This is a genomic window from Micromonospora sp. NPDC049240, assembly GCF_040647835.1.
Classification (GTDB): Bacteria; Actinomycetota; Actinomycetes; order Mycobacteriales; family Micromonosporaceae; genus Micromonospora.
Genome location: NZ_JBEZCX010000016.1, coordinates 1 through 41,330, shown reverse-complemented (window position 1 = coordinate 41,330; position 41,330 = coordinate 1). Strand labels below are relative to the sequence as shown.

General features: G+C 74.4%; 39 protein-coding genes. 11 read left to right on the top strand and 28 right to left on the bottom strand.

Features of this window, described 5'->3' with window-relative positions:
* Positions 1-330: 330 nt before the first annotated feature.
* The 9 genes from AB0B02_RS23670 to AB0B02_RS23630 all read right to left on the bottom strand — a co-directional run bounded on the left by AB0B02_RS23670 (position 331) and on the right by AB0B02_RS23630 (position 5,371).
* On the bottom strand, positions 331-759 hold the full coding sequence (locus AB0B02_RS23670) for a DUF2267 domain-containing protein (protein ID WP_281940685.1): 429 nt from the start codon (positions 757-759) through the stop codon (positions 331-333).
* 5 nt (positions 760-764) lie between these two features.
* Positions 765-947 (bottom strand): hypothetical protein, encoded by a 183-nt coding sequence (locus tag AB0B02_RS23665; protein WP_281940683.1) that lies wholly within the window; start codon positions 945-947, stop codon positions 765-767.
* 111 nt (positions 948-1,058) lie between these two features.
* Positions 1,059-1,457: a TraR/DksA C4-type zinc finger protein gene (locus AB0B02_RS23660; protein WP_281940681.1), complete on the bottom strand. Its 399-nt coding sequence runs from the start codon at positions 1,455-1,457 to the stop codon at positions 1,059-1,061.
* Positions 1,458-1,633: 176 nt separating this feature from the next.
* Positions 1,634-2,263 carry a uridine kinase gene (locus AB0B02_RS23655; protein WP_281940680.1) on the bottom strand — a complete coding sequence of 210 codons (630 nt, stop codon included), beginning with the start codon at positions 2,261-2,263 and terminating at the stop codon, positions 1,634-1,636.
* Between the two features lie 101 nt (positions 2,264-2,364).
* Complete coding sequence (locus AB0B02_RS23650; protein ID WP_281940679.1) at positions 2,365-2,970, bottom strand: winged helix-turn-helix domain-containing protein; 606 nt, start codon at positions 2,968-2,970, stop codon at positions 2,365-2,367.
* Between the two features lie 290 nt (positions 2,971-3,260).
* The gene (locus tag AB0B02_RS23645; RefSeq protein ID WP_281940678.1) at positions 3,261-3,851 is read right to left on the bottom strand and encodes a winged helix-turn-helix domain-containing protein; all 591 of its coding nucleotides are present in this window, start codon (positions 3,849-3,851) and stop codon (positions 3,261-3,263) included.
* Between the two features lie 52 nt (positions 3,852-3,903).
* Positions 3,904-4,395, bottom strand: coding sequence for a rhodanese-like domain-containing protein (locus AB0B02_RS23640; RefSeq protein WP_281940676.1), 492 nt, complete (start codon positions 4,393-4,395; stop codon positions 3,904-3,906).
* Between the two features lie 47 nt (positions 4,396-4,442).
* A complete protein-coding gene (locus AB0B02_RS23635) occupies positions 4,443-4,895 on the bottom strand; it encodes a cysteine dioxygenase family protein (protein ID WP_281940675.1) in 453 nt (150 codons plus the stop codon).
* A 98-nt stretch (positions 4,896-4,993) separates the two neighbouring features.
* Positions 4,994-5,371 (bottom strand): signal peptidase I, encoded by a 378-nt coding sequence (locus tag AB0B02_RS23630; protein WP_357303552.1) that lies wholly within the window; start codon positions 5,369-5,371, stop codon positions 4,994-4,996.
* Between the two features lie 66 nt (positions 5,372-5,437).
* On the opposite strand from AB0B02_RS23630, the gene AB0B02_RS23625 reads away from it, so the two are divergent.
* Positions 5,438-5,830 carry an ankyrin repeat domain-containing protein gene (locus AB0B02_RS23625; RefSeq protein ID WP_281940672.1) on the top strand — a complete coding sequence of 131 codons (393 nt, stop codon included), beginning with the start codon at positions 5,438-5,440 and terminating at the stop codon, positions 5,828-5,830.
* A 37-nt stretch (positions 5,831-5,867) separates the two neighbouring features.
* Positions 5,868-6,842, top strand: coding sequence for a DUF3500 domain-containing protein (locus tag AB0B02_RS23620; protein ID WP_357303548.1), 975 nt, complete (start codon positions 5,868-5,870; stop codon positions 6,840-6,842).
* Here AB0B02_RS23620 and AB0B02_RS23615 read toward each other — a convergent pair.
* The 7 genes from AB0B02_RS23615 to AB0B02_RS23585 all read right to left on the bottom strand — a co-directional run bounded on the left by AB0B02_RS23615 (position 6,820) and on the right by AB0B02_RS23585 (position 15,726).
* Entirely contained in the window at positions 6,820-7,581 is a 762-nt protein-coding gene (locus AB0B02_RS23615; RefSeq protein WP_281940668.1) for a class I SAM-dependent methyltransferase, read from the bottom strand. The genes AB0B02_RS23620 and AB0B02_RS23615 overlap by 23 nt on opposite strands.
* Positions 7,582-7,931: 350 nt before the next feature.
* Complete coding sequence (locus tag AB0B02_RS23610) at positions 7,932-8,429, bottom strand: DUF2231 domain-containing protein (protein WP_357303545.1); 498 nt, start codon at positions 8,427-8,429, stop codon at positions 7,932-7,934.
* A 76-nt stretch (positions 8,430-8,505) separates the two neighbouring features.
* On the bottom strand, positions 8,506-9,246 hold the full coding sequence (locus AB0B02_RS23605) for a GAF and ANTAR domain-containing protein (protein WP_357303542.1): 741 nt from the start codon (positions 9,244-9,246) through the stop codon (positions 8,506-8,508).
* Positions 9,247-9,429: 183 nt separating this feature from the next.
* Entirely contained in the window at positions 9,430-11,724 is a 2,295-nt protein-coding gene (gene secA2, locus AB0B02_RS23600; protein ID WP_281940662.1) for an accessory Sec system translocase SecA2, read from the bottom strand.
* A gap of 109 nt (positions 11,725-11,833) precedes the next feature.
* The gene (locus tag AB0B02_RS23595; RefSeq protein ID WP_281940660.1) at positions 11,834-13,579 is read right to left on the bottom strand and encodes an ABC transporter ATP-binding protein; all 1,746 of its coding nucleotides are present in this window, start codon (positions 13,577-13,579) and stop codon (positions 11,834-11,836) included.
* A gap of 52 nt (positions 13,580-13,631) precedes the next feature.
* Positions 13,632-14,720, bottom strand: a complete 1,089-nt coding sequence (locus AB0B02_RS23590; protein ID WP_357303537.1) for a zinc-binding dehydrogenase — start codon at positions 14,718-14,720, stop codon at positions 13,632-13,634.
* Complete coding sequence (locus AB0B02_RS23585; protein WP_281940657.1) at positions 14,713-15,726, bottom strand: Gfo/Idh/MocA family oxidoreductase; 1,014 nt, start codon at positions 15,724-15,726, stop codon at positions 14,713-14,715. The genes AB0B02_RS23590 and AB0B02_RS23585 overlap by 8 nt, the downstream gene beginning before the upstream one ends.
* A 220-nt stretch (positions 15,727-15,946) precedes the next feature.
* Between AB0B02_RS23585 and AB0B02_RS23580 the strand changes: the two genes are divergently transcribed.
* The 5 genes from AB0B02_RS23580 (at position 15,947) to ctaD (ending at position 21,690) form a co-directional block, all read left to right on the top strand.
* On the top strand, positions 15,947-16,927 hold the full coding sequence (locus AB0B02_RS23580; RefSeq protein WP_357303748.1) for a glucosyl-3-phosphoglycerate synthase: 981 nt from the start codon (positions 15,947-15,949) through the stop codon (positions 16,925-16,927).
* A 28-nt stretch (positions 16,928-16,955) separates the two neighbouring features.
* Positions 16,956-18,110, top strand: a complete 1,155-nt coding sequence (locus tag AB0B02_RS23575; protein WP_281940656.1) for a glycosyltransferase — start codon at positions 16,956-16,958, stop codon at positions 18,108-18,110.
* 171 nt (positions 18,111-18,281) lie between these two features.
* Positions 18,282-18,740, top strand: a complete 459-nt coding sequence (locus tag AB0B02_RS23570; protein ID WP_281942638.1) for a DUF4383 domain-containing protein — start codon at positions 18,282-18,284, stop codon at positions 18,738-18,740.
* 126 nt (positions 18,741-18,866) lie between these two features.
* Positions 18,867-19,598, top strand: coding sequence for an ATP-binding protein (locus tag AB0B02_RS23565; RefSeq protein WP_281940654.1), 732 nt, complete (start codon positions 18,867-18,869; stop codon positions 19,596-19,598).
* Between the two features lie 88 nt (positions 19,599-19,686).
* Positions 19,687-21,690 (top strand): cytochrome c oxidase subunit I, encoded by a 2,004-nt coding sequence (gene ctaD, locus AB0B02_RS23560; RefSeq protein WP_281940652.1) that lies wholly within the window; start codon positions 19,687-19,689, stop codon positions 21,688-21,690.
* 118 nt (positions 21,691-21,808) lie between these two features.
* Here the strand turns inward: ctaD and AB0B02_RS23555 are convergent, their stop codons facing one another.
* The gene (locus AB0B02_RS23555; RefSeq protein WP_281940650.1) at positions 21,809-22,942 is read right to left on the bottom strand and encodes a SigB/SigF/SigG family RNA polymerase sigma factor; all 1,134 of its coding nucleotides are present in this window, start codon (positions 22,940-22,942) and stop codon (positions 21,809-21,811) included.
* A 255-nt stretch (positions 22,943-23,197) separates the two neighbouring features.
* A complete protein-coding gene (locus AB0B02_RS23550) occupies positions 23,198-24,613 on the bottom strand; it encodes a hypothetical protein (RefSeq protein ID WP_357303532.1) in 1,416 nt (471 codons plus the stop codon).
* A gap of 161 nt (positions 24,614-24,774) precedes the next feature.
* Between AB0B02_RS23550 and AB0B02_RS23545 the strand changes: the two genes are divergently transcribed.
* Positions 24,775-24,984, top strand: coding sequence for a CDGSH iron-sulfur domain-containing protein (locus tag AB0B02_RS23545; RefSeq protein ID WP_281940646.1), 210 nt, complete (start codon positions 24,775-24,777; stop codon positions 24,982-24,984).
* A gap of 31 nt (positions 24,985-25,015) precedes the next feature.
* Here the strand turns inward: AB0B02_RS23545 and AB0B02_RS23540 are convergent, their stop codons facing one another.
* The 3 genes from AB0B02_RS23540 to AB0B02_RS23530 are packed head-to-tail and all read right to left on the bottom strand — an operon-like array spanning position 25,016 to position 28,993.
* A complete protein-coding gene (locus tag AB0B02_RS23540) occupies positions 25,016-26,062 on the bottom strand; it encodes an iron-containing redox enzyme family protein (protein ID WP_357303529.1) in 1,047 nt (348 codons plus the stop codon).
* A gap of 56 nt (positions 26,063-26,118) precedes the next feature.
* Complete coding sequence (locus AB0B02_RS23535; RefSeq protein ID WP_357303526.1) at positions 26,119-27,876, bottom strand: thiamine pyrophosphate-binding protein; 1,758 nt, start codon at positions 27,874-27,876, stop codon at positions 26,119-26,121.
* Entirely contained in the window at positions 27,869-28,993 is a 1,125-nt protein-coding gene (locus AB0B02_RS23530; RefSeq protein WP_281940640.1) for a Vms1/Ankzf1 family peptidyl-tRNA hydrolase, read from the bottom strand. Before AB0B02_RS23530 ends, AB0B02_RS23535 begins: the two co-directional genes overlap by 8 nt.
* Before the next feature lie 143 nt (positions 28,994-29,136).
* Here AB0B02_RS23530 and AB0B02_RS23525 point away from each other — a divergent pair, with 143 nt between their 5' ends.
* Positions 29,137-29,685: a hypothetical protein gene (locus AB0B02_RS23525; RefSeq protein WP_357303521.1), complete on the top strand. Its 549-nt coding sequence runs from the start codon at positions 29,137-29,139 to the stop codon at positions 29,683-29,685.
* Between the two features lie 77 nt (positions 29,686-29,762).
* Here the strand turns inward: AB0B02_RS23525 and AB0B02_RS23520 are convergent, their stop codons facing one another.
* Positions 29,763-30,104 (bottom strand): DUF3817 domain-containing protein, encoded by a 342-nt coding sequence (locus tag AB0B02_RS23520; protein WP_357303518.1) that lies wholly within the window; start codon positions 30,102-30,104, stop codon positions 29,763-29,765.
* Between the two features lie 210 nt (positions 30,105-30,314).
* Between AB0B02_RS23520 and AB0B02_RS23515 the strand changes: the two genes are divergently transcribed.
* A complete protein-coding gene (locus AB0B02_RS23515; protein ID WP_357303515.1) occupies positions 30,315-31,793 on the top strand; it encodes a glutamate--cysteine ligase in 1,479 nt (492 codons plus the stop codon).
* 155 nt (positions 31,794-31,948) lie between these two features.
* On the opposite strand, the gene AB0B02_RS23510 is transcribed toward AB0B02_RS23515, so the two are convergent.
* From AB0B02_RS23510 to glgX, 6 genes are all read right to left on the bottom strand, one after another.
* Positions 31,949-32,560: a DUF6518 family protein gene (locus AB0B02_RS23510; RefSeq protein WP_357303512.1), complete on the bottom strand. Its 612-nt coding sequence runs from the start codon at positions 32,558-32,560 to the stop codon at positions 31,949-31,951.
* 25 nt (positions 32,561-32,585) lie between these two features.
* On the bottom strand, positions 32,586-33,503 hold the full coding sequence (gene bla / locus AB0B02_RS23505; RefSeq protein WP_357303509.1) for a class A beta-lactamase: 918 nt from the start codon (positions 33,501-33,503) through the stop codon (positions 32,586-32,588).
* 43 nt (positions 33,504-33,546) lie between these two features.
* Positions 33,547-34,194: a maleylpyruvate isomerase family mycothiol-dependent enzyme gene (locus tag AB0B02_RS23500; protein ID WP_357303506.1), complete on the bottom strand. Its 648-nt coding sequence runs from the start codon at positions 34,192-34,194 to the stop codon at positions 33,547-33,549.
* A 459-nt stretch (positions 34,195-34,653) separates the two neighbouring features.
* A complete protein-coding gene (gene treZ / locus AB0B02_RS23495; RefSeq protein WP_357303503.1) occupies positions 34,654-36,387 on the bottom strand; it encodes a malto-oligosyltrehalose trehalohydrolase in 1,734 nt (577 codons plus the stop codon).
* Positions 36,384-38,684 carry a malto-oligosyltrehalose synthase gene (gene treY, locus AB0B02_RS23490; RefSeq protein ID WP_357303500.1) on the bottom strand — a complete coding sequence of 767 codons (2,301 nt, stop codon included), beginning with the start codon at positions 38,682-38,684 and terminating at the stop codon, positions 36,384-36,386. The genes treZ and treY overlap by 4 nt, the downstream gene beginning before the upstream one ends.
* A 2-nt stretch (positions 38,685-38,686) precedes the next feature.
* Positions 38,687-40,807, bottom strand: a complete 2,121-nt coding sequence (gene glgX, locus AB0B02_RS23485) for a glycogen debranching protein GlgX (RefSeq protein WP_357303745.1) — start codon at positions 40,805-40,807, stop codon at positions 38,687-38,689.
* Between the two features lie 293 nt (positions 40,808-41,100).
* On the opposite strand from glgX, the gene AB0B02_RS23480 reads away from it, so the two are divergent.
* On the top strand, positions 41,101-41,330 hold a 230-nt coding region (locus AB0B02_RS23480), incomplete at its 3' end, for a glycogen/starch synthase (protein WP_357303497.1).

Genomic DNA, 41,330 nt, shown 5'->3' with positions numbered 1-41,330 from the left:
CCGCGCCACCGTCGTGCTGACCCGGGGTCGCACCGCCGTCGGCCGGGCCCTCCAGGCCGCTGCCGCCGCTGGTCTGGATGTCGTCGTCGTTCAAAGCCATGGGTGCTCCCTCGGTGTGCCGCCCCGCCTGTTCCCGGGGTCCGTGTGCAGCGGGTGGTACCCCACGTCCGATCGTCTCTAACCCCACCGTAGACGCCCGAACCCGGGCGCACGGACGGTTCGCTGGCGAAGGCGGCCGGCCCGGTCGGCCCGGCGGGCCGGGCTGCCGGTCTCCCGGACGCCGACGGCCCGCCCCGCCGAGGGGGCGGGACGGACCGGGGTGGCGCCGGCTCAGGGAATGAGCTGAGCCAGGTCTCGCGGCATGGCGGACTTCACGTCCTGCCACTCGCCCTGCGTGACGTGCCGGCGCAGCGTGTCCAGCACCACCTGCACCACCCGCTGCGCGCCGCCCGACACGTCGTACGGGAAGCCCTGCCGGACCTCGTAGAGGAAGTCGTCGCGGTTGAGCTTGATCGGCACGTTCTCCGGCTGCCAGCCGTCGAAGTAGATGCCGCGCAGCAGCACCGGCAACTGCTGGGCGAACTCGGCGCTCTCCGGCACCGGCAACCGGTCGCGCAGCAGGTGCAACACGGTGCGCAGGGCCGCGTACGACTGGTTGCGGCGCTCCGGCGGCCAGCCGTACGCCGACTCGATCTCCTTCAGGATCACGTTCGTCTTGTCCAGCGAGGACTCGAACGCGGACATCAACTGCTCAGCCATCCGGCTCACCCCCGGGTGTCGGTCTCCCAGCGTCGGTCGTCGGCGCGTCGCGGTGGGCCGCTGGGCCCCCGCCACAGCCGGGTCGGGCTGAACCGGCCGGGCCGCCCGCGCCGCTCCGGCACGTCGGCGCTGCCGACCACGTGCAGGACGCCGCCGCGGCGTCGATCCGCCACCACCCGTACCGTCATGACCCCACCTCCTCGTCGGGGCGCGCGGGCCGGTGCGTCCGCGCGCACCGTCCATGCTGCGCGGCGGCCGGGTGAGCCGGCCTCACCCGGAGCGGGTGAGTGCGCGGAACCTCAGGCCGCGCGTCGCTCGCGGGTCTGCTTGCAGGCCACGCAGGAGGTGGCCGACGGGAAGATCTCCAGCCGCTCCACCGGGATCGGCGCGGCGCAGCCCTCGCAGAAGCCGTACGTGCCCTCGTCGAGTCGGGTCAACGCGCGCTCGAACTGGGCCCGTCGGTCCAGGATGGTGCGCAGCAGGGACTGGGCGGTGTCCCGCTCGGCGGTCTTGGTGCCGCTGTCGGCCTGGTCGTCGCCGGCGGTGTCGCCGACCTCGACCAGCCGCAGCACCTGACTCTGCATCACGGCCTGGTCGTACTCCGCGGTCAGCTCGTCGTACCGGGACCGCAGGGACTGCCGGATCTGGTCGGCCTCCGCCTGGGAGCGGCCCGTGGCTGTCGTGTCGTGGACGAGCATCGCTGCCTGCCTTTCCTGCGGCTCGACCCGGCCCTGGCGGCGACGCCGACGGCCCGGTCCGAACGGGAACGCACGGGCGAGATCGCCCGTGCTCTGTGAGCCGGGCGATTACCCCTGCCCCCGGCGGGCCAAACCGGAGATTTCCTGGCACTTTCCCGTGAGTTCGGACCGCCTGGTCAGGCCCGTTCGACGAGCGCCGGATGGCGCGGGTCGTCGGCGCGGACCACCACGTCGGCGAAGGAGGCCGGGTCGACCTCGTCGGCGTAGCGGGCGAACGCCGGCAGCGTCCAGCGCCACGCCGGGTCGGTGCGCCGGGCCAGCGCCGCCGGGGAGAGCACCAGGTGCACGGCGACGTCGAACGCCAGCGTGCCGCCGAGCAGCAACGCGCCACTGACCAGGACCACCCCGCCGGCCGGCAGATCCTGGTACGCGGCCCGGCTGGCCCGGTCCGCGTCGGCGTCCCAGAGCGACGGCAGCACCCGGCCGGTGCCGTCCGGGCCGGCCGGGTCGAGCACCTCGCGGCGCAGGCCAGGCTCGTCGAGCCACCCCTCGTAGTACGCGTCCGGGTTGGTGCGGCCCTGCTCCAGGCGGACCGAGGCGGGGCGGAGGAAGTCGGCGGCGCGGACGTGCAGGGCCGGCCGGCCGGCGGCGCGCAGCGGGTCGACGAGCGCGGCGGCGAGCGCGTCCGGCCCGGCGGCGGGCGGCCCGTCGACGGCGACCCGTAACCGGCCGGACGCCTCGGTGCGGGCGAGGCGACCGGTCAGCTCGGCGACGAGCCGGTCGGGGCTGATCGGGCGGACGCGCATCCGTCCATCCTGCCCGGCCGGCGGCGTCGGTCCACCACCGGTTCGCATCCGGGCGGTCGGGGCTCCGTCCGGTGCGCGGTCGACGGTGGCGGGCGCGGTGGTCAGCCGGTGCGGTCGATGGTCACCCGGGCGTCGTCGGCGAGCCGGTAGCCGACGCCGTAGACGGTGGTGACCAGCGGGACGTCCACCCCGACCTTGCCGCGCAGCCGGCGTACGTGCACGTCGACGGTGCGGACGCCGGCGTGCTCGTACCCCCAGACCGCGTTGAGCAGTTGCAGCCGGGTGAACACCCGGCGCGGATGGGCGACCAGGTGCAGCAGCAGGTCGAACTCCAGGCGGGTCAGCGGCAGCGGCTCGCCGTCGCGCAGCACCGACCGGGAGGACGCCAGGATGTGCAGCGTCGGGATGGTCGGGGCCAGCGGACGGGCCGGGCTGCGTCCGGCCGGCACGTCGGGCCGGCGGTCCGCGCCGGCGGGGCCGGTGCTGACCACCGCGTCGCCGCCTTCGAGCAGCTCACGGGCCGCGTCGAGGAGCCGGCGGGCGGCCGGGGTGAGCGACTCCTCGCAGGCCAGCGGGATGTTGAGGGTGACGGTGAGCACGGGGGTGGCGGCGTTGGCGGGGCGACGCTGGCCGCCGGGCGGACGGCCGGGGACCGCGGGTTGGGACGTATGCCATCCGGCGCGCGACGAGGCGGGGCTGACCGACATGGTCCTCCTTGGCTGGTCCGGGTATCTCCCCACGGCCCGGGACGCCGCTGCATCGATGCTTCCCGGCGCTTGTGCGAGGGTCAAGGGGCCACTGCGTTGCATGAATGTGACAATTGGCGAACACATCGGAGCCGAGTGCTCGCTCTGCGTACGAGGTCCGTTGATTACAGCAGAGCGACGACACGCGCCGGTATCGGGGGTCCCCGGCCGGTTCACTGTGGCGGGCGCGACGGCGACGTGAACGCGGCGCACCCGGAATCCGGGTGCGCCGCGGGTCGGTCCGGGCCGGCTCAGGCGTCGCGGTCCACCTCGATCGGGGCGTCGTCGGCGAGCCGGTACCCGACGCCGTAGACGGTGGTCACCAGCGGCGTGTCCGGGCCGAACTTGGCCCGCAGACGCCGGATGTGGACGTCCACGGTGCGGGCCACCGCGTGCTCGTAGCCCCAGACGTTGCTGAGCAGTTGCAGCCGGGTGAAGACCCGGCGCGGGTGCTCGGCGAGGAAGAGCAGCAGGTCGAACTCGATCCGGGTCAGGCCGACCTCGACGCCGCCGTGCCGGACCCGTCGGGTGCCGGTGAGCAGGCGTATCCCGCCCGGCCCGGTGGCCGGTGACGCCGGTGTCGGCTCGGCCGGTGCCGCGGGGACGCGGCGCAGGTCGAGCACGGCCCGGGCGGCCCGGTGCTCGTCCGGCCGGACCAGTCCCTCCCCGGAGGCGGCCAGCTCGTCCAGCAGGTCGGCCAGCCGGGCCAGGCCGGGCGTGAGCGGACCGGCGCTCAGGTCGAGCGTGATGGTCAGGGTCGGTGCGGTACGCGGCCGGGGCGCGGGCGCCCGGTCGGGGCGGCCGGTACGGGCCGGACGGGTGTTGAGGGCGACGACGGACATGGGAGCCTCCTGTGCGGGCGGTCGCCCCGCCCCGCCGGGTGCGGCGGGACGGTCAGCGGAGCGCCCGGCCGGCGGTGACCGGGGGCGCGGTGGACGAGGGTCGGGGCGGCGGGGTGGGGCCGAGGGTGGGCAGGCCGGCGATGCGCCAGGCCGCGAAGCCACCGGCCACGTCGGTGGCGCGGTGCAGGCCGAGGTCCTGGAGGGCGGCGGCGGCCAGCGACGAGGTGTAGCCCTCCTGACAGAGGACGACCACCGGCACGTCGTAGTCGACCGCCTGCGGCAGGCGGGCCGCGCACCGCGGGTCGAAGCGCCACTCCAGCACGTTGCGCTCGACGGTGAGCGCGCCGGGCACGGTGCCGTGCGCGGCCCGCTGGCCGGCCGGGCGGATGTCGACGAGCAGCGCGCCGCCCCGGTGGGCGAGGTGCGCCTGCTCGGGGTCGAGGCGACGCAGCCGGGCGCGGGCGGCGGCGAGGATCTCGTCGATGCCGCGCGAGCCGGACGGAGGGACCGGACAGCTCTCGGCGGGGGCGGGGTTCTGCGCCATGATGGCGTCCTTCCGTTCGGCGGGAATCGGGGGCGGGGTCGCCGGGCTCACCACGCGACGCCGGCCTCGGCCACCTCGGCGACCCGGAGCCGGCCGGCGTCGAGGTGGTAGCGGGTCATCCGGCGCAGCGCCGGCCGGTAGACGTGCACGCTGACCGCCGGCTCGGCGGATCGGTTGGTGACCTGGTGCACGTGCCGGGCGCCGAAGCGCCGGCCGGCGCCGGCGGCGAGGCGGTGCGGACGCAGCCGGCCACCGCTGACCGTCTCCTCGACGAGCACGCCGGCGACGACCAGGAAGGCGCCGGACGAACCACCGTGGTCGTGCAGGTCGGTGCCCTGTCCGGGCAGCCAGCTCAGCGCCCACACCTCGTACGCGGCGTCGGCGTGCAGCCGCGCGTACCACCGTTCGGACCGGTCGAAGCACAGCGGCACCGGCCAGCCGGCCGGGTCGACCCAACGGGCGGCGACGGTGAGCAGGTCGGTCGGGTCGGAGCTGGTCATCGGCGGAGCGTCCTCACGGTGCGGGGCGGAGCGTGCTCACACACTTTAGACGGCAAAGCCTATAGGTTTAGTAGGTAATACCACATGGCGGGACGCGGTCAGCGGACCACCGGCGGGTCCACCCGGTAGCCGGGCACCGAGGGCCAGCGGACGGTGAGCACGGTGGACGCCCGCTCGGCGTACCAGGAGTGGTCCACGCCCCGGCCCCAGACCACGTAATCCCCGGGCGCGCGCAGCACCACCGTCCGGTCCGGCAGCTCGACCCGGAACGCGCCGCTGATCAGCACCAGCAGCGCGGTACGCCGCTCCCCGGTGGCCCACCGGGACCGGGTCTCCCCCGCCGGGTGCACGCCCCACTTCACCTCGACCTCGGCGCTGTGCCGGACGTCGCCGGCCGGCTTGAAGTGCCCCAGCAGCCACCCCGCGTCGGTCGCCCCGTCCACCGCCGCGTTGCCCACGTAGACCCGATCGTCCATCTCGCCTCCCGTGCCGGCTGCGCAAGCTACCAGGCGGCGCCGGCCGCGACGCCCCAACCTGGGCGGGTGCCCGACGAACTGGACGCCGAGACCGTCGCCTTCGCCCACCGGATGTTCGACCTGGCCCGCGCCGGCGAGACCGCGGAACTGGCGGCCAACGTGGACGCGGGACTGCCGGTCAACCTGACCAATGCCAAGGGCGACACGCTGCTGATCCTGGCCGCCTACCATGCCCGGCCGGAGACCGTGGCCGCGTTGCTCGACCGTGGCGCCGACCCGGGCCGGGTCAACGACCGGGGGCAGACCGCGCTGGCCGCGGCCGTGTTCCGGCAGAACGCGGCAGCGGTCCGGGCGCTGCTCGACGCCGGCGCCGACCCGGACCACGGCGCCCCCTCGGCGGTGGAGACCGCCCGGTTCTTCACGCTGCCGGAGATGCTGACGCAGCTCGGGCGCGACTGAGCACCCGGGGCCGCCGCGCGGGGCGTATACAGGTGCGGTGGAGGATCCCGTACCCGAGCAGATGCGCACCGCGGCCACGGCGCTGCTGGCGGCGCTGGACGAGCCGGCCCGGCGACGCGCCCGGCACGAGTTCGACGACGAGCCGGCCCGCCGGTGGCTCGAGTACCGGCCCCGGCCACGGCCCGGCGTCCCGGTCGCCGACCTCGACGTCGCCGCCCGCAAGGCCGCCCACCGGCTGCTCGCCACCGCGCTCAGCCCCGCCGCGTACGCGCAGGCCATGACCGTGGTGGCGCTCGAAGAGGTGCTGGACCGGGCGGAGGGCTGGCGGCGCGGCCGGCACAGCGGCGACTACTGGGTCGCCATCTTCGGCGACCCGGCCCGCGACGACCGCTGGGCGTGGCGGTTCGAGGGGCACCACCTGTCGGTGAGCATGACGGTCGCCGACGACCAGGTCTCCCCCGCCCCGATCTTCCTCGGCGCGAACCCGGCCACCGTGCGGCACGCCGGCCGCCCGGTCTCCCGGCCGCTGGGCCCGGAGGAGGACCTGGCCCGCGAGCTGCTGGATGCGCTCGGCCCCGGCGGGCGGGCCGCCGCGGTGATCGCCGAGGAGGCCCCGGCCGACATCATCAGCGCCACCCGGGCCACCGCGCCCGGCCGGCTCGACCCGCTCGGCGTGCCCCGGGGCCGGCTCGGGCCGAGCGGGCGCGCGCTGCTCGACCGCCTGGTCGCGCTCTACCTCGACCGGCTCCCGGCCGACCTGGCCGCCCAGGAGGCGGCCCGACTCGACGGCGGTGAGCTGCACTTCGCCTGGGCCGGGCCGGTGGAGCCGGGCCGGCGGCACTACTACCGGGTGCAGGGCGACGACCTGCTGATCGAGTACGACAACACCACCGACGACGGCAACCACGCGCACACCGTGCTGCGCCGCCCGGCCGGCGACTTCGGCGCCGACGTGCTGGCCGCGCACCACGCCGCCGCGCACCGCCCGGTCAGCGGCGACGCGCCTCGATGAGGAACCGCCGGGCGTGGGCCACGAACGGCCCCTCGGCCCGAATCCGCTCGTCCAGCCGGCGCAGCGCGGCCCGGTGCCGGCCGACGGTGAAGCCGGGCACGGTCCAGACCACCTTGCGCAGGAACCAGACCACCGCGCCGATGTCCTGGAAGACGGTACGCAGCGTGGCGGTCCGCAGGTCCACCACGGTCAGTCCGGCGGCCTCGGCGGCGGCGACCGCGTGCTCCGGGTGACGGTGCTCCGGTGGTGGCAGCGGCCCGAGGATCGCCTCGCTGAGTTCCCGGACCGTGCCGGGGCCGATCTGCTGGGAGAGGAAGCTGCCGCCTGGGCGCAGCACCCGGGCCACCTCGTCCCACCGGGTGTCCACCGGGTGCCGGCTGACCACCAGGTCGAACGCCGCGTCGCGGAACGGCAGCGGCGGCCGGTCGCCGACCCGGACGACGTGACCACCGACGCGGCTCAGGTTGCGCCGGGCCACCGGCACGTTCGGCGGCCAGGCCTCGGTGGCGACCAGCAGCGGTGGCGGCGCGGACGCCGCCTCGGCCAGCACCTCGCCGCCGCCGGTGTCGATGTCCAGGGCGGCGTCGACGGCCGCCAGCCGGGCCCCGACGAGACGGGCGTAGCCCCACGGCGGGCGCTCCTCGGTGGCCCGCCCGGCCAGCCAGGAGAAGCCCCATCCCTCGACCGGCGCCGCTTCGGCCTCGGCGACCAGTTCGTCGAACCCGCGTTCGGTGACCATGGGCCCGAGCCTGCCGTCGGTCGACGACGGCCGGCAACACGATTTCCGTGCCCGGGCTCCGATCTCGGCGGGCCCGCCTGCTCGGATTCGCGCCGCCCGGCGCCCACCGCCCGGCACCCGGCACCCGGCACCCGGCACCCGGCACCCGGCACCCGGCAAGCGTGACGGCGCGTCCGGCGGTGCGGTTACACAGAGTCACAGCCCGGGGGAGACGCGGCCCGGTATGCGGTATGCCTCCTGGTCATAATTATGACCAGGAGGCATACCGGTTTCACCTCGTCCACTCTCCCCGCCGCGACACGCCCGGGAGTGGCCTCACCGAAACCATGGAGGCGAGGGCTCGGTGGTGGTCAGAAGGGGCGCGGACGGACGATCTCGACGGTGGCGCCGGGGATCGTCTCCAGGCCGGTCGGCTCGGCGGCGCGGCCCCGGTCGGACTGCTGCATCAGCCGCGCGCCCAGGCCCACCCCGACCGCGCCCACCGCCAGCGCCACCAGCTCGGTGGCGAGCTGGCCACCGGTCGCGCCGCGCTGCGGCGCGTGCGCCCGGATCAGGCAGGTGAGCAGGAACATCGCCGCCATCACGGCGTTGACCAGGTTGAACGTGATGGCGGTCCGGTTGGCGCGGCCGATCCGCACGTCCCACAGGTCGACCAGCCCGGCGACCGTGGCGAGCCCGGCGGCGACCAGCGCGGCGACCGCCGTCCAGTAGCCCACCTCGCCGAGGAAGGCCGGACCGCCCGCCACGTCGGCCAGGTCGAACACCGCGGCGCTGACGAAGAGCCCGAACGGGAACGTCACCAGCATCGGTTGGATGGGGTGCCCGTGCACCCGAAGTCGGCTCTCCATCGCGTCCTCCCCACGTCGGCGCGGCTCACCAGTCCAGGGTGCTACCCGACCCCCGGTGGGACGAAACGACTGTCGGTCAGTTGTCCCGGGGACGGGAGACGGTGAGCACCAGCCGCTGGGCCACCTCGCGCAGCGGGATGTCCAACGAGGACGCGGCGCTGCGGAGCACGCCCAGCGCCTCCGCCGCGGGACAGCCCCGCTGTGTCATGATCACCCCGACGGCCTGCCCGATCACTCCCTCGGCCAGCAACGCGCCGTCGAGCTGGTCGGCCCGGGCGGCCGCCCGCTCCCGGTCGCGGACCGCGGCGAGCAGCAGGCCGGCGTGTTCGGCGAGCAGCATCGCGGTGAGCTGGTGACTCGGCGTGAGCGCGCCGGGTGCCGACGCGTACAGGTTGATCGCGCCGATGACCTGCTCGTCCACGTCGACCGGCGCGGAGATCACACCGTGCACGCCGAGCGCGCGGGCGCGGATGCTCCAGGTCGGCCAGCGTGACTCCTCCGCCAGCCCGCCCGCGATGATCATCTCGCGGCGGCGGATCGCGGTCAGGGCCGGCGTGTCCGGGCCGTGCCGCAGGTCGTCCAGCTCGGCGCACCGCGGGTCGGAGGCGGCCACCCCGGCGGGCTCGCCGGCGCGCAGCGCGGTGAAACCGCAGCAGTCCACGCCGGGCACCGCGTCCCGGGCGATCCGGACCAGGCGGTCCAGCGCCTCGTCGAACTCGGCGACACCGATCAGGCCGGCGGTCAACTCGCGCAGCAGCGCGGCGGTCTCCAGCACGCCCAGGTCCTCGGTCATGGGTAGACGGGTGTCGAGGTTCACCGCACCACGGCCCCCACCGCCCCCGCGTCCGTCCGCGCGGTGTTCCCGTCCGGCGCCGTTGCCTGTGCCATGTTCGTCCTCTCTTCGACGGAGCCTCGGCCTACTACCCCCGCCGACCGACCTCGAAACCGCGCAAAAAGCCCCTTCCGGCCGTACTCGGCTGGAAGGGGCCTGCGCGCCGGGTCAGCGGGACCCGGAGATGAGCCGCCGGCCCACCGAGGCGATCAGCCGGTCCAGCTCCGAGCCGAACGGGTTGTCGTGCACGAGGTACGTCCAGGTGGCGCTCGGCCGCACCAGCTTCGACGCGTCCGGCTCCCACCCCTCGTCGAACTCGGTCTCCTCGAACGTGGCGATGGTGCGCGTCTCGATCTCCGGCATCAACGCGTTGAACGCCGGCACCGCGCTGCGGTGGAACTCGTCGAGCGGGTCGAGCCGGCCCAGCGCCCGCAGGTGCACGCCCTCCCGAACCTCGGACAGCTCGGCCAGGTGCTCGGCCCACAGCCGGTCCAGGTGGTAGAGCGCGATCGAACGGGACACCTCGGCGAGCAGGTCCTCGTCCATCTCGCCGGCCTTCTCCGGCACCCGCTCCAACAGCATCAGCGCGGCGATGTCGGTGGTCAGTAGCCGCTCCCGCCGCTCGGCGAGCGCCTTGCGCTGCTGCTCGATCACGTGGCTGTAACGCCAGGTGTTGCGGTGGATCTCGTGGTTGACGCCCTCGGCGACCCGCTGGGCGTGCTCGACCGCGTAGTCCACCTGCGGGTCGGTGACCAGGCCGTCGGCGTTCATCCGGGGTGACGCCGGCACGGTGTCGCCGGCGTGCCGGACGACCAGGTCGTCCTCCAGGCTGACGAAGAAGACCGAGCCGCCCGGGTCGCCCTGCCGGCCGGCCCGGCCGCGAAGCTGGTCGTCGACCCGGCGGCTGTCGTGCCGGCCGCTGCCGATCACGTAGAGGCCGCCCAGTTCGGCGACCCGCTCCTGGTCGGACTGGTCGCTGCCGCCGAGCCGGATGTCGACACCCCGGCCGGCCATCTGGGTGGAGACCGTCACCGAGCCGTGCGCGCCGGCCTCGGCGATGATGCCGGCCTCCTCGTCGTCGTTCTTGGCGTTGAGCACCACGCACGGCACGTCGGCGGCGCGCAGCGCGGCGGCCAGCCCCTCGGACTCCTTCACGTCGAGCGTGCCGACCAGTACCGGACGCCCCGCCCGGTGGCAGCGCGTGATCTCGTCGACCAGCGCCTCCTCCTTCTCGGCGCGGGTGGCGTAGATCCGGTCCGGCTCGTCCTCCCGGACGCACGGGGTGTTCGGCGGGATCACCGCCACCTCGAGGCCGAAGAACTCCCGGAGCTGGTCGCCGACGAGCACCGCGGTCGCGGTCATCCCGCAGACGGTCGGGTAGAGCGCGATGTACGCCTGCACGGTGACGGTGCCCAGCACCTCGCCCTCGGCGCTGGCGTCCAGCCCCTCCTTCGCCTCGACCGCGGCCTGGAGCCCGTCCGGCCAGCGGCGGCGCTGCGCGACCCGGCCGCGCATCTCGTCGATCAGCTCGACCGAGTCGTCCCGCACGATGTAGTCGACGTCGCGGTGCAGCAGCGCGTGCGCGTGCAGCGCCACGTTCACCGCGGAGAGCTGCCCGACGTGCTCCTCGTCGTAGAGGTCGATGCCGCCGAGCTTCGCCTCGACCGTGGCCAGACCGACCGAGGTGAAGGCCACGCTGCGGCCGTCCTCGGCCACCGTGTAGTGCTTGCCCTTGCGCAGGCCACGCACCAGCGCGGCGGCGGCGTGCACCGGGTCCTGCTCGCCGGGGACCGCGCCGGCGAGCACCATCGGCACCCGCGCCTCGTCGATCAGGATCGAGTCGGCCTCGTCCACGATCGCGGTCTTCAGCGGCGGCTGCACCCGCTCGGCCACGTCGGTGACGAGCTGGTCGCGCAGGTAGTCGAAGCCGGCCTCGCTGACCGACACGTAGGTGACGTCGCAGCGGTAAGCGGCACGGCGCTCCTCCGGCGTGGACGCCTCGTTGACCCACCCGACGGTGAGCCCGAGCAGCGTGTAGACCGGCTGCATCCACTCGGCGTCGCGGCGGGCCAGGTAGTCGTTGACGGTGAGCACGTGCACCGGGCCGTTGCCGAGCCGGACGTGCCCGTACGCGGCGACGGTCGCGGTGAGCGTCTTGCCCTCACCGGTGGCCATCTCGGCGACCTTGCCGGAGAGCAGCGCCATGGCGCCGAGCAGCTGCACGTCGTAGGGGCGCTGGTCGAGCCCGCGGCGGGCCGCCTCGCGGCCGATCGCGCAGATCTCCTCGTACTTCTCGGCCCGGCCGGCGGCCTCGGTCAGCTCGGCGTCGGAGAGCTGCTCCAGCTCGGCCTCGCGGGACTCGATCGCCGGCAGCAGCTTCTCCAGCGGGGCCAGGTCGACCGTCGTCCCCGGGCGCTGGAGGAACCGGCGGAACCTGGTCTTGAACCGTTGCGACACACCCATGAGCCGCAACGGTACGCGAACCGCAGCCGATTGTGACCCCCGCCCACCGTCGGAGCCGGACCGTGTCCGGAAATCACCGGCCCGACCGGTTCCCGACCGTCCGGGCGGATCAGGCCACGAGCAGTTGGTGGGCGGCCAACTCCCGGTAGAGCGGGCTGGTGGTGGTCAACTCGTCGTGGGTGCCGACCGCCACCACCCGGCCGCCGTCGAGCACCACGATCTGGTCGGCGTCCACCACCGTGGAGAGCCGGTGCGCCACGATCAGCAGGGTACGGCGCACCGCCACCGCGTCGATCGCCCGCCGCAGCGCCGCCTCGTTGCGGGCGTCGAGGTTGCTGGTCGGCTCGTCGAGCAGCAGCACCGGCGGCCCGGCCAGCAGCGCCCGGGCGATGGCCAGCCGCTGCCGCTCCCCGCCGGAGAGCAGCACGCCGCCCTCCCCCACCTGCACGTCCAGCCCGTCCGCGGTCCGGTCGGCGAGGTGGCCCAGGTTGACCTCGTCGAGCACCGCGCGCAGCCGGTCGTCGGTGGCGCCGGGCGTGGAGATCAGCAGGTTGTCCCGTAGCGTGCCGGCGAGCACCGGCGCCTCCTGCTCCACGTAGCCGAGCCGGGCGCGCAGCGCGTCCCGGGGCAGTTCCCGCACGTCCACGCCGTCCAGGCGGACCGCGCCCTCGCCCGCCTCGTAGAAGCGCTCGACGAGCGCCAGCAGGGTGGACTTGCCGGCGCCGGACGGGCCCACCAGGGCGGTGCGGGTGCCGGCCGGCACCGTGAAGCTCACCTCGTGCAGCACGGGCGGGCCACCGGGATAACCGAAGCCGACCCGGTCGAACTCCACCCGGGCCGGCGCGGCGGCGGCCGGCACGTCCACCCGCCCGGGCCGGTCGCCGGCGCTCTCGCCCGGCACGGTGAGGATCTCCTCGATCCGGGCCAGCGCGCCCAGCCCGCTCTGCAACTGGGTGTACGCGTGCACCGCCTGGCCCAGCGGCAGCACCAGGAAGAACAGGAACATGACGAACGCGACCAGGTCGCCCACGCTGATCGCCCCGGCCGCCACCCGCGCCCCACCCACGGCCAGCACCAGCAGGAACGCGCCCTGCACGGTGACCGCGCTGACCGGTCCCACCACCGCCTGGGCACGGGCCACCCGCTGCCCGGCGTCGTACGCCGCCGTCGCGCTGGCCACCACCGTGCCGGTCTCCCGTTCCTCGGCGCGGCTGGCCCGGATGGTCCGCGCCGCGGAGATGGCCCGCTCGACGGCCGAGGTCATCTCACCGACGCGTTCCTGGGCGCGGCGGGACAGCCCGCGCACCCGGCGGGCGACCGTGACGGCGAACCCCACGCCGACCGCTACCGACGCCAGCGTCACGCCGAACAGCAGCGGGTCCAGCAGCAGCATGGCCGTGCCGGCGCCGGCCACCATCACCGCCCCGGTGACGGTCTCGAAGAGGCCGGACGTGACCACCGCCCGCAGCAACGTCGTGTCGGCGCCCACCCGGGACAGCAGGTCGCCGGTGCGGCGCCGGTCGTACTCGGCGATCGGCAGGCGCAGCAGGTGGCCGGCGAGCCGCCGCCGGAGGCCCAGCACGAGCCCTTCGGCGGTGCGTTGCAACAGGTAGTCGCGGAGCCCGCCGAGCAACGCGCCGACCAGCACCAGCGCGACCAGCGCCACCACCAGCGGGGCGGCCGGGCGGTCGGCGGTGATCCGGTCCAGCACGGTGCGGGTGAGCAGCGGTTGGGCCAGCGCGGCGGCGGCCCCGGTGAGCGACAACGCGCCCACCGCGACGAGGGTGCCGCGGTGGGCGCGCAGGTAGGGCAGCAGAGCGGCGAGTCCCGGCGTCGGGCCGGCGTCGGCGGTCATGACCGAACGGTAGCCGGGCACCGCACCGGGTTCGGCCGGGGTCGTGCCCCGGTCAGCCGGTCAGCACCACCTGCAACTCCGAGCGGCGCCGCTCGGCCAGGTCGGTGAGCAGCGCCGGCGCCTCGTCCAGCGGCACCACCGCGGAGACGAGATGCTTGCGGATCTGGTCGCCGTACTGGCGCAGCAGCTCCACCGTCTCCGCGGAGAGCCGCTCCCGGTCCCAGGTCGGGGCCAGCCCGCGCGGCACCCGGCCGATCTGCGCGCAGCGCAGCGACAGTCCGTTGTGGTGGAACTCCTCGCCGAGCCGGACCGCGTCCGCGCCGCCCTGGTAGAACGCCAGGTCGATCACCGTGCCCTGGGGCCGCAGCAGCCGCAGCGCGAGCTGCAACGCCCAGTCCTGGCCGCGACACTGGAAGACCACGTCCGCGCCGCGGTCCCCGGCGGCGTGGTTCCACCGCGTCTTGAGCACCATGGCCGGGTCGTCCGCCTCCGGGTCGAGCGTCTCCAGGCCGAGCGCCTCGGCCACCTGCCGGCGGGCCGGGGTGGGGTCCACCACGACCACCGAGGCGGCCCCGTGGCGGCGCGCGAACAGCGCGGTGAGCAGCGCGACGACGCCGCTGCCGACCACCGCCACCCGGCGGCCCCGGACCCCGTCGCCAAGCGTCCGGACGTCGGTGCCGCACAGGTCGGCGGCGGCGTGCAGCAGACCGTTGGCGCAGATCGGTCCCATGTGCGCCACGTAGACGCCGAGCAGCGGATCGAGGTCGTCGGGCAGCGGCACGAACCGTTCGGCGACCGGATCGGCCACCCAGCCGCTGCGGTGCCCGTACGTCATCGCGCCGACCGTGCCCACCGCGACCGCCGGGGTGCGGCTCTCCACCACGCGACCGACCTGCATGTAGCCGAGCCGGGTCACCGGGTACGGGGTGCTCGCCCCGCCCGGCTGGAACAGGCCGAGACCGGCGTTCCAGGTGACGTGCAGGTACGGGTTGGTGCCCTTGACGTAGCTCAGCTCGGTGCCGGCGGAGACGCCGCTGTAGAGCGTCTCCACCCGGAACGTGCCCTCGCGCAGCTCGGGCGCGTCCTGCTCGACCAGGTCGACCCGGCCGGGGCCGCTGACCACCACCACCCGGTCACGCATCGACGGTCACCCCCGCGTCGGCCACCGCGGCGGTGGGCCGGGCCGCCGGGCCGGTCGGCAGCGCCACCGGCCGGCCGGTCCGCGCCGACTCGGCCACCGCGAGCGCCAGCCGTTGGGTGCGCAGCGCCTCGGCGTACGGGACGCGCACGTCGTCGCCGACGCCCCGGACCGCGTCGACGAACGCCCGGTCGACGGCGACCCGCGCGTCGTCCGGGTCGGCGGGCACGTGCCGCTCGCCGTCGGCGTCGGAGATCGTCAGGCCGTCCTCGGCCAGCGACAGCGCCAGCCCGTCGGCGAGGATCTCCAGGCCGGCCCGGTGCTTCCAGGTGAGCACGCAGGCCGCGGCGAGCGTGCCGACCGCTCCGGAGGCGAACCGCAGCGTGGCCGCGGTCACCGAGTCGATGTCGGCGCCGTCGACCGGCGGCGGGGTGCCGTCGCCGTACGCGGTCACCTCGGTGACCTCGCCGACCAGCACCCGGATCAGGTCGAGCACGTGCGCGGCCTGCTCCACCACCGGACCACCGGACCGGTCCCGCCGTGCCCACCAGGCCACCGGCGGCACCTTGTCCAGCCAGGCCCCGTTGACCATCCGCACCGGACGGTCGGCGAGCAGCCGCCGGGCCTCCTCCACCACGCGCAGGTAGCGCCAGTGGTGGCCGACGCCGGTGCGCAGCCCGCGCTGCTCCACCAGCGCGGCGACCCGCTCGGCCGTCTCCAGGTCGACCGCGACCGGCTTCTCCACGAACATCGGCACGCCGGCGGCGATCACCGCCTCCTCGGCCGGGCCGTGCGCGAACGGCGGCACGCAGACGTACACCGCGTCCGGGCCGGCGGCGAGCAGCTCGGCCACGTCGGCGAAGACCCGGCCGCCGTACGTGCCGGCGAGCGCCTCCGCCGCCTCCGGCGCGACGTCCGTCACGCCGAGTAGTTCCACGTCCTCGAAGCCCGTGAGCACCCGGGCGTGGCGTTGCGCCACCCCACCGGCCCCGACCAGTCCCACCCGCATGCTGCCGCCCTCTCGACGTGACTGAAAGACTGCGGACAGCACTCCCCCCGGTGCTGACGCGGCAAACGCGACCTCGCGCGCAACGTGACGTTCATCCCCGTGATCACAGCGGTGGGCAGGATCGGTTAGCGCGGGTTCAGAACTGGGAAACACATACTTGCGATTCCGCAACTAATGGGGGGTGCCCGTGCGGGAATCAGATTCGATCGTCTCACCTGTGGTGGAGGCGTGGGCCACGTACCGCACCAGTGCGGCCGGCGACTGGCCGGCCGACCGGCTGGTGCGGGCCAAGGGGACCAGCCGGGTCAGCGTGGTGCTGCCGGCGCGTAACGAGGAGGCCACGGTCGGCGCGATCGTGTCGACCGTCCGTGAGCACCTGATGGACCGCGTGCCGCTCGTCGACGAGCTGATCGTGGTGGACTCCCGGTCCACCGACCGGACCGCCCAGGTGGCCCGCGCGGCCGGCGCCGAGGTGGTGGGGCAGGACGCGATGACGCGCGGGCTGCCGCGGCTGACCGGCAAGGGCGACGCGCTGTGGGCCGGGCTGGCCGCGGCCGAGGGGGACGTGGTCGCGTTCATCGACGCCGACCTGCGGGAGTTCCGGCCGCACTTCGTCACCGGGCTGCTCGGGCCGCTGCTCACCGACCCGAGCGTGGAGTTCGTCAAGGGCTTCTACCACCGGCCGCTGGTCGGTGCCACCGGGGTCGAGCCCGACGGCGGCGGCCGGGTGACGGAGCTGATGGCCCGACCGCTGCTCAACCTGTTCTGGCCGGAGCTGGCCGGCTTCGTGCAGCCGTTGGCCGGCGAGTACGCGGGCCGCCGCACCGTGCTGGAGCGGGTGCCGTTCGTCACCGGGTACGGCGTCGAGACGGCGATGCTCATCGACCTGCTGGAGCTGGTCGGGCTGGACGCGCTGGCCCAGGTCGACCTGGGCGAGCGCAAGCACCGGCACCAGGACACCGCCGCGCTGGGCCGGATGTCGGCGCAGATCATGCTGACCGCCTGGTCCCGGCTGCAGCGGCGCGGCTGGGCGACGCCCGGGACGATGCCGACCCCGCTGCTCACCCAGTTCCGTCGGGGCGGCTCGGAGGCGCTGCCCAACCTGGACCGGGAGATCGTGGTCAACGACGTCTCGGTCGAGGAACGCCCGCCGCTGGCCCAGTTGCGGCACCGCGTCCCGCGCCGCCGGGTCGCCGCGTGAATCCGACAGCCGAGAGAAGAGGCAGCGCATGACGTTCACCGTGCTGATGAACGCCGGGCCGTGGCTGTCCGTGCCACCGCCCGGATACGGCGGGATCGAGAACGTGGTGGCCACGCTGGTGCCGGAGCTGCGCCGCCTCGGCGTCCGGGTGGTGCTCGCCTCGGTGCAGAGCAGCACGCTGCCGGTCGACGAGAAGATCGCGGTCTTCCCGGACGGGCAGTTCCACGCGTTGCAGCGGCCGTACAACCAGGTCTGCGGCGTGTCCCAGGCGCACCTGGCGCACGTGGTGCGGGCGGTGCACGCCCGCGACGACATCGACCTGGTGCACGACCACGTGGAGGCGGTCGGGCTGGCCACGCTGGCCGCGATGGGCCCGGACGCGCCGCCGGTGCTGCACACCCTGCACTGGGACCTGGCCAAGCATCCGGAGCTGTACGGCAACCTCGACGGCGGGGACCGGGTGCGGGTCAACGGGGTGTCGGCCTCGCAGCTCGCCCGCGCTCCCCGCGCGCTGCGGGAGCACTCGGTCGGCCACGTGCACCTGTCCACCCCGCTGGCGGTCGACGCGGACCGCCGCCCGGCGACGCCCAAGGGCGACCACGTGGTGATCCTCGGTCGGATCAACCCGGGGAAGGGGCAGGACCTGGGCGCCCGACTGGCCCGGGAGGCCGGCTTCCGGCTGGTGCTGGCCGGCCCGGTCGGGCCGTACCACCGCCCGGAGGACCTGGCCGCGGCCGGTGACGAGGCGCGACAGAACCCGGACGTGCGGTTCTTCCACGACCACGTCGCCCCGTACGTCGACGGTGACCGGGTGCGCTGGGTCGGCACGGTGGCCGGGCAGGAGCGCGACGACCTGGTCGCCTCCGCGCGCGCGTCGTTGTTCCCGCTGCGCTGGGAGGAGCCGGGCGGCACGGCGGTGGTCGAGTCCCTGTCGCTGGGCACTCCGGTGGTGGCCACCTCGCGGGGCTGCCTGCCGGAGCTGATCGAGCACGGCCGCACCGGCCTGCTCACCGCCGACGAGGACGAGCTGGGCGACCTGGTGCTCGCCGCCGGCCGGCTGGACGCCGACGAGTGCCGGCGCGAGGCGGCCGACAGGTTCACCCCGGCCCGGATGGCCGAGCGTTACGTCGCGCTCTACGACCGGGTCCGACAGGGCGCCGCACGACCGTTGCAGCCCGCCTGATCGACGGCACCACCGCCGGCCCGGCCGCCCTCCCGTAGCCGGGCCGGCGTCTGCCGCCGGTGGGCCGGCGTGGCCCGGCCTTCGGCGCGGGTGGGCCGGCGTTTGCCGCCGGTGGGCCGGGGAAATCGTCGGCTTCCCCGCGGTGGCGAGGAGGCCGGCGTGACCAACTCGATGGCGCACTCCCGGGCGCGGCGCAACCCGGCCGACGGCCGGGCGCCGGTGCGCCGGGCCGCCTCCGGCGTCGCGGTGCTCCTGCTGCTGCTCGGCGTGCTGGGCTTCGTGCCCGGCGTCACCAGTTCCTTCGCCGACCTGCGGTTCGCCGGACCGGCGTCCGGCGCCCGACTGCTCGGGCTGTTCCAGGTGTCGGTGGTGCAGAACGTCGTCCACCTGGCGTTCGGCGTCGCCGGCCTGCTGCTGTCCCGGACGGTCGCCGGCGCCCGGGCGTTCCTGCTCGGCGGTGGCGCGGTCTACCTGGTGCTCTGGCTGTTCGGCCTGGCCGTCGACCGGCGTACCGAGGCGAACGTGCTGGCGGTGAACGGCGCCGACACCTGGCTGCACCTGCTGCTGGGCGCCGCCATGCTGACGCTGGGCCTGCTCGCCGGCCGCCGCGACCACCACCACCGCCGCTGACCGTCCCGGCGCGGCTGCGGTGCGCCGCCAGCGTGACCTGCGACGGCACGCGCCGGATGGCCGGTTTCGGTGGTCCGGGGGGCGGGTACGTCGAGAGCCTCCCGACGAGTTGGAAACGAGGGCCCGATGTCGACCCGGATCAGGTGCGAGGTCCGCGACGAGTCCCCGGTCACCGTCGTACGGTTGGCCGGTGCGCTCGACCTGGGCACGATGCGTGCGGTGCACGAGGTGCTCGACCGCTGCCTCGCCGCGCAACCGGACGCGCTCGTGGTCGACCTGGAGGAGATAGACGTCACCGACCCGCTGGCGCTGTCGGTGTTCGCGGCGGCGGCCCGGCGGGCGGCCGACTGGCCGGCGGTGCCGATGGTGCTCTCCGCCCCGCCCCGGGAGACCGCCGCCTGGCTGAGCGAGACCACCGCCTGCCGGGTGGTGCCGGTGCGCCGGGACTGCGCGGAGGCGACGGCGCTGGCCGGCACCGCGGCGTCACCACGGCTGCGGGCCCGGCTGGAACCGGTCGCCGGGGCCTGCCGGCGGGCCCGGGAGCTGGTCACCGAGGCGTGCGGCCGGTGGAACGTGCCGGAACTGGCCGGTCCGGCCTCGCTGGTGCTCAGCGAGCTGGTCGGCAACGTGGTCCGGCACGCCGGCACGCCGATGCACGTCACGCTGACGCTGCGCCGACCGTACCTGCGGGTGGCGGTGATGGACGGCAGCCCCGCCGAGGCGTACGCGGCGACCGACCGTGATCCCCGCGCGGAGGGCGGCCGGGGGCTGATGCTGGTGCGGGAGCTGACCCAGCGGTGGGGCAGCACGCCGGTCGGCGCCGGCAAGGTCGTCTGGGCCATGCTCCCGGCAAACTGACCGAATTCTCCGCTCTCGCCTGGTTTCATGGGCAGAGGGGACGGGTACGCGCGCCCGTCCTGTCTGTCGTCACCTGGGGTGAGATGCGATGCCCAAGCGAGTAGTCACGGATCCGGCACACGACCGGGGGCCGGCGATCCTCGCGCCGGCCCGGTTCGGCGGATATCCCGGCCCGGTCCGGGAGGCGGTGAAGGGCAACTCGCTGTGGCGGTTGCTGCGCTCCACCGACGCCAAGTTGATCGGCCTGCTCTACCTGGGCACGTCGTTCGCGTACTTCATCATCGGCGGCTTCATGGCGATGCTGATCCGCGCCGAGCTGGCCCGGCCGGGGATGCAACTGCTCTCCCCCGAGCAGTACAACCAGATGTTCACCATGCACGGCACGATCATGCTGCTGCTGTTCGCGACGCCGATGGTGTTCGGGTTCGGCAACTATCTGGTGCCGTTGCAGATCGGCGCGCCGGACGTGGCGTTCCCCCGGCTCAACGCGTTCGCGTACTGGCTCTACTTCTTCGGCGCGGCCATCACGGTGGGCGGGTTCTTCACGCCGCAGGGCTCGGCGGACTTCGGCTGGACCGCGTACACGCCGCTGAGCACCGCGCAGCACTCGCCGGGCGTGGGCGCGAACATGTGGGTGGTCGGGCTGGCCGTCTCCGGTCTGGGCACGATCCTCGGCGCGGTCAACATGATCACCACGATCCTGACCCTCCGCGCGCCCGGCATGACCATGTTCCGGATGCCGATCTTCACCTGGAACCTGCTGCTCACCAGCGTTCTGGTGATCTTCGTGTTCCCGCTGCTGGCGGCCGCGCTGTTCGCGCTCGCCTCGGACCGGATCCTGCACTCGCACGTCTACGATCCGACCACCGGCGGGCCGATGCTGTGGCAGCACCTGTTCTGGTTCTTCGGGCACCCCGAGGTCTACATCATCGCGCTGCCGTTCTTCGGCATCATCACCGAGATCATCCCGGTCTTCTCCCGCAAGCCGATCTTCGGCTACACCGGGCTGGTGCTCGCCACGCTCGCCATCACGGTGCTGTCGATGGCGGTCTGGGCGCACCACATGTTCGCCACCGGCCAGGTGCTGCTGCCGTTCTTCAGCATCCTGAGTTACCTGATCGCGGTGCCGACCGGGGTGAAGTTCTTCAACTGGATCGGCACCATGTGGAAGGGGCAGCTCACGTTCGAGACGCCGATGCTGTTCGCCGTCGGCTTCCTGGTCACGTTCCTGCTCGGCGGCCTGACCGGCGTGCTGCTGGCCAGCCCGCCGGTCGACTTCCACGTCACCGACTCGTACTTCGTGGTGGCGCACTTCCACTACGTGCTCTTCGGCACCATCGTGTTCGCCGCGTTCGGCGGCATCTACTTCTGGTTCCCGAAGATGACCGGCCGGCTGCTCGACGAGCGGCTGGGCAAGATGCACTTCTGGACCATGTTCCTCGGCTTCCACGCCACGTTCCTGGTGCAGCACTGGCTCGGCAACGAGGGCATGCCCCGCCGGTACGCCGACTACCTGCCCAGCGACGGCTTCACCGGGCTCAACGAGATCTCCACCGTCGGGTCGTTCGTGCTCGGCGCGTCCACGCTGTTCTTCATCTACAACGTCTGGAAGTCCTGGCGGTACGGCGCGATGGTCACCGTGGACGACCCCTGGGGGTTCGGCAACTCGCTGGAGTGGGCCACCACCTGCCCGCCGCCGCTGCGCAACTTCGACCGGATGCCCCGGATCCGCTCGGAGCGGCCGGCGTTCGACGCCAAGTACGGCCCGCTCGTCTCCGACCTCGGCCGTGACCTGCCCCAGCGCACCACCAAGCCGCCGCAGAGTTTCGCCGAGGAGTTCCACCACGTCCGGTACGCGAAGGAGTCGCCGGCCGCCGAGGGCGCGCACGGCGCCCGGGAGGCCGTCGAGTACCAGCCCGCGCCGCAGTCCGGCGCCCGGCCGGTGGTGGTGCCGGAGCCGGAGGACGTGCGCCGCCCCAGCTTCGAGGAGACCGACGAGCCGGAGGAGACGATCCTCGGCGCCCCGCGCGAGGACCAGCCGAACGAGCGCTGGCGGCACCCGCGCGGCCACGGCGACACCCCGGAGAACTGAAAGGAGGGGCCCCCTGTTAACGCCTCCGGCAGAGCAGGGGGCCCCGCTTAACACCACGTATGACGCGCACCGTGCCGGCCCGTCGTCGTCAACGGGCCGGCACGTGGCGTGCGGCAGCTCAGTCGGCGGCGGGCAGGCCGGCGGCGGTGAGCGAGCGGCGTACCGCGGGCTGCACCCGGGTCAGCCGCAGCGGCACCCCGGTCCGGGCGGCGGCGTCCCGGCCGGCCATCAGCGCGGCGATTCCGCCGGCGTCGAAGCCGCCCGCGCCCACCAGGTCGACCACCACCTCGCGGGGCTGCCCGGTGACCGCCTCCAGCACCGCCCGGCGCAACTGGTCCGCGCCGGCCCGGTCCACCTCGCCGCCGACCTCGACGACCACCCGGTCGCCGTTCTGCCGCACCGAGATCCGGGACCTCGCCGGCTCCGCCTCGGCCGTGCCGTTCTGCCAGGGCGGCGGCGCGTCGGCGAGCATCGCCTGGCGCAGCCAGGTCAGCGCCCGGGACAGCAGCCGGGACACGTGCATCTGGGAGATGCCGAACCGGGCCGCGATCTCGGCCTGGGTCTGGTTGCCGTAGAAGCGCATGGCGAGGATCCGCCGCTCCCGCCAGGGCAGTCGGTGCAGCAGGCCGCTGACCGTGACCCGGTCGTCGACCGACTCCAGCGCGTTGTCGGACTCGCCGACCAGGTCGCCGAACTCGGCCGAGCTCTCGCCGCCGACCGGCGCGTTGAGCGAGGCCGGGCTGTAGCCGGCGGCCGACTCCAGCGCGGCGAGGATCTCCTCCTCCGGCGTCTCCAGCCGCTCGGCCAACTCGGCGACCGACGGGGCCCGGGACAGCTCGCTGGTCAGCGTCGCGGTCGCCTGCCCCACCTCGAGGATCAGGTCGCGCAGCCGGCGTGGCACGTGCACGCCCCAGGTGCGGTCGCGGAAGTGTCGCTTGATCTCACCGACGATGGTGATCGCCGCGTACGCGGTGAACGAGCCGCGCTCCGGGTCGTACCGGTCGACGGCGTTGACCAGGCCGAGGCGGGCGACCTGTTCCAGGTCCTCCAACGGCTCCCCGCGACCCCGGTACCGGCGGGCCAGCCGCCCGGCGAACGGCAACGCGAAGCGGACCAGGTCGTCCCGTGCCTCCTGCCGCCGCTCGGGTGGCAGCCCCTCGATCCGGGCCGCGTACGCGAGCGCCGCCGCGTCGAGGTCCTCCAGGCCCCGCTCGGTGGTCGGTGGGGTGGGTGTGGTGGTCTGTCCGAACATCCGCGCCTCCCTCGCCGAAGATCCCCCGCCCGGCCGGAACCGGTTGCGCGCGTGGTCGGGCCACGCCCCGGGTGAGGACGTTGGTTACGTGACGGATACGTCGGAAGCGGTGGCTGCCCGCCGCGCGGCGTCGTGGGCCGAGTCGCGGCGAGCGGTCTTCCCGCTCCGTAGGTACTCAATCACGGACCGTCGGTTCGCGAGGATGTTTCGCCAGGTTGGCCGGCGGGCCGTGCCCGTCGGCGTGGTGGCCCGCGCTCAGCAGACCAGCAGGCCCTGGTGGGCGCCCGCGTCCCGGAGCGCGGCGAGCGCCTCCGCCATCGGCATCGGCGGCGGCGCGGGCAGGTCGCAGGGCTGGTTGCGCAACACCTCCGTGGCACGTCGGGTCGGTACCGAGGTGACCGGGTATCCGCGGGCCGCGCCCCGGTCCAGGGCCCGCCGCCGGCGCCCGAAGCCGGCCACCGCCAGCCACTGGGACAGGCCGGCGAGCGCGGGCGAACGCAGGCCGGGCGGTTCCGGCAGCACGTCCACCGAGCTGAACGGCTCACTGCCGGCGAGCCACCACTCGGCGCCCTGCACCCGGCGCCGGGTGGCGTTCTCGCACCAGTAGGGCACCAGGCCGGCGCGCAGCACCTGTCCCGGGTCGAGCAGCCGGCCGCACTCCACCACCAGCCGGTCGCCGGTCTTGCCGGCCCGGCGCAGCCAGCGTCGGTAGAGGTCCGCGGTGGCCGCGCTCAGCGCGTCCGGCTGCGGCACGACCACCCGGTGCAGCGGGTGGCCCCGCGTGTCGCCCCACTCCCGGGCGCCGTGCTCGAAACCGGACTCCACGCCGTGTTCGGCGAACGCCGCCGACGCCGTGACCTCCGGGGCACGCCAGCGCGTCTCGTCGCCGCCGGCCGCGCGCAGCACGTGGCGCAGCGCCGGGGCGTCCGGGTGGAAGTCGACCGGGTCGAGGCCGCTGGCCGGGCAGCCGGCCTGGAAGCTGTGGCCGCCGCCGTCGTCCCGCACCGGCCACGTACGCGCGTCGTGCAACAGCAGCACCGGCGCGGCCGGCTCCAGCCGGTCGGCCAGGAACCGCGCGTACGCCTCGGGCAGGGTCCGCCAGCGGACCGCGAGCGTGACCGCGGCGCCGACCGCCACGCCCCGGCTGGCGGGGCAGTGCACCTGCCGCACGTGCACCCGGGGGTTGCCGGCGAGCAGCCGGCCGGCCAGCGCGGCACCGTGGTCGAGCGCGGCGTCCGGACGGTCCACCGTGCCCCGGCCCCACTGCCCGGCGAGTTCGAAGCCGGCGGGCAGCCAGGGCACGCCGAGCGCCACCGCGAGGTGGGCCGCGGCACCGTGCGGCGAGCCGAGCACCGCCCCGGGCCAGCGCCGGCCCGGGTACTGGGCGACGAACCAGTCGGCCACCCGCTCGGCGTCGACGCGGGCGATCTGGGCGGCGGTGAGCGCCGCCCGACCGGCCGCGCGGCCGGCGGCGACGCGCCGTACCGCCTCCGGCGCCCCGCCGAGGCGGGACAGCGAGCCGGCGTGACCGAGGTCGCCGCAGTCGTCGCCGCGCAGCGCCCGGGCCGTCGCGGCGACCAGGATCCGGGCCGCGCTGCCCGCCGCGACCACCCGGTCACCGGGCAACGCGGTGCCGGCCGCCGGTCCGCGCTCGACTCGTTCGCTCACCACGCGGGCCGGCTTCCCGTCCGTCTGGGGTCTAAACGGGTCATCTCCCCACGCGCCGGACCAACCCCCGGTCGGGTGCCGTCGCGCCGCTCCCCCGCCGCCACGGGCGCAACGGCACGCCGGGTGCGGGTTTGGGTCGCGGCGGGACGGGCACTGCACCGCGCATGCCCGACGACCAGAGCGCCCCGGCGGCGACCATCACCCCGTACCGGGACGGACCGCTGCTGGTGCGCGGCGACTTCGCGCTGGTCACGCCGGAGGGCGAGCCGATCGAGGCGCGCCGGGGCACGGTGGCGCTGTGCCGCTGTGGCAAGAGCGCGATCAAGCCGTTCTGCGACGGCACCCACAAGGTCGCCGGCTTCCGGGCGCCCTGACCGCTCGGGGGCCGGTGGGAACAGCAGGGAGTCAGGCGGCGGCCAGCGCGCCGGTGGCCGGCCGCAGCGACGAACGCCCCGCCGACCAGGCGGACAGCAGGTGGGTGGCGAAGAGACGGTCCAGCGCCAGCGCGGCGGCGGCCCCGAACAGCACGTCCCCGGCGAGCGCCGGCTCCGCGCGGACCAGCCCGCCGCACAGGTCGTACGCGGCGATCTGCTCGTGCACCGCGTCCGCCTCGACGTGCTCGTCGTAGAAGCGGGTGGCGACCGCGTCGAAGCCCAGCCGGCGCAACCCGTTGCCGTACCGGCGGTTCGGTAGCGACGAGGTCATCTCGTACGCGGCCAGGTGGCCGAGCAACGCCCCGCGCCGCCGCCGGTGCAGCCCGAACAGCGACATCAGGTTGTTGAGCGCCAGCGTCACCGCCGGCACCCGGTCCAGGTGGGCGGCGTAACCGGTGTCCAGGCCGAGCCGGTCCATGGTGGCGCGGAACAGCTCCGCGTGCATCCGGTCCAGCCGGCCGTTGCCGTACTCGTCCATCTGGATCTCGACGAGCGCCGCCTTCGCCGGGCCGCCGAGCCGGGGCAACGCCCAGCTGTGCGGGTCGGCCTCCCGGAGGTGGTAGATCGAGCGGTGCGTGACGAACTCGCGGAACTGCGCCAGGTCGGCGCGGCGTTGCAGAGTGGCGGCGAGCGCGGGACCGTCGTCCGCGGCCACCACGTCGATCAGCGTCGCCGGCAGGGCGGCCGGCAGCACCGCCGGTAGTGGCCCGGCCAGCTCCCGCAGCGCCGCCGTGAACGGACGCTCCGCCCGGGCCCGCAGCGCCAGCAGGGACGGCTCCCACTCCCACTCGTCGGTCACGCCCTGCCATCCGCGGTAGTGCAGCTCGTAGCAGAGGAAGAGGGTGAGCTGGAGGTCCTCGTCGGTCAGCGGCGCCGCCGCCTCGTCGAACCGGTCGCCCAACCCGGACGGCAGCGCGCCGGGCGACCCGCGCAGCGCGGTGAGCAGCCCGGCCGAGACCGGCCCGCGGGCCGCCGGCAGCGGGGCGGGACCGTAGCGACGATCGGTGACGGTGGACAAGCGGGACCTCCCGGGGACCGGCGAATGCCTGGTCGCAGTGCCCCACCCGGGTCCGGCTAAACGAGGTCCTCGGCGGCGATGGCCTCGGTCTGGATCACCCGGTCCCGCACCCGCCGGGCCGCGTCGCCGTCCGTCATCAGGCCGCGTAGGTCGGCCAGCGCCGGCTCGGGCGCGTTCAGCGGCACGGCCGGGTCCACCACCGCCTCCAGCACGCTGGGCCGGTCCGCGGCGAGCACCTCGTCCCAGGCGGGGCCGATCAGGTCCGGCCGGTCCACCCGGACGCCGTGCAGGCCGAGCAGCCGGGCCCAGCCGGCGTACGGCACGCCGGGTCGCCGGTGGAGCGGTGTGCCCGGGGGGCGGCCGCCGCCCACCCCGGACTGGTCGCGGTTGTTCAGCACCAGCACGACCAGCCGGGGGTCGGGCCACTCCGTCCAGTGGTGCGCCACGGTGATCAGCTCGGCCAGGCCGTTGAGCTGCATCGCGCCGTCGCCGAGCAGCGCCAGCACCGGCTGGTCCGGCCAGGCCAGCTTGGCGGCCACCGCGTACGGCAGCGCGCACCCCATCGAGCCGAGCGTGCCGCAGAGCCGGGCCTGCACGCCGGGCGGCAACTCCACCTGGCGGGCGTACCAGTAGAGGACCGAGCCGATGTCGACGGCGACCGCGGCGCGTCGCGGCAGCCGGGCGGACAGCTCGCGGAGCACGAGTTCCGGGTTGATCGGCTCGGCCGGGGCGGCGGCGCGGTCGGCGGCGAGCGTCCGCCAACGGTCCACCGAGCGTTCCACCACGCCACGCCACTGCGCGTGGGGCCGTTCCGGCACCCGGTCCAGCAGCGCCCGCAGCGTCTCGGCGGCGTCGCCGACCAGCGGAACGTCGATCGGGTAACGGGTGCCGATCCGCCGACCGTCGATGTCGATCTGGATGGTGCGCACCTGCCCGGGCAGCGGGAACCAGTCGGTCCACGGGTCGTTCGTGCCGATCAGCACCAGCGTGTCGCAGCCGCCCATGAGCTGCGCGGCGGCGGTGGTGCCGACCTCGCCGAGCACGCCGGTGTGGAACGGCAGCCGCTCGTCCAGCACCGGCTTGCCGAGCAGCGACGTGGCCACGCCCGCGCCGAGCCGGTCGGCGAGCGCGACGATCTCCCCAGCCGCGCCGTGCGCTCCCTGGCCGACCAGCACGGCCACCCGCTGCCCGGCGCTGAGCAGCGAGGCGGCGGCGTCCAGGTCGGCGTCGTGCGGCAGCACCCGGGCCAGCGGCTCGCCGGGCGTCGCGGTGATGACGCCGGCGGTCGGTGGGAGCCGGTCGGGCACGGGCGTCACCTGCAACGCCCGGGGCAGCACCACGCAGGTCGGGCTGCGGGTCGCCGCCGCGGTCCGGAACGCCTGGTCCAGCAGCGCCGGTACGTGGTCGGGAGTGCGGCCGTACCGGACGAACTGGTTGCACACGTCACCGAAGAGGCGACTCAGCCCGATCTCCTCGTGCGCGCCGCCGAGCGGGCCGCTGACGTCCTCGCCGATGATCGCCACCACCGGCTTGCTGTCCAGCTTCGCGTCGTAGAGGCCGTTGAGCAGATGCACCGCGCTGGGCCCCTGGGTGGCCAGGCACACCCCGATCCCGCCGGTGAACTTGGCGTGGCCGGTGGCCATGAACGCGGCCGTCTCCTCGTGCCGGGCCGGCACGAACGCCGGGTCGCCACCGGCGTCGTCGAGCGCGGCCACCAGCGGGGCGAGCGCCGCGCCGGGATAGCCGAAGGCCCGCGGCACCCGCCAGGCCCGTAGCCGCTCGACCACCAGGTCGGCGACGGTACGGTCAGCCATCGTCCCGCCCCGGGGTGCCGGCGTCGACGTACCGCAGCACCGCGCCGACCCCGTCGGTCAGTTCCGGCGCCTCCTCCGGCGCGAGCACGGTCAGCTCCGCGTCGGTGCCGATCAGCGCGCGCAGCAGCGCGGCGTCCGCGCGTACCTTCTGCGGGTCGGCCACCGACATGTCGGCCAGCTGCGCCGGGTCGGTGGCGATCTCGGTCGGCTCGGGGCCGACCCACAGCTCGCCGTCGGCGGACGCGTCGTCGACGATCAGCATGGTGTCGACCTGGTTTCGTTGCAGCGCGGCGACCACCGCGTCGAGCCCGGCGCCGACGTCCTCCTGCACGCCGAACCGGTCGAGCGCGGCGGCGATCCGCCGGTCGGCGACCTCGGCGACGGTCTGCACGGTGAGGTCGTCCATCAGCGTGTCCTCGGCGCCGCCGGCCCGGGAGCCGGCGTCGGTGCGGACCAGCACGTCCTGCCAGCGTTCCGGGAGCTGGGCGGCGATCATGCCGGTGGCCCGGATGTCGCCGGCCACCACGACCACGTCGGCGCCGACGCGGTCGGCCAGCTCGGCGGTGGCCGCGGCGGCGTCGCCGGCGTTGTGGTGCCACGCCTCCATGGCGGCCCGCTGGTAGCGGGACTGCGACCAGCCGCCGGGCTGCACCCGGCGCACCTGGCGGCTCTGCCGGCCCGTCACCTGGGCCCGCCGGGGCACCCCGCCGGCGCTGACCGCCATCGCGTCGGCGCCGGTGCGGTCGGCCAGCACCCGCACCCAGGCGACCTGTTCGCCGCGCTGGGCGACAAGCGGCATGGTGTGCGGCAGCGCGGCCCAGGTGGCCAGGTCGCGCAGCGGCGGCGCGGAGAGGTACTCGGTGAGCACCACCCGGCCCCGGCTGGCGAAGACCGCGATGCCGTAGTCGCCGGGCATCGGCTGGTGCCGGCGGACCACCTCCTCCACCGCCTCGACGGTGACCTGATCGGCGCCCTGGGCCAGCAGGTCCCCCTTCAGGGCCCGCCAGCGCAGGTCGACCTGTGGGCGCGAGTCGTGGGTGTCCCGGGAGGCGTCCAGGTACACCGAACACCAGGGCCCGGGACGGTCGTAGAGCGGGCGCAGGAAGGACAGCTGCATGCTCGACCCCTTTCCAGCTCGGCCGCACGCATACCCGCGCCCCGGCCGATGTCACCTTCCGGTCCGTCGGGCGTGACCGTTCGTTCATTCACGTCGTTCAACCTGAAGGGCCGATACCATCTGTGCACGGAACGGAACTCTCGGTGGTGAACATGGACACGGAGCTACACACCCGACGCGTCGTCCGTCCGACGGAACGCGTCGTCACCGGACGGCTGGTCCGGCTGATGGAGGGGTACGCCCGCGAGGTGCGCGTGGGCCAGCCGGTGCTGGTCACGGTGTTGACCGCGGCGGGGGTGGTGGGGCTGCTGCTACGGGTGGTCCGCGCGTTGCTCAGCAGCGGCGGTGGCGGCGCGAAGCGCAGCTTCAAGGACCTGAAGAAGGGGCCCGAGTTCCTGGTCACCCCGGTCCGGGTGCGCGACGCCGCGGACCGGCTGGTCGAGGTCGAACTGCACGGTCACCTGCCGCAGAGCGCGCTGCACCCCGGCGACCACGTGCAGCTCACGCTGCGCCCGCAGCGCGACGCGGACCTGCCGCCCCGGATCGAGCGGATCGTCAACCTGACCACCGGTCAGCTGCTCACCCCGCGTACCGCGACGCTCTGGTCGCACCTGGGCCCGGCCCTGCTGCTCCAGGCGACCCTCGGCGTCCTCCTGGTGCTCGGCGTAGCCGCCTGCTCCGCCCTGACGTGAAAGGACGGGCCCCCGCCCAACGCCTCCGGTAGAGGCCGACGCCCCGCCTGACGCCTCCGGTGACGGCGGGGCTCCGCTCAACCACCGACCTTCGCGAGCGGACGCGCGTCGGAAGCGGGGGCGTCGAGCAGCCCGCGGCGGCGCGCCCAGCGCTCGAACAGCACGGTGGCGAACGGCGGCACCGCGCTGGCCAGCGCCAGCCCGGTCCACACCAGCGACCAGCGTCGCCGTCGGGCCACCACGAGGACCAGCAGCCCGTACGCGACGAAGAGCGCGCCGTGGATCGGGCCGAACACCTGCACGCCGAGTTCGTTGCGCGGCGGCCCGTACTTGACCGCCATGCCGGCCAGCAGCGCCGCCCAGGAGCACGCCTCGGCGATCGCCGCCCACACGAACGCCCGGATCCACCCGTCGCGCATCAGTCACTCCTTCTCCGTCGCGGCGGCCATGGTAGCCGGCCCACCTGGCGACCGGCCGGCAAGCGGGGCGCCTGCCTCTACGGGAGGCGTCAAGCGGGGGCCCGTGCTTCCCTCCGGGCGGTTCGGGGTACAGAAAAGGTTCCTTAGACCTTTTCCTGACCCGTCACTCCGTGCGAGGTTGGGAAGACCAACGGTGACAAGGTGGTGACCATGGGCGAAGACGTCGGCGCACGCACCTTCAGCCGGGAGGATCGGGCCCGCTACCGGGAGAAGGTCCGGCGCTGTCTGGACGTCTTCGCCGAGATGCTGCGCGAGTCCCGGTTCGACGTGGAGCGGCCGATGACCGGCCTGGAGATCGAGCTGAACCTGGTCGACGAGCGCTTCGACCCGGCGATGCGCAACGCCGACGTGCTGGCGGCGATCGCCGACGAGGCGTTCCAGACCGAGCTGGGCCAGTTCAACGTGGAGATCAACGTGGCGCCGCGCCGGCTCACCGGCACCGGCACCGCCCAGTTCGAGGAGCACGTGCGGGCCAGCCTCAACGCCGCCGAGGAGAAGGCCCGCACGGTCGGCGCGCACATGGTGATGATCGGCGTCCTGCCGACGCTGCGCCCGGAGCACCTGACCGCCGAATCGCTCTCCGCCAACCCCCGGTACGCGTTGCTCAACGAGCAGATCTTCGCCGCCCGCGGGGAGGACCTGCCGATCGCGATCAGCGGGGTGGAGCGGCTGGCCACCACCGCCGACACCATCACGCCGGAGGCGGCCTGCACCAGCACCCAGTTCCACCTCCAGGTCAGCCCGGCGCATTTCGCCGACTACTGGAACGCCGCCCAGGCGATCGCCGGCATCCAGGTGGCGCTCGGCGCGAACTCTCCGCTGTTCTTCGGCCGGGAGCTGTGGCGGGAGACCCGCATCCCGCTGTTCCAGCAGGCCACCGACACCCGGGCGGAAGAGATAAAAGCCCAGGGGGTACGCCCGCGGGTGTGGTTCGGGGAACGGTGGATCACCTCGGTGTTCGACCTGTTCGAGGAGAACGTGCGCTATTTCCCCGCGCTGCTGCCGGTGTGCGACCCGGAGGATCCGGCGGCGACGCTGGCCAGCGGCGGTGTGCCGAAACTCGCCGAGTTGCGCCTGCACAACGGCACCATCTACCGCTGGAACCGGCCGGTCTACGACGTGTCGCGCGGGCGTCCGCACCTGCGGGTGGAGAACCGGGTGCTGCCGGCCGGCCCGACCGTGCTGGACACGGTGGCCAACGGCGCCTTCTACTTCGGACTGGTCCGGGCGCTGGCCGAGTCGGACCGTCCGCTCTGGTCGCAGATGTCGTTCAGCGCCGCCGAGGAGAACTTCAACGCCTGCGCCCGGCACGGCATCGACGCCCAGGTGTTCTGGCCGGGCCTGGGCTACCTGCCGGTGACCGAGCTGGTGCTGCGTCGGCTGCTGCCGATGGCCCACCAGGGGCTCGACCGGTGGGGCCTGGACCCGGCCGAACGGGACCGGCTGCTCGGCGTCATCGAGCAGCGCTGCCTGACCGGCCGCAACGGCGCGACCTGGCAGGTGGAGACGCTGCACCGGCTGGAGTCCGCCGACCACCTCGACCGGCCGGCCGCGCTGCGCGAGGTGGTCCGGCACTACGTCGACCTGATGCACAGCAACCACCCGGTGCACGAGTGGCCGATCCCCTGACGGGTCCGGGGCCGTCCCCCGGTCACCGGGGGACGACCCGCAGGCGGTCTACGCGGCCGAACGAAGATCCCGGTCATCCGGATCGCCCCGCTCAGGGCGGGCCGACGGTCGACCAGCAGCACGTCGTGCCCGCGCGCGGCGAGCGACGTGGGGCCTCAGCCGGAGACGGCGACGAAGACCAGCGCGCCGAGCGCGGCCAGCGGCAACGCCACCGTCGTCGCGAGCAACCGGGTCCGGGCGGCGCGGGCGACGAGCAGGATCACGAGCGCGGCGAGCCCGAGGTCGATGGCCACGTTCCACGAGGCGCCGGGGTAGTAGCCGGTGCGGCCCCGGTCGGCGAAGCGCAGCGCCTCCTCGACGAACACGGCCGCCGGCAACGCGGTCGCCACCACCCGCCGCCACCCGGACGACCGGGCCCAGACACCGGCGACGCCGAACACCACGCCCGCGAGCACCCCGGACGCCATCCAGAGCAACGAGGTGGGCGCGGTGATCACGGCCAGGTCGTCCCCCTGGAGCAGCGCCGCCGCCAGGTAGTAGCTGGGCACGGCGACGACCAGCAGGACCACGCCCGCCACCGCCGCCCGCAGCTCGCCCACCCGGACCCACCAGCCGAGCGCGAACGCGGCGATTGCCCAGGTGGCGGTGGAGTTGCCGAGTTCGGCCAGCGGGTACGGCACCCTCGTGATCCAGACGAAGTCGAGGAAGCCGAGCAGGAAACCGGCGAGGGGGGCGACGAGCGCCAGGATGCGACGGGTCGGCGGCATGACGGCGAGCATACTCGGTATGCAGTCAGCGCATCGCTGCCAGGGTCGCCGCCGCGGCACCGGCCACCAGCGCGTCGTCCGGCGTCGCGTTCCGGTCGGCCCGGGTGGTGAGCACCGCCAGCACGATCGGCGCGGCGTCCGGCGGCCACACCACGGCGATGTCGTTTCGGGTGCCGTACCCGCCGGTGCCGCTCTTGTCCGCGACCCGCCAACCGGCCGGCGTGCCGGCCCGGACCAGGCCCGCGCCGGTGGTGCTGCTCCGCATCCAGTCGAGCAGCACCGCCCGGTCCGGCGGCGGCAGCACGTCGCCCAGCGCGTACGCCCGCAGGGAACCGACCAACGCGCGGGGGGTGCTGGTGTCGCGGACGTCGCCCGGCGCGGCCTCGTTGAGGTCCGGCTCCGTGCGGGCGGGGTCGGTGACCCGGTCGCCGACGCCCCGCAGCGCGCGCTCGAACGCGGCCGGGCCGCCGAGTTCGGCGAACATCAGGTTGCCGGCGGTGTTGTCGCTCTGCCGCACCGCCGCCTCGGCGACCGCCCGCAGCGTCATCCCGGACCCGACGTACCGCTCGGTGACCGGCGAGTACGACACCAGGTCCGCCCGCCGGTAACGCACCACCCGGTCCAGGTCGGCGTCGGACGTGGCGGCCAGCAACGCGCCGGCCGCGAGCGCCTTGCACGTCGACGCGTACGCGAACCGTTCGTCAGCCCGGTGGGCCAGCGTACGGCCGGTGCCGGTGTCGACCGCGTAGACGCCGATCCGCGCTCCGAACCGCCGTTCCAGCGCGGCGAGTTCCCCGGGCACCGGAACCGGGGCACCCGTCGACGCGCCGGGAGCCGTGCCGGCGGCAGGAGCCGTGCCGGCGCGGGGCGCGGCCGGGGTGGACGTGCAGCCGGCCAACAGGACGATCGCAAGCGCCGCCACTGCCCGCTGGACGTGCTTCATGGTGCTCCTCTCCACGCCGGCACACCGGCGGCGTCGCCCGTCCTCAGGCGGGGGCGCACCGCTGACGCAGCGTGGGCACACCGGGCCCGGTCAGGTCGTCGCAGTATGCCGCCCGGCCGGCCATCGCCATGGTCAGTGCCAGCGTGGTGCCGCTGACCAGTGGGCCGGCGCCGGTGGCGAACGGTCCGTCGGTGGCCGCCACCCGCAGCCCCCGGATGGCGCTGCGTCCGCTCACGGTGAAGTCCCGACCGGCAAAGAATCGGGCGACCGGCGTCACGGCCTCGACCGGCGGCGTACGGCCGAGGCCGAGCGGTCGCCGGATGTCCTGGGCGTGCACGACCACCTCACCGAGCCACGCCTCGGTCGGGCCGAACGTGGACGTGGTGCTGCGGATGATCCGACGGAACCGGTCGAGCGTCTCCGCCGGGTCGGCGCCCCGGTGCTCGGCCAGGCGACGGTCGTTGTGCTTGTCGAAGTCGAAGCGCGCGCCCAGCACGCTGGCCACCCAGCGTGCCCGGCCGACGCTCGCCGCCGCGGTGAGGTGCGCGACCACCTCCTCCACCGTCCACCGTCCGCACAGCGAACGCTGCGCCCACCGCGCCGCCTCCAGCCCGGCCAGATCCTCGGCGAGCGCCGCCCGCTCGGCGTGCGCGAGCGCCCACAACTCGTCCCGGCTCAGCGTGTCGGACATGAAAACCCCCAGTTGTCGGCCCCGTCCCCGCTCAGACCGCCCCCACCCGCCGAACTCATCGCCCGCCGCCTGGCCGCCCTTCCCCTCTCGTCGATCTTGGAGTTGTGGTGCCAGGGAAAGCGCTGGATGTCAGCTTTGCGAACCACCACAACTCCAAGATCGGCGCGAACCCGTGCACCGGGTCAGGCCGACCAGGCGGGCCGTGGCGGGTGGGGGCGGGCGATCTCCGCGACGACGGTACGTGCCACCGGCCGCAGCCGAGTCTCGGCCGGCGCGATGCCGTCCGCCTCCGGCGTGAGTCGTTCGGGCCATCAGGTTCGTCGGCAGGATGTCGACTCCCCTGCCCGCCCGACTCCCGGTCGGGCAGTGCGTTGACGTGCTGCCGGCCCTCAGCGGGCGACCGGCGCAGCTGGACCGGCAAACGGCATGCCTCGACGCCGCGAGGACCGGGGCGCGACGTCAGAGCGCGACGATCGCCGCGCTCTCCGCCGGCAGCTCGATGCCGCCGCGCATCACCGTGGCGCCCTCGGAGGAGGCGAGCAGCACCCGGCGTACCGCCCCGGGCAGGTTCACCCGCTGCGGTCGCTCCGCCAGGTTGGCCACCACCAGCGTGTCGCCGCGTCGCACCACCAGGAACTGGTCGCCGTGGCGCACCTCGACCCGGTGCAGCCGCGGGTCGGACAGGTCCGGGCACGACTTGCGCAGCGCGATCAGCCGCCGGTGGAACTCGTACATCTCGCGGTGGTCGGGCTTGTCCAGCTCGGCCCAGTCCAGCCGGGACCGCAGGAACGTCTGCGGGTCCTGCGGGTCGGGCACGTCGTCGGTGGCCCATCCGTGGTCGGCGAACTCGCGTCGGCGGCCGGTGGCGACCGCGACCGCCAGCTCCGGCTCGGGGTGGCTGGTGAAGAACTGCCACGGCGTGGTCGCGGCCCACTCCTCCCCCATGAACAGCATCGGGGTGAACGGCGCGGTCATCAGCAGCGTGGCGCCGACCCGCAGCATCCCGGTCGAGAGCGTGGCGGAGATCCGGTCACCGGTGGCCCGGTTGCCGATCTGGTCGTGGTTCTGCAGGTAGGCGACGAACCGGTGGCCGGGCGTGCGCTGCCGGTCGACCGGGCGGCCGTGGCTGCGGTTGCGGAAGCTGGACCAGGTGCCGGCGTGGAAGAACGCGCCGGTCAGCACGTCGGTGAGGCACTCCAACGAGCCGAAGTCGCCGTAGTAGCCCTGCCGCTCGCCGGTGAGCAGCGTGTGCAGCGCGTGGTGCGCGTCGTCGTTCCACTGGGCGTGCAGGCCGTAGCCGCCGGCCTCGCGCGGCGTGATCAGCGTCGGGTCGTTCAGGTCGGACTCGGCGATCAGCGACAGCGGCCGGCCCAGCGCGGTCGACAGCGACTCGACCTCGACCGCCACCTCCTCCAGCCAGTGGGTGGCCCGGCCGTCCGGCATCGCGTGCACGGCGTCCAGCCGCAGCCCGTCGACGTGGTAGTCGCGCAGCCACATCAGCACGCTGTCGACGATGTAGCGGCGCACGCCGTCGGAGTGCGGGCCGTCCAGGTTGACCGTGCGGCCCCAGGTGTTGCTCTGCTCGGCGAGATACGGCGCGAAGCGCGGCGCGTAGGCCCCGGAGGGCCCGAAATGGTTGTAGACGACGTCGAGGATCACCCCCAGCCCTCGGGCGTGAGCCGCGTCGACGAAGCGTTTCAGGCCGTCCGGCCCGCCGTAGGGCTCGTGCGGGGCGTACCAGCAGACGCCGTCGTAACCCCAGTTGTGCTCGCCGTTGAACGCGTTGACCGGCAGCAGCTCGACCAGGTCGACACCGAGCTCCACCAGGTGGTCGAGCCGGGCGATGGCCCCGTCGAACGTGCCCTCCGGGGTGAACGTGCCGATGTGCAGCTCGTACAGCACGCTGCCGGGCAACTGCCGGCCGGTCCACGCGGTGTCGGTCCAGGGGAACGCCGCGTGGTCGTACACCCGGCTGGGGCCGTGCACGCCGACCGGCTGCCAGGCCGACCTCGGGTCCGGCAGCGCCTGCTCGTCGTCGTCGAGCAGGAACGCGTAGTCGGCGCCCGGCCCGGCGTCGGGCGCCTCGACCCGCCACCAGCCGTCCGGACCGGGCCGCATGTCGTGGTCGGCCACGCCGGGCAGGCGCAACCGCACCCGGGCGGCCTCGGGCGCCCACACCGTGAACTCGGTCATGCGGCGGCCTCCGCTGGGTCGGTGGGTGCGAGGAGGGCGACGGGACAGGTGCTCAACAGATCTTCCAGGAGCACCTCCTCACCACTGTAGACCCGACCGGTGAACACGTCGGTCACCGGATGAACGGGAAGTGACAACGTCGTGCCCCGCCAGCCGCCGTCGCGGGCCAGCCGCACCGGCAGCCGGGTGGCCACCGCGATCGCGCCGCCCCGGTCGAACGCCACCGCGTGCGCGGCGGCCGGGCCGCGCGCCGGCAGCGGCCGGTAGCCGGTGAACAGCTCCGGACGGTCCCGGCGCAGCCGCAGCGTGCGGGAGACCACGAGCAGCTTGGCCGCGCCGTCCGCGGCCACCGTCGGCTGCCAGCCGGCGTCGAGCCGGGTCAGCAGCTCCCGGCGTACGGCGAAGTCGACCGGGCGGCGGTTGTCCGGGTCGACCAGGGAGTTCTCCCACAGCTCGGTGCCCTGGTAGGTGTCCGGCACGCCGGGCATGGCGAGCTGCACCAGCTTCTGCCCGAGCGCGTTGGACCAGCCGGCCGGCGTGATCTCGTCGACGAACGCGGTGATCTGGGCGAGCAGCTCCGGGTCGTCGTACATCCGGTCGACCAGGGCGTGCATCTCGTGCTCGAAGGCCGGGTCGGGGTCGGCCCAGCTCGTGCTGACCGACGCCTCCCGGGCGGCCTTCTCCGCGTACCCGTGCAGCCGGTCCCGGTCGAGCGGCCAGGCCCCGACGGCGGTCTGCCAGAGCAGGTGGGCCAGCGCCGGGTCGGCCAGCGGCGCCCGGGACATCCAGTCGGTGACCCGGTCGGCCCACCGGCCGGGCAGCTCGCTCAGCACCGCGAGCCGGGCGCGGACGTCCTCGCCGCGCTTCGTGTCGTGGGTGGAGAGCGCGGTCATGCTCGCCGGCCAGCGCACCTGGCGGGCGGCGGCGAACCGGTGCAGCTCGGCCGGCGGCACCCCGAAGTGGGCCGGGCTGCCGCCCACCTCGTTCAGCGCGACGAACCGGCTCCACCGGTAGTAGGCGGTGTCCTCCACGCCCTTGGCCATCACCGCGCCGGTCAACTGCGGGAACCGGGCGGCCAGCTCGTGACCGGGGTCCCGGAGCCGGGCGGTGACCTGGTCCAGCACGGCGGTCAGGTCGGGCCGGCGACGACCGGCCTCGCTGCGGGCGGCGGCCAGGTGCCGGGCCCCCTCCGGCGGATAGCCGCGGTAGACCGGGAAGCAGGCGGCCAGCTCCGCGAGCGCGTCGCGGACCTGCTCGCGGGGCAGCTCGGGGACGAGCGCGGCGAGGCGGGTCAGCTCGGCGGCGAGCAGCCGGGTGGCGGCCTCCAGCTTGGTGCCGTGGGTCAGGTCCTCCCAGGAGGTGTGCCGGCCGGTGAGCCGCCCGTCGAGCGCGGTGAAGTCCGGCTCGGCTGCCGGGTCGACGAAGAGGCCGGACACGGCGGCCAGCGCGTCGTAGCCGGTGGTGCCCTCGACCGGCCAGTCCGGCAGGTCCTCGCCGTACTCCAGGATCTTCTCCACCACCAGCCAGCGTTGCGGCGCGGCGGCGCGCAACCGGGCCAGGTAGCCGGCCGGGTCGCGCAGCCCGTCCGGGTGGTCCACCCGGATGCCGTCGACGTCCCCGGCGTCGGACCAGCGCAGGATCTCCGCGTGGGTGGCGTCGAAGACCGCCGGGTCCTCCACCCGCAGGCCGGCCAGGTCGGAGACGGCGAAGAACCGGCGGTACGTCAGCTCGGTGTCGCCGCGCCGCCAGTCCACCAGCTCGTAGTGCTGCCGGTCGTGCACCTCGCGGGGTGTGCCGTCGCCGGTGCCGTCCGCGATCGGGAAGCGGTGCTCGTGGTAGCGCAGCTCCCCGTCGACCAGCTTGAGGTCGTCCAGCGCGTCGGGGGCGTCGGCGAGCACCGGCAGCAGCAGCCGGCCGCGGTCCCAGTCGATGTCGAACCAGTCCGCGTACGCCGAGTCGCGCCCGGCCCGCAGCACGTCCCACCAGGCCGGGTTGGCCGCCGGCCGGGCCACCCCGGCGTGGTTCGGCACGATGTCCACGACCAGGCCCAGCCCGGCCGCGCGCAGCGCCCGGACCAGGCGTTGCCGACCGGCCTCGCCGCCCAGCTCCGGGTTGACCGCCCGGTGGTCGACCACGTCGTAGCCGTGCTGCGAGCCGGGGGTGGCGGTGAGCAGCGGCGCGGTGTAGAGGTGGGTGACGCCGAGCGCGGCCAGGTAGTCGGTCAGCTCGGCGGTGGCGTCCAGGTCGAAGCCGGGCCGCACCTGGACGCGGTAGGTCGAACGGGGGGTGTCGGGCATGGTCAGGGCGTCCTCTCCAGGACCAGCAGCGAGCGGTCCGGCACGCACACCGTGCCACCCGCCTCGACCACTGTCGTCTTCTCCGGATCCGGTTCCGCGGTGCTGATCACCAGCTCCCACCGGGGCCCGAACTCCTCCCCGGGCAGCGTGAAGTCCAACGCCGCGTCGTGCGCGTTGAACAGCAGCAGGAAGGAGCTGTCCCGGTGGCGTTGGCCGTACTGGCCGCGCTCCGGGATGCCGTCGCCGTTGACGAACAGGGCCACCGAGCGGCCGAAGTCGTTGCCCCAGTCCTCGCCGGTCATCTCCCGGCCGTCCGGGGTGTACCAGGCCAGGTCCGGCAGGCCGGAGCCGGCGGCCCGACCGCCGACCGGCAGCCCGGTGAAGAACCGTCGACGGCGGAACACCTGGTGGCGGTTGCGGAACTCGGTGAGCCGCCGCACGAACGAGAGCAGCTCCTCGTCGGCCCGGTCCCAGTCCACCCAGGCCAGCTCGCTGTCCTGGCAGTAGGCGTTGTTGTTGCCGTGCTGGGTGCGGCCCAGCTCGTCGCCGTGGCCGAGCATCGGCACGCCCTGGGACAGGATCAGCGTGGCCAGGAAGTTGCGCCGCTGCCGCTCCCGCAGCGCGCGTACGCCCGGGTCGTCGGTGTCGCCCTCGACGCCGCAGTTCCAGGAGCGGTTGTGGCTCTCCCCGTCCCGGTTCTCCTCGCCGTTGGCCTCGTTGTGCTTGTCGTTGTACGACACCAGGTCGGTGAGCGTGAACCCGTCGTGGCAGGTGACGAAGTTGATGCTGTGGAACGGGCGGCGGCCGTCGTCCTGGTAGAGGTCGGCGGAGCCGGAGATGCGGGACGCGAACTCGGCGAGCGTGGCCGGCTCGCCGCGCCAGAAGTCGCGGACCGTGTCGCGGTATTTTCCGTTCCACTCGGTCCACTGCGGCGGGAAGTTGCCCACCTGGTAGCCGCCGGGGCCGATGTCCCACGGCTCGGCGATCAGCTTGACCCGGCCGACCACCGGGTCCTGCTGCACCACCTCGAAGAACGTGGAGAGGCGGTCCACCTCGTAGAACTCGCGGGCCAGCGTGGCGGCCAGGTCGAAGCGGAAGCCGTCGACGTGCATCTCGGTGACCCAGTAGCGCAACGAATCCATGATCAGTTGGAGCGAGTGCGGGCTGCGCACGTTGAGGCTGTTACCGGTGCCGGTGTAGTCGACGAAGTAGCGCCGGTCCTCCTCGGAGAGCCGGTAGTAGCTCGGCGTGTCGATGCCCTTGAAGCTCAGCGACGGCCCGAGGTGGTTGCCCTCGGCGGTGTGGTTGTAGACCACGTCGAGGATGACCTCGATGCCGGCGGCGTGCAGCGCCTTGACCATGCCGCGGAACTCCTGCACCTGCTGGCCGAGCCGGCCCAGCGCGGAGTAGCCGTGGTGCGGGGCGAAGAAGCCGATGGTGTTGTAGCCCCAGTAGTTGCGCAGCCCCAGGTCGGCCAGGCGGTGGTCGTGCACGAACTCGTGCACCGGCATCAGCTCGACCGCGGTCACCCCGAGCCGCTGGAAGTGCTCGATCATCACCGGCGAGGCGATCGCCGCGTACGTGCCGCGCAGCTCCTCCGGGATGTCCGGGTGGCGCATGGTCAGCCCGCGCACGTGCGCCTCGTAGATGACCGAGTGGTGGTAGGGCGTACGCGGCGGCTTGTCGTTGCCCCAGTCGAAGTACGGGTTCACCACCACCGACTTCGGCATGAACGGCGCCGAGTCGGTGGTGTTCATCCGGTCCGGGTCGCCGCCCACCTCGTAGTCGTAGACCGCCGGGTCCCAGGAGACCTCGCCGTCGACCGCCTTCGCGTACGGGTCGAGCAGCAGCTTGTGCGGGTTGCACCGCACCCCGTTGGCCGGGTCCCACCGGCCGTGCACCCGGAAGCCGTACCGCTGGCCGGGTTCGACGCCGGGAATGTAGGCGTGCCAGACGTACGCGTCGACCTCGCGCAGCTCGACCCGGCGCTCGGTGCCGATGTCCCACTCGTCGAACAGACAGAGCTCGACCCGCTCCGCCACCTCGGAGAAGATCGCGAAGTTGGTGCCCATCCCGTCGTAGGTGGCGCCGAGGGGGTAGCTCTCGCCCGGCCAGACCTGCATGTCGCTCCTTCGGCCCATGATCGTGAGCGCGCCGGACGGGCGGCCGACGCGCACGCCGTTGATGCCCCGCCGTACCCGCCGCCAATCCACCCGTTCGGACGGTAACCGAAAGGTTCGGGTGTCGTCCGTCACGATCGACCGTTTCGAGGTGCGGGTTCGCGCCGGATGGACTTTCCTGGACCGCGGACGCGCGCCCGCGCGTGTCCGCCCGGCCGCTCGGCCAATCCTCACCACCCGCCCACCGCCGCCACCGATGCCGGCGTGTCCCACCCTGCATGGACGGAGAACGACACGTGACCACGCTGCGGGTCGGCGCACAGACCGCCACCGCGACGGACCGGCTCCACCGGCCCACCCTCACCTCCCGCCCGACCGTGCCGCCGCAGTCCGGCGCCGCGTCCCGCAAACGGCGCATCCTGATGCTGTCGTGGGAGTACCCGCCGGTGCTCGTCGGTGGCCTCGGCCGCCACGTGCACGCGCTCTCCGTCGCCCTGGCCGCCGCCGGGCACGAGGTCACCGTGGT

Bases quoted from the DNA above. Each gene is read 5' to 3' on its own strand.
- AB0B02_RS23510 (WP_357303512.1), bottom strand. From the start codon at position 32,560: ATGCCGCCGACCCGTCGCATCCTGGCGCTCGTCGCCCCCCTCGCCGGT.
- AB0B02_RS23535 (WP_357303526.1), bottom strand. From the start codon at position 27,876: ATGGCTGACCGTACCGTCGCCGACCTGGTGGTCGAGCGGCTACGGGCC.
- AB0B02_RS23520 (WP_357303518.1), bottom strand. From the start codon at position 30,104: ATGCGCGACGGGTGGATCCGGGCGTTCGTGTGGGCGGCGATCGCCGAG.
- AB0B02_RS23650 (WP_281940679.1), bottom strand. From the start codon at position 2,970: ATGTCGGTCAGCCCCGCCTCGTCGCGCGCCGGATGGCATACGTCCCAA.
- AB0B02_RS23630 (WP_357303552.1), bottom strand. From the start codon at position 5,371: ATGGACGATCGGGTCTACGTGGGCAACGCGGCGGTGGACGGGGCGACC.
- AB0B02_RS23570 (WP_281942638.1), top strand. From the start codon at position 18,282: ATGGCGCACTCCCGGGCGCGGCGCAACCCGGCCGACGGCCGGGCGCCG.
- AB0B02_RS23615 (WP_281940668.1), bottom strand. From the start codon at position 7,581: ATGGTCACCGAACGCGGGTTCGACGAACTGGTCGCCGAGGCCGAAGCG.
- secA2 (WP_281940662.1), bottom strand. From the start codon at position 11,724: ATGGGTGTGTCGCAACGGTTCAAGACCAGGTTCCGCCGGTTCCTCCAG.
- treY (WP_357303500.1), bottom strand. From the start codon at position 38,684: ATGCCCGACACCCCCCGTTCGACCTACCGCGTCCAGGTGCGGCCCGGC.
- AB0B02_RS23610 (WP_357303545.1), bottom strand. From the start codon at position 8,429: ATGGAGAGCCGACTTCGGGTGCACGGGCACCCCATCCAACCGATGCTG.
- AB0B02_RS23565 (WP_281940654.1), top strand. From the start codon at position 18,867: ATGTCGACCCGGATCAGGTGCGAGGTCCGCGACGAGTCCCCGGTCACC.
- AB0B02_RS23640 (WP_281940676.1), bottom strand. From the start codon at position 4,395: ATGGCGCAGAACCCCGCCCCCGCCGAGAGCTGTCCGGTCCCTCCGTCC.
- AB0B02_RS23590 (WP_357303537.1), bottom strand. From the start codon at position 14,720: ATGCGTGACCGGGTGGTGGTGGTCAGCGGCCCCGGCCGGGTCGACCTG.
- AB0B02_RS23595 (WP_281940660.1), bottom strand. From the start codon at position 13,579: ATGACCGCCGACGCCGGCCCGACGCCGGGACTCGCCGCTCTGCTGCCC.
- AB0B02_RS23635 (WP_281940675.1), bottom strand. From the start codon at position 4,895: ATGACCAGCTCCGACCCGACCGACCTGCTCACCGTCGCCGCCCGTTGG.
- AB0B02_RS23585 (WP_281940657.1), bottom strand. From the start codon at position 15,726: ATGCGGGTGGGACTGGTCGGGGCCGGTGGGGTGGCGCAACGCCACGCC.
- AB0B02_RS23545 (WP_281940646.1), top strand. From the start codon at position 24,775: ATGCCCGACGACCAGAGCGCCCCGGCGGCGACCATCACCCCGTACCGG.
- AB0B02_RS23670 (WP_281940685.1), bottom strand. From the start codon at position 759: ATGGCTGAGCAGTTGATGTCCGCGTTCGAGTCCTCGCTGGACAAGACG.
- AB0B02_RS23660 (WP_281940681.1), bottom strand. From the start codon at position 1,457: ATGCTCGTCCACGACACGACAGCCACGGGCCGCTCCCAGGCGGAGGCC.
- treZ (WP_357303503.1), bottom strand. From the start codon at position 36,387: ATGACCGAGTTCACGGTGTGGGCGCCCGAGGCCGCCCGGGTGCGGTTG.
- AB0B02_RS23575 (WP_281940656.1), top strand. From the start codon at position 16,956: ATGACGTTCACCGTGCTGATGAACGCCGGGCCGTGGCTGTCCGTGCCA.
- AB0B02_RS23645 (WP_281940678.1), bottom strand. From the start codon at position 3,851: ATGTCCGTCGTCGCCCTCAACACCCGTCCGGCCCGTACCGGCCGCCCC.
- glgX (WP_357303745.1), bottom strand. From the start codon at position 40,807: ATGCAGGTCTGGCCGGGCGAGAGCTACCCCCTCGGCGCCACCTACGAC.
- AB0B02_RS23655 (WP_281940680.1), bottom strand. From the start codon at position 2,263: ATGCGCGTCCGCCCGATCAGCCCCGACCGGCTCGTCGCCGAGCTGACC.
- AB0B02_RS23530 (WP_281940640.1), bottom strand. From the start codon at position 28,993: ATGCAGCTGTCCTTCCTGCGCCCGCTCTACGACCGTCCCGGGCCCTGG.
- AB0B02_RS23500 (WP_357303506.1), bottom strand. From the start codon at position 34,194: ATGTCCGACACGCTGAGCCGGGACGAGTTGTGGGCGCTCGCGCACGCC.
- AB0B02_RS23515 (WP_357303515.1), top strand. From the start codon at position 30,315: ATGGGCGAAGACGTCGGCGCACGCACCTTCAGCCGGGAGGATCGGGCC.
- AB0B02_RS23555 (WP_281940650.1), bottom strand. From the start codon at position 22,942: ATGTTCGGACAGACCACCACACCCACCCCACCGACCACCGAGCGGGGC.
- bla (WP_357303509.1), bottom strand. From the start codon at position 33,503: ATGAAGCACGTCCAGCGGGCAGTGGCGGCGCTTGCGATCGTCCTGTTG.
- ctaD (WP_281940652.1), top strand. From the start codon at position 19,687: ATGCCCAAGCGAGTAGTCACGGATCCGGCACACGACCGGGGGCCGGCG.
- AB0B02_RS23665 (WP_281940683.1), bottom strand. From the start codon at position 947: ATGACGGTACGGGTGGTGGCGGATCGACGCCGCGGCGGCGTCCTGCAC.